The organism is Leisingera sp. ANG1, from assembly GCF_000203975.2.
Classification (GTDB): Bacteria; Pseudomonadota; Alphaproteobacteria; order Rhodobacterales; family Rhodobacteraceae; genus Leisingera.
Map to the genome: position 1 here is coordinate 112268 of NZ_AFCF02000008.1, position 57329 is coordinate 169596.

The window sequence follows — 57329 nt, forward strand, 5'->3', positions numbered from 1 at the left end:
TGGCAAGCAGCGCCTGGTTCTGGGCGGAGCGTTCCACATCCACCCGGGTCCTGAGCAGCTCCCCTGCCCGGCGTGCCCGGCTGGCCAGTGTGTCCAGCCGTTTCTCGGTGGAATTCACCGTCCGCATCGCAGGATCAAACCGTCGCAGCATGAACTCAGCAAAGGTCTGGAACCCCTCGTGGCGTTCTTCCCGCAGCAGGCTGATGCGCTGGCTGACCAGCGCGTCATAAGCGCCGGTCGCCCCGAAGCGGAAGGCGGATTGCGCCGCCATCGCCTCCAGCTCAGCCGAAACTGCCAGCAGCTGGGTCAGGATTTCCTCAGCAGGCTTGGTGCCGCTTGTCATCTCCGCCATCATCTCGCTGAGACGGCTGTCCAGTTTGCCGATCACCGGCGACAGGCCGCGGGCGCGGGAAAAGCCCAGCATCGACATCGCCCGGTAGGTCTCGATCTCGCAGAGCCGCTGAACGATCCGGCCCACCCGCTGGGCGCCGGTATCGGTGTTTGGGAAGATGGCAAAGCGCACATGGCCCGCCGGGTCGATGCGGAAATCACCGGCCACCACCGCGCTGTCGTCCAGCACCTGCGAAGCGGTCAGGCTTTCCGGCACGAACCAGTCGTGCATGGTGGTTTTCAGCACCGCCGGCGCGGCGCGCGGCACCACCCGGATCAGCGCCGAGGTGATCCGCTGGCCCGGCGCCTCTGCCAGCCAGTCGACCGGGAAGACATCAAAATCCGCGGGGTCGAAGGCACGCGTGCTGACGCCGTCGCTGTAGACGGTGTAGCTGACAAACTCAGTGTGCTGCTCCCACTTCAGCATGTGCCGCCCGATCTGGGCGGTATGGTGGGTCGCCCCCGGTTTGGGATGCGGCGCGCCGTGGCGGTCCAGCAGCTGGATCAGGTGCTGCATGTCCTGCATCCGGTCGCGGTGCACGGCCTCTTGCGGCTGTTTCACAGCCAGGTAGACCACCGTGCAAGGGCTGGTCATGGTCGGGAACGGGCGGGCGTGCAGCTCATTGGTCAGCTGGTAGCGCAGCGGGTGATCCTGGATCGGCGGCATTCTTGGTCTCCGGGGCAATGCCGCGGACCATACTGCAGCCGGGAAAACATGTACAGAAATGTTTTATTTCAACACGTTAGCTGAATGCAACGGTATACACAAGCACCATCTGGGGGCGCTGCCCCCGGCCTGCGGCCTCCCCCGGGGTACTTGGGACAAGGAAGAAGCGGCAAAGGAAAAGGCGCCCCGGATGGAGCGCCTTTTCTGTTGGTTTGATGTCCTGTTTACTGAACCAGGCCCAGCAGCGTGTCGAGACTGGCCTTTGCATCGCCATAGAACATGCGGGTGTTTTCCTTGAAGAACAGGGGGTTCTCGATGCCGGAGTAGCCGGTGCCCTGGCCGCGTTTGGAGACAAACACCTGTTTCGCCTTCCAGCACTCCAGGACCGGCATGCCCGCGATCGGCGAGTTAGGGTCTTCCTGGGCGGCCGGGTTGACGATGTCGTTGGAGCCGATGACGATGGCCACGTCGGTGTCCGGGAAGTCCTCGTTGATCTCGTCCATTTCCAAGACGATGTCGTAAGGCACTTTGGCCTCGGCCAGCAGCACGTTCATGTGGCCCGGCAGGCGGCCTGCAACCGGGTGGATCGCAAAGCGCACCTCTTTGCCCTTGGCCCGCAGGCGGCGGGTCAGCTCAGCCACGTTCTGCTGCGCCTGGGCCACCGCCATGCCGTAGCCGGGGATGATGATGACGCTGTCGGCCTCATCCAGCGCGGTGGCAACGCCGTCGGCGTCGATGGCGATCTGCTCGCCTTCCACTTCCATCGCGGGACCGGTGGTGCCGCCGAAGCCGCCCAGGATCACGCTGACGAAGGAGCGGTTCATCGCCTTGCACATGATGTAGGAGAGGATCGCACCGGAGGAGCCCACCAGCGCGCCGACCACGATCAGCAGGTCGTTGCCCAGCGAGAAGCCGATCGCCGCCGCGGCCCAGCCGGAGTAGCTGTTCAGCATCGAGACCACCACCGGCATGTCGGCGCCGCCGATGCCCATGATCAGGTGGTAGCCGATGAACAGCGCCGCCAGGGTCATCAGGAACAGCGGCAGGAAGCCGCCGGAGCTGAAGTACCAGATCAGGCAGAGGAAGGAGAGGCCCGCCGCGCCCGCGTTCAGCATATGGCCGCCCGGCAGCTTGGTGGCAGCCGAGGTGACCTTGCCCGCCAGCTTGCCAAAGGCGATGACCGAGCCGGTGAAGGTGATGGCGCCGATGAAGATGCCGAGGAACAGCTCAACCCGCAGGAAGGAGATCTCTGCCGGGGTCTTCTTGGCAATCAGCTTGGCAAAGGTGCCGAGGTCTTCGGTGCTGCCCGCGGCCACGGCGGCCGCCACATTGCCGATCTCAAAATGGGCGATGAAGCCCACAAAGACCGCAGCCAGACCGACCAGCGAGTGCATCGCGGCAACCAGCTGCGGCATCTCGGTCATCTGGACCTTCTTGGCGACATAGGTGCCGATGATGCCGCCGCCCGCGATCAGCAGGATCGACAGCAGCCACAGGCCGGAACCGGGGCCGATCAGGGTGGCGAAAACCGCCAGCCCCATGCCGGCAATGCCGTACCAGACCGCGCGCTTGGCGCTTTCCTGGTTCGACAGGCCGCCCAAGCTGAGGATGAAAAGAACAGCCGCAACGACATAGGCGGCGGTGGTGAAACCGTAATCCATTTGTTCGGCCCCTCTTTTAAGATTTCTGGAACATGGCGAGCATGCGCCGGGTGACGAGGAAGCCGCCGAAGATGTTGATCCCGGCCATGAAAACGCTGAGCGCCGCCAAGAGGATCACCAGGAAGCTGCCCGATCCGATCTGCATCAAGGCGCCCAGGATGATGATCGAGGAGATCGCGTTGGTCACAGCCATCAGCGGCGTGTGCAGCGAATGCGCAACGCCCCAGATCACCTGGAAGCCCACGAAACAGGCCAGCGCAAAGACGATGAAATGCTGCATGAAGCTGACCGGCGCGAACAGCCCGACCAGCAAGAGGAGCGCACCGCCGCCTGCCAGCAGGGTGACCTGGCTCTTGGTCTGCGCCTTGAAGGCCTCAACCTCCTTGGCGCGTTTTTCTTCCGGCGTCAGCTCCGGCACGGCCTCCTTGGGTTTGGCCGCAATGGCCTGCACCTTGGGCGGCGGCGGCGGGAAGGTGATCTCGCCCTCAAACGTGACGGTGGCGCCGCGGATCACGTCGTCTTCCATGTTGTGGTTGACCTGGCCGTCTTTCTCCGGCGTGAGGTCGGCCATCATGTGGCGGATGTTGGTGGCGTAAAGCGACGAGGACTGCGCCGCCATCCGGGACGGGAAATCGGTGTAGCCGATGATGGTGACGCCGTTGTCGGTCACGACCTTCTCATCCGCGACGGTCAGCTTGCAGTTGCCGCCCTTTTCCGCCGCCAGATCAACGATCACCGAACCCGGCTTCATTGCGGCAACCATATCCTCGGTCCACAGCTCCGGCGCTTCACGGTTGGGGATCAGCGCGGTGGTGATGACGATGTCCATCTCCGGCGCCAGCTCGCGGAACTTGGCGAGCTGCGCTTCGCGGAACTCCGGCGAGGAGACCGCCGCATAGCCGCCGGTGGCAGCGCCGTCCTGCTGCTCTTCCTCGAAGTCCAGATAGACAAACTCGGCCCCCATCGACTCGACCTGCTCAGCCACTTCAGGCCGCACGTCGAAGGCATAGGTCACCGCGCCCAAACTGGTCGAGGTGCCGATGGCGGCAAGCCCCGCCACCCCGGCGCCGACCACCAGAACCTTGGCAGGCGGCACCTTGCCTGCCGCGGTGATCTGGCCGGTGAAGAAGCGGCCGAAATTGTTGCCCGCCTCGATCACCGCGCGGTAGCCCGCGATATTGGCCATCGACGACAGCGCGTCCATCTTCTGCGCGCGCGAAATCCGCGGCACCATTTCCATGGCGATGACGTTGGCCTTCTTCGACTTGGCCAGCTCCATCCCCTCTTCATTCCCTGCCGGGTTGAAGAAGGAGATCAGCGTCTTGCCCTTGGTCAGCCGCTTCAGCTCGGTTGCATCCGGCTGGCGCACCTTGGCGACAATATCGCAGGCCTTCCACAGCGCTGCCGGGGTCTTGACGACCTCAACGCCTGCCGCCTCATAGGCCGCATCGGAAAAGCCCGCAGCGGCGCCCGCCCCGGCCTCAATCGCGCACTCATAGCCCAGCTTCTGCAGCTGCTTCGCCGAATCCGGCGTCATCGCAACCCGGTTTTCACCCGGGAATGTTTCTTTTGGTGTACCTATTTTCACCTTTTGGTTCCCCTCGTCTTGCCCGCGCCAGCAACGCCCGGGTTCGGATCACAATAATTCTCTCTACATTGCGCAATATTATTGCGCAAGGATTTTGCCGCATTGCCGCAAAGTTATGCCGCATCGCCGCATTGACGTCACACCCAGCGGCGCACTTTCTTCTCGTACCGGGCCCAGTCCGCCCGGAATTCGCGCCGCATCCGGTTTTCCTCCGGAATGACAAACCGCTTTTCCAGCAGCCACAGGAAGATGGGGATCAGTGGCAGCGACAGCACCGCATCGAACCACAGGATGAGCCCCGCCAGGATCAGCACATCGCCCAGGTAGATCGGGTTGCGGCTGCGGCTGAAGATGCCCGATTGCACCAGCCGGCTGGGCGTCCGGTGCGGGATCACGGTGGTTTTCTGGCGCCGCATTTCGGTGATTGCCAGCAGTGCCAGCACGATGCCGCCGCCCACAAGAATGCCTGCCAGAAACTCTGCCCAGGCCCCGCCGAAAGACAGGCCGAAGGCAAAACGGTCCGCTTGCAGCCAAGCCGCGGCAACAAAGACAGCCAGCCAGACCGGCGGCACATCCAGCCACCGCATCACGCTCTGCCCTCTTGCAGACATCTGTTTGAAACACCACGCATCGCGGGCAACCTTCCTTTAACCGGCCTGCTCGTCCAGCCCGCTTTGGCCGGGATTGAAAGAAAAGGACAATTTGCCCCACATGCCGCGAAAACGGCGAATCCGTTCCCGCTTGCGGCATGATCCTGCATAGTTTCGTCCGGATGCCTATGTATTTCTTCGTGTACTGTTTGGCATCCGCAGCCCGGTTGCCTGCGCGGCCGCCTCAGAAACACGTAATTCGTCCCCCAAAGCGGCCGTGACGGCACGACGGTCTTGCCAGATGGCCGCCCCACGATAGGCTGACCGGAAAACAGGGAGGCCGGATATCATGACTTTGCAAGGCAAACACGCGCTGGTGACCGGCGGCGGCACCGGGATCGGGCTGGCAATTGCCAGGGCCTTGGCGTCGGAGGGGGCGCAGGTCACCATTACCGGACGCAGGCAGGAAGTGCTGGAGGATGCTGCAACAGAAGGGCTGCATCCGCTGATAATGGACGTGCGCGACGAAGAGGATGTGGCGGCCAAAGTGAACGTGGCGGTGGAGGCCCGCGGCCCGGTCCAGATCTGCGTCGCCAATGCCGGCGTTGCCGAAGGCGCGGCGCTGCACAAGACCTCGATGGCGTTCTGGCGCAACATGATGGCCACCAATCTGGACGGTGCCTTCCTGACCATCCGCGAGTGCTTCACGTCAATGCGGCAGACCGATTGGGGGCGGGTTATTACCGTCTCATCTGTCGCGGGCCTGCGCGGGCTGAAGGGCGGCGCCTGCTACACCGCCAGCAAACACGGGCTGGTCGGGCTGACCCGCGCCCTCAGCGAGGATTACCTGGGCACACCCTTCACTTTCAACGCGCTGTGCCCCGGCTACGTGGACACCCCGATTGTGGAGCGCAACATCACCTCCATCGCCCAGCGCGCCGGTATGAGCGCGGTGGAGGCACTGGACGTGATGGTGAACGCCAATCGCCACAAGCGGCTGATCGAGCCGGAGGAAGTGGCCGCCGCCGCCCTGTGGCTCTGCGGTCCCGGGTCCGGGTCAGTGAACGGCCAGTGCATCGAAATCTCGGGCGGGCAGATGTGATGGACCGCAAGGATTTCAATGAGTTCTGCGCCACCTTTCCAGCAGCCGAACATGTGGTTCAATGGGGCAACGCAGACGTCTGGAAGGCGGGCGGCAAGCTGTTCGCCGTCTGCGGCTGGGCCGATGGCAGGGATGCCTTCACCTTCAAGGCCGGCGACATCGCCTATGAGGTGCTGCAAGAGCGCCCCGGCGTCCGTCCGGCCCCTTACTTGGCATCGCGGGGGATGAAGTGGCTGCAGCAGTATGATGAAAACGGGCTGACCGATACGGAGCTGAAGGAGCAGATCACCCTGTCCTATCAGATGGTCACTGCGAAGCTGTCGAAGAAGAAGCGCGCCGAGTTCGGGATACCGGATCCGCAGCCGGCGGGCGGCTAGGCACTGGACAGAACGTCCAGGATAGGATAGCAAACCAAAAAAGCTTCAAGCTTAAAATACCCATCAGACGCGAGGCCCTCCATGACCGATTTTGCCGCAACCAAGGCGATGTTCGACCTGCCCGACGGGGTGATCTATCTGGATGGCAACTCGCTCGGCCCCCTGCCCCGCGCTGCCAAGGACCGGGTCGCGGCGATGATGCAGGACGAATGGGGCCAGATGCTGATTACCGGCTGGAATATGGCCGGCTGGATGGACAAGCCCAAGGCGCTGGGAGACCGGATCGGGCGGCTGATCGGGGCGGAGCCGGGCCATGTGGTGATGGGCGACACGCTGTCGATCAAGGTTTACCAGGCCGTTGCCTCGGCGCTGGAGCTGAACCCGGGGCGCAAGGTGGTGCTGTCGGACAACGGCAACTTCCCAACCGACCTCTATATGGCCAGCGGGCTGCTGAAGTCGCTGGGGCCGGACTATGAGCTGCGGGTGGTGGACCCGGAAGCGGTTGAAGACGCCATCACCGATGAGATCGCGGTACTGATGATCACCGAGGTGGATTACCGCACCGGCCGCAAGCACGACATGAAGGCGCTTACCGAAAAGGCCCACGCCCTTGGCGTTCTGACGGTCTGGGATCTGGCCCATTCTGCTGGCGCGGTGCCGGTGGATCTGGCCGGGTGCAAGGCGGATTTCGCCGTTGGCTGCACCTACAAGTATCTGAATGGCGGCCCCGGCGCGCCGGCCTTCATCTATGTCTCGCCGCGCTACGCGGAGACCGCCCGCCCGGCGCTGTCGGGCTGGCTGGGGCATGAGGCACCCTTTGCTTTCGACCTCGACTACCGCCCCGGCAGCGGCATCGACCGGATGCGCGTCGGCACCCCGCCGATCCTGCAGCTGACCGCGCTGGAGGCCGCAATGGATATCTGGGACATGGCGGATATGGACGCGGTGCGCGCCAAGTCCATTGAGCTGTGCGACCTGTTCATTGCCCTGGTTGAGGAAAGCTGCCCGCAGCTGGAGCTCGCCTCCCCCCGCGACCCGGCGTTCCGTGGCAGCCAGGTGTCGTTCAAGTTCGACGAAGGCTATGCTGCGATGCAGGCGCTGATCGCCCGCGGCGTGATCGGCGATTTCCGGGCGCCGGATATCATGCGGTTCGGCTTCACCCCGCTGTATATCGACGAGGGTGACGTGCGCACGGCGGCTGAGATCATCACGGATGTCATGACCAACGCCCTGTGGGACCGGCCGGAATACATGGTCCGCCACGCGGTCACCTGATGCGCCTGCGCCGCGCATACCATCTGCCGCTCTGCCGCCCGGCGGGCTGGGTCGCGCTGTGGCGCCGCCTGGCCCAATGCGGCACCCTGAACCGGAGGACGCATTCCTTTCCCTGACTTATACTGCATTTAGGAAAAGGAATAATCCGATGACACAACCCTATGATCCCGCCGAAGACGGCGCCCAGATGTCCTTTGACGGGCGCATGTCCTATGGCGATTACCTGTCGCTCGACATGCTGCTGAACGCGCAGAAAACATGGACCAATACCCATGACGAAATGCTGTTCATCATTCAGCACCAGACGTCAGAACTGTGGATGCGGCTGGCCATTCACGAGCTGAGCGCCGCCCGCGAGCGGCTGCTGGGCGGTCAGGCGCGGCAGGCGTTCAAGATGCTGGCGCGGGTGGCGCGCATCTTCGAGCAGCTCAATTCCGCCTGGGATGTTCTGCGCACCATGACACCCTCGGACTATACTGCGTTCCGGGATGAGCTGGGCCAAAGCTCCGGCTTTCAGTCCCATCAATACCGGCAGATCGAATTCATGCTCGGCAACCGCAACAAGGCGATGCTGCGCCCGCACGCCCACCGCCCGGACATTCTGGCGCTGCTGGAGGCGGAACTGAAACAGCCGTCGCTATACGATGTGGCGCTGAAGGCGCTGGCGCAGAGCTTTGCGCTGCCGGATGAGGTGGTGAACCGGGATGTGTCGGAGGCCTATCAGCCGCATGAAGCGGTGCAGGCCGCCTGGACCGAGGTCTACCGCGACACCGAAACCCATTGGGAGCTCTATGAGCTGGCCGAAAAACTGGTGGATTTCGAGGACTACTTCCGCCGTTGGCGTTTCAACCATGTGACCACGGTGGAGCGCGTCATCGGCTTCAAGCGCGGCACCGGCGGCACTGGCGGCGTCAGCTATCTGAAACGGATGCTGGAGGTGGAGCTGTTCCCCGAGCTGTGGCACCTGCGCACCGAGCTTTGAAACTTCGGCGGGTCGGATACTCCGGCCCGCCTCACCGCGGCGTCAGCCCCGCCCCGGCAAGGGCCGCCAGCTGGCGCACCCCGTCCTGGTAAGCCTCGTAATCCGCGGCAGTTTGCTTGATCCCCTTCAATGAGGCGCAGAGGGTCCGGGCAATCACCGACGCCTCACCGCTCAGCGCGGCCTCTCCCGCCCCGGCCTGCTGCTCCAGCCAAGCGGCGTAATGCGCGCAGAGGGCAGCCTCGCCATCTTCGATTTCCGCACCGGCCACATGTTTGGTGACCTCGAACAGCTCCATCCCGTGCGGCGAGGCCATCATCTGCTCAACCGCTTCGCCGCCCTGGGCCTGAAAGGCCGCCAGCAGCCGCTCCGGCAGCGGCCCCGGTTCCGCCAGCGCCGCCCGCACCCCGGCAGCCGCGTTGCCGTAATAGGCGGCCACCAGCGCCCGGAAAATCGCGTCCTTGTTCTTGAAATGCAGATACAGCGCAGGCCGAGACATGCCCGCGCCCTTGGCGATGTCATCCATCGAGGTCTTGCGGAATCCGTAAGTTGAGAACGCCATCCAGGCGGCCTCAAGGATTGCCTGCTGTTTCGGATCAATGCCTGCCATGTTCATGTTTCCGCTTCTGACATTGTTTGTTAAAAATGTCAATTGACACCCTGACAAAACTAGTTATTTTTGTCAGAAGCACAGCAACGGAGTCCCGCCATGCCAACAGACCTGCGCATCAATGGAAAAACCCATCAGGTGAATCTGCCTGATGATGTGCCCCTCCTCTGGGTTCTGCGGGATGAGGTCGGCCTCACCGGCACCAAGTTCGGCTGCGGCGTGGCTGCCTGCGGCGCCTGCACCGTCCATATCGACGGCGAGGCGGTGCGCTCCTGCCAGGTGGCGCTTTCGGATGTCTGGGGCGAGGTGACAACGATCGAGGGCCTTGGCACGCCGGACGCCATGGCGGCAATCCAGCAGGCCTGGGTGGAGCATCAGGTAGCCCAGTGCGGCTATTGCCAGTCCGGCCAGATCATGCAGGCGGCGAGCCTGCTGGCAGAGAACCCGGCCCCCTCGGACGCGGAGATTGACGAGGCGATGCAGGGCAACCTGTGCCGCTGCGGCACCTACCCGCGCATCCGCGCAGCCATCCATTCTGCCGCCCAGAAGATGCAGGAGGCGTAACCTATGGCCAGTTTCAAGAAAATTGCCCGCCGCAGCTTCCTGATCGGCTCTGCCGCCATTGTCGGCGGCGTTGCTTTCGGCGCCTATTACGTCAGCCGGCCGGCCCCGAACCCGCTGAAACCGGCAGATGGCGAAGCGGCGTTTAACCCGTTTGTGATGATCTCACACGAAAAGATCACTCTGATCGCCCCCCGCGCCGAGATGGGCCAGGGCGTGCACACCACCTGGGCCGCATTGATCGCCGAAGAGCTGGACGTGACGCTGGACCAGGTGGAGGTCATCCACGGCCCAGCCGCCACTGCCTATTACAACTCCGCCCTGCTGGGGGAAGTGATCCCCTCCAAAGGCTACGACAAATCGCGGTTCATACATTCGCTGGGCGAGGCGCTTGGCCATGCGGGCAAGCTGATGGACATGCAGGTGACCGGCGGCTCCTCCTCGATGAAGGACGGGTATGAGCGGATGCGGGCCGCGGGCGCCTCTGCCCGGGAAACGCTGAAACTTGCCGCAGCCAACCGGCTGGGCATTGCCAGCAGCCAGCTGTCCACCAAGGAGGGCAAGGTGATTGCCCCCGGCAACATTGAAATCGCCTATACCGATCTGGCTGCTGAGGCTGCCGGGCTGGAACCGGTGGAGGCCCAACTGCGCCACCGCAGCGAATGGAAACTGCTGGGCAAGGCGCAGCCGCGTGTGGACATGCCCGGCAAGGCCACCGGCACAGCTAAGTTCGGCATCGACATGCGCCTGCCAGGGATGAAATTCGCGGCCCTCAAGGCCAACCCGCACCTTGGCGGTTCCATAAACGGCTTTGATGCCAGCGAAGCGCTGCAAATGCCGGGCGTCGAGCAAGTTGTGGACCTGGGCAATGCCTTTGCCGTGGTTGCAAACAACACATGGCTCGCCATCCAGGCCGCCGAGGCGGTCGCCGCAGACTGGGGGCCTGCCCCCATTCCGGACACGCAAGCGGAAATCCAGGACGCCATCCGCGCGGCCTTTGACGCTGAGCCGAACTCCACCCTGCGCGACGATGGCGATGTCTCCGCACTTCCCCAAGGGGCGCAGGAAGTCTCCGCCGAATACGAGGTGCCCTTCCTTGCCCACGCGACGATGGAGCCGCTGAACGCCACCGCACTCTACGACGGCAGCAAACTGCAGCTCTGGAGCGGCAACCAGGGGCCGCTTCTCACCCGCAACCACTGCGCCGATGCGTTGGGGATCGACCCTGAACAGGTCCAAGTGAACACCTCTCTGATGGGCGGCGGCTTCGGGCGGCGCGGCGAGATGGACTTCTCGGTCTATGCCGCCAAGCTGGCGCGGCAGATGCCGGGCACCCCGGTACAGCTCACCTGGAGCCGGGAAGAAGACATGACCCATGATTTCTACCGCCCCGGTGCCATGGCCCGGATGCGGGGCGCGGTGAAGGACGGCAGCGCGGTCCTGCTGGACGGTCAGATCGCCAGCCAAGCGCTGACCCCGCAGCTGATGAGCCGCTGGTTCGGCATGACACCTGCGGGTCCCGACACAACACTTGTCGACGGCGCCTTCAACCAGCCCTACGGCATCCCCAACTACCGCATCCGCGGCCACGCCGCGGACCTGCAGGTCCCGATCGGCGCCTGGCGGTCTGTCGGGGCGTCCTTCAACGGCTTCTTCATGGAAAGCTTCATGGACGAGATGGCCCATGCGGCCGGAGCCGATCCGCTGGAATTCCGGCTGGCCCTCACACGCCAGGAATGGGCACCTGCAGCCAAGGTGCTGGAAGCGGTCAAGGAGATGTCCGGCTGGACCGGTAAGACGCCTGATGGCGTTGGCCGGGGCGTTGCCATGACCTACAGCTTCGGCACGCCCGTGGCACAGGTGATCGAGGTGACGGAGGAAGGCGGTCTGATCCGCCTCAGGAAGGCCTGGATCGCCGCCGACCTGGGCGTTGCGCTGGATCCGCAGAACCTGGAAGCACAGATGTTCGGCGGCATGGCCTATGGGCTGTCAGCTGCCATGTTCGGCGAGATCACCTTCGCCGAAGGTGCGGCGGAACAAGGGAACTTCCCCGACTACGACGCCATCCGCATGCACACGATGCCTGAAGTGGAGGTGCGTATTCTGGAAGAGCAATCGCATATCAGCGGCGCAGGCGAGCCCGGCACCCCGCCAGCGGCTCCGGCGCTGGCCAATGCGCTCTTTGACCTCACCGGCAAACGCGCCCGGCGGCTGCCGCTGATGCATGACTTCGATCTGCTGATCTGACACCTGCGCGGCCTGCCCTGCCGGGGCGGGCCGCAAATTCTCAGGCGAGCGGTTTCACCATGCGGTAGTTGTGGAGCGTCACACCGCGGCGCTCCACCTCACGCGGCCGTTCAACGGCAAACCCCTGCCGCTCAAAGAACCCGCGCGCGGCCTCGCTGGCATTCACGTATAACTGCACCAGCCCTTGCCTTTGCGCTGCGGCCTCCAACTGCCCGTACAAGGCTGCTGCAACGCCCTGCCCCGCAGCCCGCGGATGGCAGAACAGCATGTCGATATGGCCGTCTGCCTCCAGGTCGATGAAGGCCGCAGCAACATCCGCCTTGTCCGCGGCCACCCACAGCTTGCGGCCATCGCAAACCCGCTGCCGGAACAGATCCGGCGGCGGGGCCTCCGGACACCAGGCGGCAATCTGCTCCGGAGTATAATGGCGGCTGGCAAGGCCATGCACCGCTGAATGGAATACATCCGCCAGCGCGGCTGCATCTTCAGCCCTGCCGCGCCTGACAGTGAACGCCCGCAGCCCCGAGGCAGCGCCGCCTGCACCTTCTTGTGTCATGAAAGAACCCTATGCCGTCTTCTGAAGACCAGCCTGCGGGCCGCCCGCGGCCCAGGCTTGCACTGCAGCGCCAAAGGCTTCGAACAGCGGCCGCGAAACCGGGTCCGCCGCCGCCTCCCACTCCGGATGCCATTGCACCGACAGGGTGAACCCCGGCGCGTCCTTGATATAGACCGCCTCCGGCGTGCCATCAGGCGCGTGGCCGTCGATGACAACCCGCGCGCCGGGACGCTTGATGCCCTGACCGTGCAGGGTGTTGGTCATCACTTCCTCCGCGCCGAACAGGCGGTGAAACACCCCGCCAGAGCTGAATTTGACCGTGTGGCGCAGGGCGAATTTCTCCTCCAGCGTGCCGTCCGGCGGCATCCGGTGATTCATCCGCCCCGGCAGGTCGCGGATTTCCGGGTGCAGGGTGCCGCCCATCGCCACGTTCACCTCCTGGAAACCGCGGCAGATGCCCAGAAACGGCTGGCCGCGCTCCACGCAGGCACGCACCAGCGGCAGCGTGATCGCGTCGCGTGCCCGGTCAAAGGCACCATGCGCCTCCGTCTCGGCCTCGCCATATTCATTGGGATGCACGTTGGGCCGCCCGCCAGTCAGCAGGAAGCCGTCGAAGGTATCCAGCAGTTCCGCCACCGTCACGAACCGCGGATCCGAGGGGATCATCAGCGGCATGCAGCCCGCCACCTCGGCGATTGCCTCGGAATTCATCGTCCCGCCCGCGTGCACGGGATACTGATCGTTCAGCAGATAGGAATTGCCGATGATGCCTACTTTGGGTCGCGCCATGATCTGCCTGTAAATCCTTGTCCTTTAGAAAAACCTAGCTCTGCCACTGCCCGGGTTCAACAGTTCCTGCGGCGCAACAGATTGTTCACATGCGCACACGCCTCCGCCTCAGCTGCCCTCCTTGCCTGCCGCATTGCCGCCGGACACGACGGTGATCACCTTGCATCTCTGGCCGCCTGCAGCCCGGTAGCTGTGTTCGAAACCCGCATCGAAATAGACCGAGTCGCCCTTCTGCAGCACTTCGGTTTTGCCATGAATGGACAGTTGCAGGCTGCCCTCGATGACATAGAGCATCTCCGCGCCCTCGTGGCTGTGCGGCTTGCTTTGCACCGCCGTTGCCGGGAACTCCGCCAGATAGGCCTGAAACCGGCTTTTTGAGACCGGGAAATCCAGGCTTTCAAACAGGTAGGACACCGGCCCGTCGGTCTTGTCCCCCAGTTTCAGGCGGTCGCGCGCCCGCACCACCTCAAACACCGGTTCTTCCTCGCCGGGTCCAAAGAAATGATCCAGCCCGACGCCAAACACCAAGGCGATGCGCAGCAGCGTTGCCAGTGTCGGAAACACCTGCCCGCGCTCGATCCGCGACAGCATGGCCGCGGACAGGCCGGTATGTTCCCCCAATTGGGCCAGCCCCATGTCCTTAGCAAGGCGCAGGGTCCGTACTTTCGGACCGATTCGATAGGCCTCCAGCCCGTCCTGCAGGGTGTCTGACAGCGCTGTCCGGTTCACGGTTTCACCTCCAGAGCAAACTTGCGCTCTTGATTTTAACATCATGCAAAAATCATGCACATCACACAAATGTGCACTGTATGCAAAATTCTTGCATGAAATGCTGCAATCACCAAGGGGCTTTCCGCTCCTGCCAGTGACAGAAAGGATCATCCGAGATGTTTAACCGCCCTTCCCTGACAGCTCTCGCAATCGCCATCGGCCTGGCCCTGCCTGCCGCCGCGCCTGCCGCATCCAAGGACATTGTCGACACTGCAGTTGAAGCCGGCAGCTTTGAAACCCTGGCCGCCGCGCTGACCGCCGCGGACCTGGTGGGCACGCTCAAGGGCGACGGGCCTTTCACGGTGTTCGCCCCGACTGATGAAGCCTTTGCCGCCCTGCCCGAAGGCACGGTCGAAAACCTGCTCAAGCCGGAAAACCGCGAGCAGCTGACCCAGATCCTCACCTACCACGTGGTGCCGGGCAAGGTGATGTCGTCGGATCTGAGCGATGGAATGAAAGCGGAAACCGTGATGGGCAAGGAAATCACGGTGTCCCTGAACGGCGGCGTCAAGATCAATGACGCCTCGGTCACCACCGCGGATATCGAAACCGCAAACGGCGTCATCCATGTGATCGACACCGTAATCCTGCCCTAATAGCGGCCTTCCCCTCCTGCCCTTAGTTTAGGGCAGTAAGACCGCTTGCAGAGCATCCCCTCCCGTCCCTGCGGGAGGGGCACTTTTTCAGATTTCGCCCTTGAGGCCCGCAGCTTCGATGCCCGCCATAGCCGCAATGGCGTCGTTGTCCGAGGTATCGCCGGTCACGCCGACCGCTCCGATCACTGCGCCATCGGCACCGCGCACCAGCACACCGCCGGGCACCGGCACCACCTGGCCGCCGTAAACGCCGTTCACCGCTGCCATAAAATAGGACTGCGCCTCTGCCCGCGCCATCTGGGCGCTGCCGGCCATTCCCAGCATCACCGAGCCATAGGCCTTACCGTGGGCAATTGGGAAGCGGCCCGGCGCGGCGCCGTCTTCACGCTCAAATGCCTGCACATGGCCGCCGGCGTCCAGCACCACTACCGACAGCGGTTTCAGGTTCAGCTCATGCCCCTTCTCCAGCGCCACGCGGATGATAGTGCGCGCCTGCTCCAGTGAAATCCCAGCCATCAGTTCAGCCTCCTCTCCTGACGTTACGGAACAGAAAAGGAGGCCAAAAGGCCCCCTTTGACTACCCCTTTTTGCAGGGAAACTGTTTCATCCGGTCAGTTTGCCGCGGTCAGGCCGCGGCTTCCTGGGCCTTCAACTCCAGCCGCCGGGCGTGCAGCACCGGCTCGGTGTAGCCGGAAGGCTGCACCCGCCCCTTGAAGACCAGATCGCAGGCCGCCTTGAATGCGATGGTGTCATAGCCCGGTGCCATCGCGCGGTAGGTATTGTCGCCGCGGTTCTGCTCGTCCACCACTTTGGCCATCTTGCGCAAAGAGCCCATCACCTCCTCTTCCGAGACGACGCCATGGTGCAGCCAATTGGCGATGTGCTGCGCCGAAATCCGGCAGGTGGCGCGGTCCTCCATCAGGCCGACGTCATTGATGTCCGGCACCTTGGAGCAGCCGACGCCCTGGTCCACCCAGCGCACCACATAGCCCAGGATGCCTTGCGCGTTGTTGTCCACCTCACGGGCGATCTGGCGCGGGGTCCATTTGCGGTAGGTGGCCAGCGGGATTTCCAGGATACCGTCCACATGGGCGCGGCGGCCGCCCTCTTTCAGCTTGGCCTGCACCGCCAGCACATCCACCTTGTGGTAATGCAGCGCGTGAAGTGTGGCGGCAGTCGGGCTCGGCACCCAGGCGCAATTGGCGCCGGATTTCGGATGCTCGATCTTCTGCTCCAGCATCGCCGCCATCATGTCGGGCATCGCCCACATGCCCTTGCCGATCTGCGCCTTGCCGGACAACCCGCATTCCAGGCCAATGTCGACGTTCAGGTTCTCATAGGCGCCGATCCAGCCCTTGCGCTTGATGAAATCCTTGCGGCTGAACGGCCCCGCCTCCATCGAGGTGTGGATCTCGTCACCGGTGCGGTCGAGGAAGCCGGTGTTGATGAAGGCCACCCGGTGCTTGGCGGCACGGATGCATTCCTTGAGGTTCACCGAGGTGCGGCGCTCCTCATCCATGATGCCGATTTTCACGGTGTGGCGCGGCAGGCCCAGGATATCCTCGACCTTGCCGAAGATGCGGTCAGTGAACGCCACTTCCTCCGGCCCGTGCATCTTGGGTTTCACCACATAGACAGAGCCATGGGCAGAGTTGCCGCCCTCGCGCTTCAGGTCGTGTTTGGCGATCATCACGGTGATCAGCGCGTCCAGCAGGCCCTCGTATGCCTCGTTTCCGTCCTGATCCAGCACCGCCGGGTTGGTCATCAGGTGGCCGACATTACGCACCCACAACAGGGCGCGGCCCTTGACGGACATGGCGGATCCGTCCGGTGCGGTATAGCCGAAGTCCGGGTTCAGGCGGCGGGTGATGGTCTTGCCGCCCTTCTCCAGTTCCGCCTCCAGATCGCCCTTCATCAGGCCCAGCCAGTTGGAATAGGCCTGCACCTTGTCCTCGGCATCGACGCAGGCGACCGAATCCTCGCAGTCCATGATCGCCGACATCGCGCTTTCCAGCCGCACATCGGCCAGACCGGCCTGATCGCGGGCGCCGATGGCGTGGGCGCGGTCGAACACCAGCTCCACATGCAAGCCATTGTTGCGCAGCAGCACGGCTTCGGGCGCCTTGGGGTTGCCGCGGTAGCCTGCAAATTTCTCCGGCTGCGCCAGCGGCAGGTCGTCGATCAGCAGCTGGCCGTCCTGCACGTGATAGCGGCGCACGTCGGCGTGGCTGGCGCCATTGATCGGGAAGGCCTCGTCCAGAAACACCCGCGCCCGCGCCACAACCCGCGCGCCGCGGCCCTTGTCATAGCCGCCCTTGGGGGCCGGAGTGCCCATCGCGTCAGTGCCATAGAACCCGTCATACAGGCTGCCCCAGCGCGCATTGGCCGCGTTCAGCGCATAACGCGCGTTGGTGATCGGCACCACCAGCTGCGGCCCCGGCACCTTGGCAATCTCCGGGTCCACGTTCTGGGTTTCGATCTCAAAATCGCCACCCTCCGGCAGCAGGTAGCCGATCTCTGTCAGAAACGCCTTGTAGGCCTCGTGGTCATGCGGCTTGTCGCGGTTGGCGATATGCCAGGCGTCGATTTTGGCCTGGATGTCCTCGCGCTTGGCCAGCAGCGCCCGGTTTTCCGGGCCGAAGGCGTTCACCAGCTCCGCCAGGCCTTTCCAGAACGCCTCGGCCTCGATCCCGGTGCCCGGCAGCGCCTGCTTCTCGATGAACTCCGCCAGCTCCGGCGCAACCTGAATTCCCTGTTTTTCGACCCGGTTCATGCTCTGCTCCTTCCGGCGGTACACCACTGTATGCTGACACCTGTCTAGGATAGAGGTTTCCGATCGGCAACAAAACAGGCGCCTTGTGAAACCGAACTCAATTTCTTGATTTTCAAGAAAGTGCTGCGGATTTTCCGGAAGCCGCATTTCAACCGCCAATCCGCTTGCAGTCCCGCCCCTATCCTCTACACCTGAAAAGAAGCAGTGCAGAGGAGAGCGAGAATGGCCAAAGACACGCCCCAGACCTTCTACCTGAAAGACTACACGCCCTTTGGGTTTGACGTCGAAAGCGTTCACCTGACCTTCCGCCTGGCGCCGGAAACCACCCGCGTCCTGAGCAAAATACGCTTTGCCCCGAAACCGGACGCGGCAAACAAGACCTTCTTCCTGCACGGCGAGGATTTGCAGCTGATCTCGGCCAAAATCGACGGCCAGGCGGTGACCCCGGAACTGGTCGAGGGCGGCCTGAAATGCGATGTGCCCAGCGCCCCCTTCACCTGGGAAGCCGAGGTGGAGATCAACCCAGCCGGCAATACCGCGCTGGAAGGGCTTTACATGTCCAATCGCATGTATTGCACCCAGTGCGAGGCCGAGGGCTTCCGCAAGATCACCTATTACCCCGACCGCCCCGACGTGATGTCCACCTTCACCGTGCGGATTGAGGGCGACGAGCCGGTGATGCTGTCAAACGGCAATCCCATGGGCCAGGGCGAAGGCTGGGCCGAATGGCACGACCCCTGGCCGAAACCGGCTTATCTGTTTGCGCTGGTGGCCGGCGATCTGGTGAACCATCCCGGCAGCTTCACTACCAAATCCGGCAAGGAGGTGGAGCTGAACATCTGGGTCCGCCCCGGCGACGAAGGCAAATGCGCCTTTGGCATGGAGGCGCTGAAGAAGTCGATGAAATGGGACGAGGACGTCTACGGCCTGGAATACGACCTGGAGCTGTTCAACATCGTCGCCGTCGACGACTTCAACATGGGCGCGATGGAGAATAAAGGGCTGAACATCTTCAACTCCTCCTGCGTTCTCGCGTCGCCCGAAACCTCCACGGATGCCAATTTCGAACGCATCGAGGCGATCATCGCCCATGAGTATTTCCACAACTGGACCGGCAACCGCATCACCTGCCGTGACTGGTTCCAGCTGTGCCTGAAGGAGGGCCTGACCGTCTTCCGCGACGCCCAGTTCACTGCCGACATGCGCTCTGAGCCGGTGAAACGGATCGACGACGTGATTACGCTCCGCGCCCGCCAGTTCCCCGAGGACAACGGCCCGCTGGCCCATCCGCCGCGCCCCGAAGCCTTCCAGGAAATCAACAACTTCTACACTGCCACCGTCTATGAAAAGGGCGCCGAGGTGATTGGCATGCTGAAGCGGCTGGTGGGCGATGACAACTACTACAAGGCTCTGAAGCTCTATTTCGAGCGCCACGACGGCCAAGCCTGCACCATCGAGGACTGGCTGAAAGTGTTCGAGGATGCCACCGGGCGCGACCTCAGCCAGTTCAAACTGTGGTACAGCCAGGCGGGCACTCCGCGGGTCAAGGTCACGGAAGACTACGCCGACGGCACCTATACCCTGACGTTTGAGCAATCGACGCCGCCGACGCCGGGCCAGCCCGACAAGGCGCCGCGGGTCATTCCGGTGGCGGTGGGCCTGTTGTCGCCCAACGGCGACGAAATCCGCGCAACTGAGGTGCTGGAAGTGACCGAAGCCAAGCAAAGCTTCACCTTCGGCGGCCTCGCCTCCAAGCCGGTTCCTTCTATCCTGCGTGAATTCTCCGCCCCGGTGATCCTGGAGCGCGAGACCACCAACGCCGAACGCGCCTTTTTGCTGGCCCACGACACCGACCCGTTCAACCGCTGGGAGGCCGGCAATGCGCTGGCCAAAGAAACCCGCGTGGCGATGGTGCTGGACGGGGCCGCGCCCGATGCCGCCTATCTCGACGCGCTGGAAAAACTGGTGCGCGACGACGATCAGGATCCGGCGTTCCGCGCCCTGGTGCTGTCACCGCCCAGCCAGGCCGACATCGCCCAAACCCTGCATGAGCGCGGCTATACCCCCGATCCGCAGAAGATCTACGACGCCGCAGAGACCTTCGCCCAGACCCTGGCGCAGCAATTGGAAACCAGCCTGCCCCGGCTCTATGCAGCCACCACCGTCGAAGGCCCCTATTCCCCGGATGCCGAAAGCTCCGGCAAACGCGCCCTGAATGGCCGCATCCTGTCGCTGCTGACCCGGCTCGACGGCGGCGAACAGGCCGCGCGCCAGTATGCCTCTGCCGACAACATGACCCAGCAGTCTGCCGCGCTGGCTGCCCTGATGAAGGCGGAGAACGGCGAAACGCAAAGCCAGGCGTTCTTTGATCAATGGCAGGACGACCGGCTGGTGATGGACAAGTGGTTTGCCCTGCAGATCGCCTGCGCCGCGCCGGAGAAGACAGCTGCAACCGCTGCGGCGCTTACCAAACACCCGCTGTTCGACATGAAGAACCCAAACCGCTTCCGTGCAGTGATGGGGGCGCTGGCCGGCAATCACGCGGGCTTCCACCATTCCAGCGGCGAGGGTTATCAGTTGCTGGCCGACAACCTGATCGCGCTGGACAGGCTGAACCCGCAGACCACTGCCCGCATGTGCGCCGCCTTCCAGACCTGGAAGCGCTATGATGCAGGGCGCCAGTCGATGATCCGCGCCCAGCTGACACGTATTGCGGATACAGAAGGCCTCAGCCGTGACACCAATGAAATGGTGACCCGTATCCTGGATGCCTGAAACGCCTGTCACACCAGTCCCGGCGGAGGACTATAGCTTCTCCCGCCGGGGCCGCTCCCGGGCGGCCATTATTGCAACGGGCGGCTGGCTGGCTGCCCTTCTGGTGCTGTGGCAGGTGCTGGACGCCGCCCTGTGGCTGGTGATCCTTCTGGCACTTCCCGTTCTGCCTGCCATTGCGGACCTGATCCGCAACCCGCTGTCCGGGCTGAATATTTCCCAAGACCGGATTGAGTGGTTCACCGGCAAGCTGACCGGACAGGCGCAGCTGGATGAGATAGACCACGTGCGGTTCGACACCCGCTGGGACTTCTCGGTGCGCGCGACGCTGGTCCTGCGCAGCGGCAAACGAATCCGTCTGCCGCAAGAGGCCACCCCGCCGCACGCCGATGCCGATGCGGAATTTCAGAAGCGCGGCATCCGCACGGAACGCCACCATTTCACTGCGTTCTGAAAGCCCTCCGTCAATCGCGCGGCAAAACCATTTTGGATTTTAAACAGCCTTGCGCGGTTAACCGCCCAAGCGCATTAACTTCCTCAGTGCCGCCATCTTTGCGCCCCATTGCCTGACGAAACTGTGAACAACGATAAGCTGCCACGTATCAGGAAGCACAAATGCTCACACAGTCTCGACAGGCACGGGATCTTCTGTCCCGCATATCAGGCCTGGTTTCCAGCCGGTCCCGGCCTGCTGCGCGCCAGGTCCCAGCCCCTTCACCAGCCCCTGCCGCTGCCGGTCAGAATCCTGCACGGCGGCTCGAAGACAGCCTGTCCATCCCGGTCCGCAGCGAACACGGCGACCCCGAGTGCATCGCGGCCCAGGACCGCGGCCAGTTCCTGGCCCGCCAGGAGCTGTGGGAAGATCTGTCGCAGCAGATCCGCGACGCTGACGAGACCCGCGCCGCCGCCCGATGCGGCCTGCCGCTGGCCGATCTCATCGCCTATGGCGCCCGCGCCGATGTGGTGACAGCAACCGAACATGCCCTGACCGAAAGCCAAAACGCCGGCAGCCGCGCCCTGATCCGTGGCCTGATGGCGTTTGAGGCGCTGCGGGCAGAGAACCGCCACGATCCGTATCTGACAGCCCTGGTGGCGCTGGCCCATATCGATATCGGCTGGGCCTGGCGCGGCACCGGCGGGCAGGATACGCCACCCCCGAACCAGCGCCGCTGCGCCGCTCACTTCGACCGTGCCGCGGCCCTGCTGGACCCGATTGCGCAGTCCAGCCAGAACAGCCCGTTCCTGCTGGCGGCGCAATGCGCGCTCTATGCCGGCCGCCGCAGCGGCACCATGCAGGTGGCAGACGCCTACAGCGCGCTGATTGATCTGGCCCCCGGCAACCACCGCCACATGCGCGCGCTTGGCACACAGATGCTGCCCGGCGCTTCCGGCTCCTATGCCGCGCTGGAGCTGGAAGCCCGCCGCACCGCTGCCCGCACCGAACAGACCTGGGGCGCAGGCGGCTACGCTTGGGTTTATTTTGACGCCATCTCCATCGACGATCAGGCCTGCGCCCGCGTCGACACCCAGTTCTTTCTGGACGGGCTGCGCGACATCGTGCGGGCCAACCCCTCGCAGGAGATGATCAACCTGCTGACCGCCTATTGCACCGTTGCCCTGTCCAAGGGGCCGGACCGGGACCCGCAGAGTGACAGGCAGAGGCTGAAGATCGCTGAGGCCGCAAACTGGCTGATCCGCGATCACCTGAGCGAATTGCACCCGCTGGTCTGGGCCCACGCAGAGGAAGGCTTCGACAACAGCACCCGCATCCGCTCGGTCAGCCGCTTCGCCGCCCGCGGTCACGCCGGCGCGCTGCAAGCAATTGCCGCCCAGTTCCGTGAGGAAATCGAAAACGGCCAGCAGGTTGCCTTTACAGAACAAGGCCTGCAGCTCACTTCAGCTTGAAGATTTTGTTTTGAAAAGAAAAACGGGGCCGCGGCCCCGTTCCATCATTTCTTCTTGAAGGCATCCATCAAAGCCGCGCCCAGCGCCCCTGTGCCTTGGCCGGAACCCTGATCACGGCTCTGGCCGCCCTTGGGTGCGGCAGGCGTCCTGCCCTTGCCGCCTCCCTGATGCCCGCCCGGCTTGCCGCCACGGCGCGGTCCCGCGCCCTTGGCCGGGCCGCGGGCGTTCCGCTCCTCCTTGGCTGAGGCGCCGCCGTCCTTCTTCATCGTCAGCCCGATCCGCTTGCGCGGCACGTCCACCTCGGTGACGGTGACCTTGACCACCTGGCCGGTCTTCACCACCTCATGCGGGTCCTTCACAAACCGGTCGGCCAGCTGGCTCACATGCACCAGACCATCCTGATGCACGCCGATGTCGACGAATGCGCCAAAGGCCGCCACATTGGTCACTGTGCCCTCCAGCACCATGCCAGGCTTCAGGTCGGTAATCTCCTCCACCCCGTCCTTGAAAGAGGCCGTCACGAAAGACGGGCGCGGGTCGCGGCCCGGTTTTTCCAGTTCCTGAAAGATGTCGCGCACGGTGGGCAAGCCTACCTCTCCGCCCACAAAATCCTCCACCCGCAGGGACTTCAGCGCCGCACCGTCGCCCATGATCTGGCGGATATCGCGCCCGCAGGCAGCGACGATCTTGCGTGCCACATCATAGCTTTCGGGGTGAACTGACGAGGCATCCAGCGGCTCCTTGCCGTCGCGGATGCGCAGGAAGCCCGCGCATTGCTCAAACGCCTTGGGCCCAAGCCGTGCAACCTTCAGCAGTTCCTTGCGCGAGCTGAATGCGCCGTTCATGTCACGGTGCGCCACAATCGCCTCCGCCAATCCGGGGCCAAGGCCCGAGACGTGGGACAACAGCGGCGCTGAGGCCATATTGAGGTCGACGCCCACCGCGTTCACCACGTCCTCGATCACTGCCTCCAGCGACTTCGACAGCTTGTGCTGGTCCACATCGTGCTGGTACTGGCCGACACCGATGCTCTTGGGCTCGATCTTCACCAGTTCCGCCAGCGGGTCCTGCAGGCGCCGGGCTATCGACACCGCCCCGCGCAAGGACACGTCCAGATCCGGGAACTCCCGCGCCGCCAGTTCGGACGCGGAATAGACCGAGGCGCCGGCCTCGCTCACCACAACCTTGGTCGGCGCCTTGATCTTGGCAGGCAGATGTTTCAGCACTTCGGCCACCATCCGCTCGGTCTCGCGGCTGGCGGTGCCATTGCCGATGGCGATCAGCTCCACGCCATGTTCGGCGATCAGTTTCACAATCGACACCTGCGCGCCGCGCAGATCGTTCTTCGGCTGGAACGGGTACAAGGTCTCTGTCGCCACCAGCTTGCCGGTTGCATCAACCACCGCCGCCTTGACGCCGGTGCGGATGCCCGGGTCCAGCCCGAGGGTCGGCCGCGCACCGGCCGGAGCTGCAAACAGCAGGTCCTTGAGGTTGCGGGCAAAAACCTGGATGGCGTCTTCCTGCGCGCGGCCGCGCAGATCGCCCATCAGCTCCAGCATCATCGAGAGGCTCAGTTTCACCCGCCAGGTCCAGCCCGCGACCTTGCGCAGCCACTTGTCGCCTGGGCCATTGCCGCCCGCGCCCAGCTCCGCCGCGACCATTCCTCCCGCCCGGGCCACGCCCTCTTCCGGCTCCGGTCCCACGTCCAGCGTCAGCACGCCTTCGTTTGAGCCGCGCAGCATCGCCAGCGCCCGGTGCGAGGGCACATCCGCCCAGCGCTCGGAATGCGCAAAATAGTCAGAGAACTTGGCGCCCTCCTGCTCCTTGCCCTCAATCACCTTAGCGGTCAGCACCGCCTCCCGCTGCAGGAACTCCCGCAGCCGCCCCAGCAGGGAAGCGTTTTCCGTCAGCCGCTCGGTCAGGATATCCCGCGCGCCGTTCAGCGCGTCCTTCACCGTGGCCACGGCCTCGGTGATATACCCTTCCGCCAGCTTCTCCGGATCGGCACTGCGGTCGCCCAGGATGGCATCTGCCAGCGGCTCCAGCCCGTTTTCCTTGGCGATCATCGCTTTGGTGCGCCGCTTGGGCTTGTAAGGCAGATAGATATCTTCCAGCTGCGCCTTGGTCTCCGCTTTGGCGATCGAGGCCGCCAGATCATCGGTCAGCTTGTCCTGCCCCTTGATCGACTCAAGGATGGCGGCGCGGCGCGCTTCCAACTCCCGCAAGTACGCCAGCCGTTCCGCCAGGGTGCGCAACTGGGTGTCATCCAGCCCGCCGGTTGCCTCCTTCCGGTAGCGTGCGACAAAGGGGACCGTGGCGCCTTCATCCAGCAGCGCAACCGCGGCGCTCACCTGCTTGGCGGCGGCGCCGATTTCCGTGGCAATGGTCTGGCTGATGCGGGCGGATGTGTCCAAGGCGGCCTCCTGTTGAACTGCTCGGGCTGCCAGTTCTAGCCCTCCTGATGCACCCCGCCAAGAGGCTGAATCTGCCCCAAGCGAACCATTGCGAAGGGCAGCGACCGTCCGAGGGTGGACGCGAAGCGCCCGCCCGTGGGGGCGGACGGGCGCTGCCCGGGCTTGCAGCCCGTGCAAAATAAGGGCTATCCGCACCGCGCAGAATTTTCTCCGTCACCTGCCCTCTTGCCCCTGCGCGCCGCCGGGCCTAGAACGCTGTGCAACTGAAAATGACATTGTGCCGGTGAAACATCGCACCATGCCACTGCAACTGACATTCGGATACGGCGGAAAACCATGCTCGACCTGACATATGAACTCCCCAAGCCCAAGGTGATCGCGGGCGCCAAGCATGACTGGGAACTGGTCATCGGCATGGAGGTGCACGCCCAGGTCAGCTCCAATGCCAAGCTGTTCTCCGGCGCCTCCACCAAGTTCGGCGCCGAGCCGAACTCCAACGTGGCTTTCGTGGACGCGGCGATGCCCGGCATGCTGCCGGTGATCAACGAATACTGCGTCGAACAGGCCGTGCGCACCGGGCTGGGGCTGAAGGCCGATATCAACCTGTGGTCCGCCTTTGACCGCAAGAACTACTTCTACCCCGACCTGCCGCAGGGCTACCAGATTTCCCAGCTTTATCATCCCATTGTGGGCGAAGGCGAAGTGCTGGTGGAACTCGGCGACGGCACCGCGCGCAACGTGCGGGTGGAGCGTATCCACATGGAGCAGGACGCGGGCAAGTCGATCCACGACATGGACCCCAACATGTCCTTTGTCGACCTCAACCGCACCGGCGTCTGCCTGATGGAGATCGTCTCCCGCCCCGACATCCGGGGACCGGAGGAAGCCGCCGCCTATATCGCCAAGCTGCGCCAGATCATGCAGTACTTGGGCACCTGCGACGGCAACATGCAGAACGGCAACCTGCGCGCCGACGTGAACGTCTCGGTCTGCCTGCCGGGCCAGTATGAGAAGTACCAGGAAACCCAGGACTTCAGCCACCTCGGCACCCGCTGCGAGATCAAGAACATGAACTCCATGCGCTTTATCCAGCAGGCAATCGAAGTCGAGGCGCGCCGCCAGATCGCCATCATCGAGGGCGGCGGCAAGGTCGAGCAGGAAACCCGCCTGTATGATCCGGACAAGGGCGAAACCCGCTCCATGCGCTCCAAGGAAGAAGCGCATGACTACCGCTATTTCCCCGATCCCGACCTGCTGCCGCTGGAAATCGAGCAGGCCTGGGTTGATGATATCGCCGCCAACCTGCCGGAGCTGCCGGACGAGAAAAAGGTGCGGTTCATCAACGACTTCGGCCTCTCAGACTATGACGCATCGGTACTGACCGCAGACGTGGAATCGGCGGCCTTCTTTGAGGAAACCGCCAAGGGCCGCAGCGGCAAGCTGGCTGCAAACTGGGTCATCAACGAGCTGTTCGGCCGCCTGAAGAAAGAAGACCACGCGATCACCGAATCCCCGGTCTCTCCGGCCCAGCTGGGCGGCATCATCGACCTGATCGCCTCTGACGCCATCTCCGGCAAGATCGCCAAGGACCTCTTTGAGATCGTCTATACCGAAGGCGGCGACCCGGCGCAGATCGTCGAGGAACGCGGCATGAAGCAGGTGACGGATACCGGCGCCATCGAGACCGCCCTGGACGAAATCATCGCCGCCAACCCGGCGCAGGTGGAGAAGGCCAAGGTGAACCCGAAGCTGGCGGGCTGGTTTGTCGGCCAGGTGATGAAGGCCACCGGCGGCAAGGCCAACCCCAAGGCGGTGAACGAGCTGGTCGCCAAGAAACTGGGCGGCTGATCCGCCGCACATCCGATACCGGAAGGGCGCCCCAAGCGGCGCCCTTTTTCGTGCCGGAAACGGGGGTGTCCTGCGTGCACCCCCTGTACACCCCCTGTGCACCGGGCGGTGCCTTTCCCCGCCACTGCAGCGGAATTCCCCGACTTGACCTTCGCCGCGCCAAGGGCTTTCCTCCCGCCAAAATCCCGGAGGTTTCATGCAGCCCAATTTCGATCAGGAACTTGAGGACCGTCTGGTCCGCTACGCCGCCATAGACAGCCAGAGCGACGAGACATCCGCCGCCACTCCCAGCACTGAAATCCAGTTCGGCATGCTGAACCTGCTGGTGGCGGAGCTGCAGGAGATGGGAGCCGCAGACGTGACGCTGACGGATTACGGCGTGGTGCTGGCGACCATTCCCGCCACAGCGCCGGGGCCGGCCATCGGACTGCTCGCCCATGTGGATACCGCGCCCCAGTTCAATGCCACCGGCGTCAAGCCGCGGGTGATCAAAGGGTATGACGGCGGTGATATCACCTTCCCCGACAATCCGGACCTGGTGTTGTCGCCGCAGAAATCCCCTTATCTGGCCTCCAAACAGGGCGATGATCTGATCACCGCCTCCGGCCTCACCCTGCTGGGCGCAGACGACAAGGCGGGCGTCGCCATCGTCATGACGCTGGCGCAGCACTTGCTGGCAAACCCGGAGATCCAGCATCCGAAGATCCGCCTCGCCTTCACCCCGGACGAGGAGATCGGCCGCGGGGTCGGCGAACAGCTGCCCAAGGACCTGGGTGTGGACTTCGCCTATACGCTGGACGGCGGCGACGCAGGCGAGATCGTCTATGAGAGCTTCTCTGCCGACCGCGCGGTGGTGAGTGTGAAGGGTGTGTCGATCCACCCCGGCTGGGCCAAGGAAAAGATGGTCAACGCCGCGCATCTGGCGGCGAAGATCGTGCAGACCCTGCCGCAGGCCACCATGACGCCGGAAACCACCGCGGGCCGCGAAGGGTTCATCCACATCACCGACATGAACGGCGGGTCTTCGGAGATGGAGATCAAGCTGATCCTGCGTGACTTTGAACTGGACGGGCTGGCCGCCAAGGGCACCCTGCTGCGCAGTGTCTGCGAGGCGGTGCAAGCCACTGAGCCGCGGGCGGAAATCACCTGTGAGATTTTCCCGCAATACCGCAACATGCGCTATTGGCTGGAAAATGACATGACGCCGGTGGAGCTGGCGCTGGCGGCCTGCCGCGCGCATGGGATCGAACCGATCTCTGCCCCGATCCGCGGTGGCACAGATGGATCGCGCCTGACTGAATTCGGGGTGCCGACACCCAATATCTTCACCGGCATGCAGAATGTGCACGGGCCGCTGGAGTGGATTTCGGTGCAGGACATGGCCAAAGCCACGGAGGTCTGTCTGACCCTGGTGCAGATGGCGACGTCAGAGGGCTGAAACAGCCCAGAAACCGGAATTCTGCGAAAATTCCGGCTCGGAAAACACGTGTTTTCCGGGCCGTTTTCCGCGCCGGAAAACGGCGAAGGACCGCGCATTGCCCAAACGCCCTGCCCCTTGACCGCCCCCCCCATTCCGCTAAACCTGCGCTCAAGACAGGAGACGTTCATGCAAGCATTTGAATACAAGGTTGTCCCCGCCCCGGCCAAGGGCACCAAGGCCAAAGGGGTGAAGACACCGGAGGCGCGCTTTGCCAATTCGATCGAGATCCTGCTCAATGAGATGGCCGCCGAGGGCTGGGAGTTCCAGCGCGCCGAGCTGCTGCCGAGCGAGGAGCGCTCCGGCATGATGGGCTCCGCCACCAACTGGCGCAATGTGATGGTGTTCCGCCGTGCGCTTGCGGTGGAGGAAAAGCCCGCCAAAGCGCCGGAAAAGGGCCGTAAGGAGCCCGCCGCGCCGTCGGTGGAATTCCGTCACAGCGAACCGGAAACACCGCGGCTGACGGCGGCCGCAGGCGACCCGGAGGCCCCGCCGGAAGCGGAACAGGTGCCTGGCCCCGGTGCCGCAAAGATGCAGGCCGATGACGGGGTCGAGGAACTGAGCCCGGTCTCCGGCATGACCGCTGCGCTGAAGGCACGGGCCGGGATCAAGGACGGCGATAAAGAGTAAGCTCTTGGAAGGGCGGGCAGATTGCCCGCCGCTCTTTGGTCTCAGGCGCCGATGTCCAGCGCCAGCGCGTGAATGCGCGGCACGATGCCGCCCAGCGCCTTATGCACTGCGCGGTGCTGCTGCACCCGGTTCATGCCCTGAAAGGCTTCTGCGCGGATCCGCACAGCGAAATGGCTCTCGCCTGAGCCATCGTCGCCTGCGTGGCCTGCATGTTTGTGGCTCTCATTGACCACCTCCAGCGCGTCGGGCGCAAAGGCCGCCTGCAGCGCCGCTTCCATTTCCTGCTGAACGCTCATTTTCCGCTCATCCCCATCTTTTTTGCCTGCGCCCCCTTCAATCTGGCGCCCCTTAGACTAAACTGCTGCCTCCGAGTCGAACAGATGCGTCTAGAAGGTGCGCCCCATGAGCAAATCCGATCCCTTTGGCTTCGATATGTCCGTCCGCTCCGCCAAGAAGAAGAATCCGCGCGGGCGGCGCGCTGCCTCCGGCGCCTCCGAGACGTCCCAGCGCGTGTGCGACAAGGACGGCTGCGAGGAGGCCGGCAAGTTCCGCGCGCCCAAAGCACCGGATGTGCTGGATGACTTCTTCTGGTTCTGCCAGGAGCACGTGCGCGAGTACAACAACCAGTGGAACTTCTTTGAAGGCACCACCGAGGCAGAGATGAACGCGCAGCGCTCCAAGGACAAGGTGTGGGAGCGCGAAACCAAGCCGATGGGCGACCCGGAGGCGCGCGCCTGGGCACGGCTGGGTATCGAGGACCCGCATCAGGTGCTGGGCGCCAATGCGACGCAGAACCCGGGCCGCGCCGCCAAGGCAGGCCGCCGCCTGCCACCCACCGAGCGCCGCGCCATCGAGATCCTGGAGGCCAAGGACGACTGGTCCAAGGCCGACATCCGCAAGGCCTACAAGAAGCTGATCAAGGTGCTGCACCCCGACATGAACGGCGGCGACCGCAGCCAGGAAGAACAGCTGCAGGAGGTCCGCTGGGCCTGGGACCAGATCAAGGACAGCCGCAGCTTCAAGTGAGCCAGAGGCGGATTTCCGGAAACCGGGGCGGCAGCAGCCGCCCTTTTTTCATTGCCGCGCCATAGGTTGCGATGGGCGGTCTTTTGCCGAAAGTTTATGATAGAAATTTTATTTCTTTGACGCATACCGCCCTGACCGGTTACGCAGGGGCATGCCGGGCGCAGCTGTCCCCCCAAAAGCGCGACATAACCGGCAAAACGCGCCCCCTGCTGCCCGGCTGGGGGCGCTTTGAATTTCCCCTGCAGTGCTGAACTGCCTGGCCGGCCCGCTCTGGCCCGTCCAGTTGCGGATCAATCGCACGCTCAGCTGGCTTCCGGCGCGACTTTCCCTTGCCCTTGGCGGCCAGATCAGGCACCAATCCCGCGAATTGGCCCCTGACAGCAGGGAAGAGGGATAAGGACCGACTGCGATGACCGACGGATTTGTGGATATGGATGCGAAACCGACCGAAACGATTTCGGTGCGCGATGTGTTCGGGATCGACACTGACATGACGGTCAAGGGCTTTGCCGACAGCTCAGAGCGCGTTCCGGCGATGGACCACACCTACAAGTTCGACCCGGAAACCACGCTGGCGATTCTGGCGGGCTTCAGCCACAACCGCCGGGTGATGATCCAGGGCTACCACGGCACCGGTAAATCGACCCATATCGAACAGGTTGCGGCGCGGCTGAACTGGCCCTCCGTGCGGGTGAATCTGGACAGCCACATCTCCCGGATCGACCTCATTGGCAAGGACGCGATCAAGCTGCGCGACGGCAAGCAGGTGACTGAGTTCCACGAGGGCATCCTGCCCTGGGCGCTGCGCAACCCGGTTGCGATCGTGTTCGACGAATACGACGCGGGCCGCGCCGACGTGATGTTTGTGATCCAGCGGGTGCTGGAGCATGACGGCAAGCTGACCCTCTTGGACCAGAACGAGATCATCACTCCGAACCCGTTCTTCCGCCTGTTTGCCACCGCAAACACCGTCGGCCTCGGCGATACCACCGGGCTCTATCACGGTACCCAGCAGATCAACCAGGCACAGATGGACCGCTGGTCGCTGGTCTCGACCCTGAACTACCTGAGCCATGACGCCGAAAGCGCCATCGTCCTGTCCAAGGCGCCGCATTACAACACCGCCGAGGGCCGCAAGAAGATCTCCCAGATGGTAACCGTTGCAGACCTCACCCGCACAGCCTTCATGAACGGCGACCTGTCGACCGTGATGTCGCCGCGGACGGTGATCAACTGGGCCCAGAACGCCGAGATCTTCCGCAATGTGGGTTATGCCTTCCGCCTGTCGTTCCTGAACAAATGCGACGAGCTGGAGCGCCAGACCGTGGCCGAGTTCTACCAGCGCTGCTTTGACGAGGAGCTGCCGGAGAGCGCCGCGAGCGTTTCGCTGGGCTAACTGGTAAAATGCCGCCCGGCCGCAGGCCGGGCAGCGCCCGACCCGCCCCCCACGGGGCGGGCGCTTCTCGCCCACCCCGCCGGGCCGGCCGCTGCCCTTTCCGCAGCACACTCGCTGGACTTTCAATCAGGCAAGGGCGATGCTGACTGGCGGAAAAGGTGCGACCATGAAAAAGCCGAACGACAACCCAGCCGATCCGTTCAAGAAGGCGCTGGCCGAAGCCACCAAGGTGATGGCCGACGACCCGGAACTGTCGGTCAGCTATACCGTCGACCCCTCGGGGCTGTCGGGCGACTCGATGCGGCTGCCGCAGGTCTCCCGCCGGATGACCCGCGAGGAGGTGCTGCTGGCCCGTGGCACCGCGGATGCGCTGGCGCTGCGCCACAAGTTCCACGACGACGCTACCCACGCCAAATATGTGCCGCAGGGCGAAATGGCCCGCGACCTCTATGAGGCGATGGAAACCGCCCGCTGCGAGGCGATGGGCGCGCGGCATATGCCCGGCACCGCGTCGAACATCGACGTCAAGATCCGCAACGAGTCGATCCGCCGCGGCTATGACCAGATGAAGTCCTCCTCCGAGGCGCCGCTGGCTGCCGCCGCGGGCTATCTGGTGCGCCATCTAGCAACCGGCCGCGAGTTGCCCGAAGGCGCGGGCAACATCATGGAGCTGTGGCGCGGGTTCATCGAATCCCAGGCCGGCGGCACGCTGGAGAACCTGGACGAAACCATTGCCGACCAGGCCGCCTTTGCCAAGCTGGCACGGCAGGTAATCTCCGACCTTGGCTATGGCGACCAGTTGGGCGACGACCCGGATGAGCTGGACGACGAGGCCAATGATGAGGCCGAGGACAACGCCGAGGAGCAGCAGGATCCGGACAGCACCGGCCAGGACGATAGCGAGGAGGAGCAGGCCGACGCCTCTCCTGAGCAGAGCCAGGAGCAGCAGCAGGACGAGAGCCAAGCCCAGGTCTCGATGGACGAAATGGCCGACGATGATCTGGCCGAGGACACCGAGATGCCCGATGGCGAGGCGCCGCTGGAGCCGCCTGCCCCGCCGCCGGTCTCTGACGCCGACCCGGACTACAAGGTGTTCCTGGATGCCCATGATGAGGAAATCAACGCCGAGGAACTGGCCGAGCCTGCCGAGCTGGAGCGCCTGCGCGCCTATCTCGACCAGCAGCTGGAGCCGCTGAAGGGCGCCGTCAGCCGTTTGGCGAACAAGCTGCAGCGCCGCCTGCAGGCGCAGCAGAACCGCTCCTGGGAGTTTGACCGCGAGGAAGGCATCCTGGATGCCGGCCGCCTGGCGCGGGTGGTTGCCAACCCGACCACGCCGCTCAGCTTCAAGGTCGAAAAGGACACCGAGTTCCGCGACACTGTGGTGACGCTGCTGCTCGACAACTCCGGCTCGATGCGCGGCCGCCCGATTTCCATCGCGGCGATCTGCGCCGACGTGCTGGCCCGCACGCTGGAGCGCTGCAACGTGAAGGTTGAAGTCCTCGGCTTCACCACCCGCGCCTGGAAAGGCGGCATGGCGCGCGAGGCCTGGCTGAACGACGGCCGCCCGCAGCAGCCCGGCCGCCTGAACGACCTGCGCCACATCATCTACAAGGGCGCCGACGCCCCGATGCGCCGCACCCGCGCCAATCTGGGCCTGATGATGAAAGAGGGCCTCTTGAAGGAAAACATCGACGGCGAGGCGCTGGAATGGGCGCACCGGCGGATGGTGGCGCGGCGCGAGGCCCGCAAGATCCTGATGGTGATCTCCGACGGCGCGCCGGTGGATGATTCGACGCTGTCAGTGAACCCGGCGAACTATCTGGAGAAGCACCTGCGCGATGTGATTGCGATGGTGGAGAAGCGCAAGCAGGTGGAGCTGCTGGCGATTGGCATCGGCCATGACGTGACCCGCTATTATGAGCGTGCGGTGACGATCACCGATGTTGAGCAGCTGGCCGGCGCCATGACCGAACAGCTGGCCGCCCTGTTCGACAGCGACCCGCGCGCCCGCGCCCGGGTAATGGGCATCAAACGGGCCAGCTGATCCTGTAGCGGACAAAGGCAAGGGCGCGCTCCCGCGCCTTTGGCCTGCATCTGCAGATGCCGTCCTCAGCCTTGGGCATGGCCGCGCGCTGACGCGCGCGGCGGCGCCGGATGCCCTGCATCCGGCGCGTGGCCCAACGGGCCGCAGCGCATCTTGGATGCGCCAAGGCCGGGCGGGAGCCTCCCCCGATTCAAGCCTTCCCGCTTGTTCCGTCAGGTCCCGGCAAATCTCTCTGCCGCCGCCCTTGCCAGCCGCAGGGGTATTTGGGACAAGAAGGGGCGCGCGGCTGCTCAGCCCCGCGCCTTTTCTTTGCTGCGGCCCTCAGGGTTTCCCCTGCTGCCGCCCCGCCCCATTAGCAGGAGAGACGCCGATGTATCAGACCTTTGACGTGACCGCCCGCCCGGACCAGGGCCCGCCCCGTCTGGCTGCCCTGCGCAAGGAACTGGCGGCAGAAGGTCTCGACGGTTTCCTGGTGCCGCGCGCCGATGCCCATCAGGGTGAATATGTGGCGCCGCATGATGAGCGCCTTTCCTGGCTCACCGGCTTCACCGGCTCCGCAGGCTTTTGCGCGGTGCTGCAGGAGATTGCCGGCGTCTTCATCGACGGCCGCTACCGCACCCAGGTGAAACGGCAGGTCGCCGCGGAGTATACCCCAGTGCCCTGGCCCGATGTGCAGCTGGCGGACTGGCTGAAGGAACAGCTGCCCAGCGGCGGCAAGGTGGGCTTTGATCCCTGGCTGCATGCTGCGGGACAAATCACCTCGCTGGAAAAGGAGCTGAAGGGCAGCGGCATCACCCTGGTTCAATGCGATAACCTGGTGGACCGGATCTGGGCGGACCAGCCCGCGCCGCCGATGAACCCGGTGGCCGCGCACCCGCTGGACTACGCAGGCGAAAGTGCGGCGGACAAATGCGCGCGGCTGGCCAAGGGACTGCGCGAGGCAGGCCAGGCGGCGGCGGTCATCACCCTGCCCGACAGCATCATGTGGCTGTTGAACATCCGCGGCAGCGACGTGGCCCGCAACCCGGTGGCGCATGGCTTTGCCATCCTGCACGATGACGCGCGGGTGGACCTGTTCATGGCTGCGGAGAAGCTGGACGGGCTTGAGGGCCACTTTGACAGCTCCGTCACCGTGCATTCGCCGGAAGACTTCCTCAAAGCCACTGCAGCACTCAACGGGTCAGTCGCTGCCGACTCCGGCACCGTGCCGCAGATCGTGGCGGACAAGCTGGGCGAACGGCTGGTGCCCGCAGGCGACCCCTGCGCCCTGCCCAAGGCCCGCAAGAACGCCGCCGAGATCGCGGGCAGCGCGGCAGCGCATCTGCGTGACGGTGCCGCCATCGTGGAGATGCTGGCCTGGCTGGATGCGCAAGCCCCCGGCACCATCACCGAAATCGACGTGGTGAAGAAGCTGGAGAGCCTGCGCCGCGAGGACCCGGCCCTGCGCGACATCAGCTTTGAAACCATCGCAGGTACCGGCGAGAACGGCGCCGTCATGCATTACCGTGTGACCGAAGAAACCGACACTCGGCTGGAGGACGGCCATCTGCTGGTGATGGACAGCGGCGGCCAGTATCTGGACGGTACCACCGACATCACCCGCACCATCGCCATCGGCACCCCGGGCGAGGAGGAGCGCGCCGCCTACACCCGCGTGCTGCAGGGCATGATCGCCATGTCCCGCCTGCGCTGGCCTAAAGGGCTGGCGGGCCGTGACATCGAATGCATCGGCCGGATGCCGCTGTGGCTGGCAGGCCAGGACTTCAACCACGGGCTTGGCCACGGCGTCGGAGCTTACTTGAGTGTGCATGAAGGCCCGCAGCGGCTGGCGCGCACCAGCCATGTGCCGTTTGAGCCCGGCATGATCCTGTCCAATGAGCCGGGATACTACCGCGAGAGTGCCTTTGGCATCCGGATCGAGAACCTTCTGGTTGTTGAAACCGCCCCGGCCCTTGACACCAGCGACGCAGAGCGCGACATGCTGTGCTGGCGCACGCTCACCTTTGCCCCGGTTGACCGGCGGCTGGTGAATGCCTCCATGCTGACAGCAGACGAGAAAGACTGGCTCGACAGCTACCACCAGGAGGTTCTGGCAAAAATCGGCCCGCAGCTCAGCCCCGCCGCAAAGGCGTGGCTTGATGCCGCAACCGCCCCCTTGTGACACGGCAGTGTTACATAGGCTGAACACAAGACGACAAGACCGAAGAGAATGGGAAAACACGCATGACCACTATCCGTATCCGCAAGGCCGAAGGCACCTGGACTGTCCGCTCAGGCGGCGCCGTATTGGGGGAAACCTCCAATGCACTGGAGCTGTCGGAGGGCGATCTGGATCCGGTCATCTATTTCCCGCGCGAAGACATTGCGATGGCGTTCCTGGACCGCACCAGCAAGACCACCCACTGCCCGCACAAGGGTGACGCCAGCTATTTCTCGATCGCCAACAAGTCCTCGGTGACCGAAAACGCCGCTTGGAGCTATGAGGACCCCAAGGATGAAGTTGCAGAGATCAAGGGCCACCTGGCCTTTGTGCTGAGCGACTCCGTCAAGGTGGAACAGGTCTGAACCGCCCGCCCGGCTTCACTGCGGGAGTTTCGCGCAGCTGCGGCCGTCCTGCCAGACGGCAATAAGTTAAAAAAACAAGCACCGGTGCCTTGGCGCCGGTGTTTTCACTTGGGGGTTCTTAGGCCGGCAAAGCCCTGCCGCTGTCCAAAACAGCGGCTGTCTGCCGTCCGGCACAATCTAAGGGGATCAGGTCAGGAGGGCCCGGCTGAGGTTCAGCCTGGCTTGCTCCAAAGAGTCGCCTGCACCGAGAATATCCGTTTCGCGCGCACATTGGATTGCGTAGTTGATTGCCGCTTCCAGTGCTGCCCGTTCGTTTTCCCGCTCGTCCGCCTTGTGTTTCGCACCAGCCTCTTGCGGGCCAGTTTCGAAGTTTCGCATTTTGGTTGCCTGCCGATGTGAGTGTTTTTGCGACTTATTCACGTATTGTTGAGTCAGACTTTGATGCAGAGCAATGCGCAGATTAATTAATCCTTAACCTGTATCCAAAATCTCACATATCCGGGGAGCAACGCGGAAAGTTTCCCCTAAACCGGCACGGGTTTGCACTGGCGCCGCTGCAACTGCTCTGCCTGCCCTACCTGTGCTCCTCGGCGGCGGTGGCGGCCAGGGCGCGGTTGTAGGCCTTCAGCGCGTCCACATGATAGAGCGCACCGATGACCTGCTCCTTGCCGTCCTCTTCCATCACCACAGGCAGATAGGGCACATCGGCCCGGTCGAAAACCGGCATCGCCGCCTCCAGCGAGGCAGCCGCGCGGATGCACAGCCCCTCCTCCACCAGCGCCTGGCAGTCCTCCGGGCTGGCGCAGCGGCTATCGCCCATCGGCCGCATCACCGCGCCTGCGCGGATCAGCGCCAGCAGATAGGCCTGCGGCCCGGCGGCGCAGTGAATGTCGCGGCGCTCCAGCTGGGTCAGGAAGAAGGACCGGTCCACCAGCCGCGAGGCCAGCGCGGTGGACATGGAAACCGACACCATCACCGCCAGGCCAATCTGCCAGTCGCCGGTGAGTTCAAACACAATGAGGGTGGTTGAAATCGGCGCACCCAGCACCGCGGCCGCCACTGCCCCCATGCCGGCAAAGGCGTAGAGCGTGTGGGTGCCAGACACATCCGGCAGCACCGAGGTGGCGATCAGGCCGAAGGCCAGCCCGGTCAGCGCGCCGATCATAAGCGAGGGCGAGAACACCCCGCCGCCCATGCGCCCGCCCATGGTGATGGCCACGGCGGCGGTCTTGACCACGGTGAAGATCACCGCCTGCCCCAGCAGCAAACCCCCGGTCAGCGCCAGCACGGTGGTTTCATAGCCGACGCCGATGATATGCGGGAACCAGACCGCAATCACACCCAGCATGGCGCCGGACACAGCAGGGCGCAGCCAGCGCGGCAGCATCAGGCGTTTCTGCACCGCATTGCCCACCTTGTCGGCAAAGAAGATTGCCCGCATCTGCGCGACGGCCACCAGGCCGCAGATCAGCCCGAGGATCAGGAAGGCGGGCAGCTCCACATAGAACTGCAGCGCACCGGGCGTGTTGAGGGTGAATTCGGTCACGTCGCCGTATTCCAGCCGGTTGATTACGGTGCCCGCGACCGAGGCCACCACGATCGGCGCAAAGGCGTTGACGGAGAAATGCCGCAGCACCACCTCCATCGCAAACAGCGCGCCGGCAATCGGCGCGTTGAAGCTGGCAGAGACGCCCGCGGCCACCGCACAGCCCAACAGGTCGCGCCCGGTGATGCCGTCGGCGTTGATCCGGTTGCTGACCCAAGTGGAAATCACCCCGGCCAGGTGCACCACCGGCCCTTCCCGGCCCGTGGACCCGCCTGTTGAGAGCGTGATGAAGGAGGCCAGCGCCGAGGCCAGGCCCTCCTTGTGCTCCACCCGGCCGTCATGCAGCGCCGCGCCTTCGATCACATCGGCAACAGAGCGCACCCGGGCATCCGGAGTGAAGCGGTCGAGGATCAGCCCCACCACCAGCCCGCCGCCTGCAGCAATGCTGACCAGCACATACCAGGGCAGATCCTGCGCGTAGGAATGCAAGTAGTCGACATCCGGCGCGCCATAGACCCAGGCCTGCAGCGCCGCGATCCCCTTGCGGAAGAACAGCGCGGCAAAACCGGCGGCGATGCCGATCAGGAGCGCGATCAGCCAGAACTGGAACTGGCTCGGGCCGCGGTGGCGCAGCACCCGCCAGATGTCCTTGAGGCCGGCCAGCCATTGCAGGAGAATTGCGGAAAGGGACGAACGGATTTCTTGCACCATAACCTGTCAGCGGGTCTTTTTGTTTTCTGTGGCCCCTAGCTGCCACAGTCCGGTTAAAGAACCCTCACCCAGGCTATGGCGCTGGCGGGTCATCCCGCCAGCAGCGCGCGGGCCGCAGCGCGGGCCTCCTCGGTGATGGTATCACCGGACACCATCCGGGCAAGCTCATCCACCCGCTCGGACTCGGCCAGCGGCACCACCTGCGACAGGGTCATGCCGTCGACCACCTGCTTGCGCACCTGCCAGTGATGGCCGCCAAGGGCCGCAACCTGCGGCGAGTGGGTCACCACCAGCACCTGGCCGCTGCCAGCCAAGCTGCGCAGGCGCCGGCCCACGGCATCTGCCGTTGCCCCGCCGACGCCGCGGTCGATCTCGTCAAAAATCAGCGTCTTGCTGGAATCCTCACCGCGCAGGCAGACCTTCAGCGCCAGCAGGAACCGGCTCAGCTCGCCGCCGGAGGCAATCTTGTTCAGCGGGCCTGCCGGCGCGCCGGGGTTGGTAGCCACGGTAAATGCCACTGCGTCCATGCCCTCCGGCCCCGGCTCTGCCGTGGTGATGCGGGTCTCAAACACCGCGCGTTCCATCTTGAGCGGTGCCAGTTCTGCCATCACGGCCTTATCCAGCGCCGCAGCGCTTTGGCGGCGCACTGCGCCCAGCTGCTTGGCGGCCTCGGTATAGGCCGCCTCCGCGGTCTTCAGTGCTGCCTCCTGGTCGGCCAGATCCTGATCGCCCGCGTCCAATGCCGCCAGCTTGCTGCGCAGCGTTTCTGCGTAGCCTGCCAGCTCATCCGGCTGCACGTCGTGCTTGCGCGCCAGGCCACGGATCGCGAACAGGCGCTCCTCGCAATCTTCCAGCTCACCAGGGTTGAAATCAAGGCTGTCCAGCACCCGCTCAACCCCGTCCTGGGCATCGCCGAGTTCAATCATCGCGCGGCTGAGCGCCGCCAGCGGCTCATCCAGCCCGCCCTCGGCCTCCTGCCCCGCGACGCCTTCCAGCCAGCGCTGCGCCTCGCCCATTGCCGCCTCAGCACCCTCGCTCAGCAGCGCGTGGGCGCGGGCAATGTCGCCGCGGATACGCTCTGCCGCCTGCATCTGGCGGCGGCGGGTGTCCAGCGCCTCATCCTCGCCCGGCTGCGGGTCCAGCTTGTCCAGCTCCCCCACCGCGTGGCGCAGGAACTCTTCCTCGGCACGTACCGCTTCCAGCGCGGCGCGGGTGGCCGCCACCGTCTTGCGCGCCTTGGCAGCATCGCCCCAGGCGCTGCGCACAGAGGCCAGAAGCGCCTGCACCCCGGCGTATTGGTCCAGCAGCGCCATATGGCCGCGCGGGTTCAGCAAACCGCGGTCGTCATGCTGGCCGTGCAGTTCCACCAATGTCTCCGACAACGCCCGCAGCACCTCGCCCGAGCAGCGGCGGTCGTTGACCCAGGCAGTCTTGCGCCCCTCGGCGGTGTTCACCCGGCGCAGGATCAGCTCATTGCCGCCCGGCAGCCCGGCCTCTTCCAGAATGGCATGTGCGGGATGGCCTTCGCCCAGCTCGAACTCCGCCAGAACCTCGCCCTGGCTTGCCCCCTGGCGCACCAGTTCGGCGCGGCCGCGCCAGCCCAGAACAAAGCCGAGACTGTCGAGCAGGATCGATTTTCCTGCCCCGGTCTCGCCGGTCAGCACATTCAATCCGGGCTGAAAGTTCAGCTCCAGATGATCAATGATCAGGATATCCCGGATATCAAGCGCGCGCAGCATTGCCCCGCCCCATTGCCGCGGCGGCCGTTACAGCCACCGACCCTTGATCGTCTGGCGGTAAATCTGGCTCAGCCAGTTGTTGCCGCGGTCCTTGGGCTTGAGCCCATTTGCGGACAGCAGTTTGTAGCTGTCCTCGTACCAATCGGTGGACTGGAAGTTATGGCCCAGAATGGCCGCCGCAGTCTGCGCCTCGGCGGTCAGGCCCAGCGACAGGTAGGACTCGACCAGACGGTGCAGCGCTTCCGGCGTGTGGCTGGTGGTCTGGAAGTCCTCCACCACCACCCGGAAGCGGTTGATCGCAGAGGAGTAATGGCCGCGGCGCAGGTAATAGCGGCCGATCTCCATCTCCTTGCCCGCCAGGTGGTCAAAGGCCAGGTCGAATTTCAGGATCGCCGAATTGGCATATTCACTGTCAGGGTAGACCTCGATCACGGTGCGCAGCGCCTGCAGCGCCTGGAAGGTCAGCCCCTGGTCACGGCCCACTTCATCGATCTGGTCATAATAGCTGAGCGCCAGCAGATACTGGGCATAGGCCGCGTCTTCATCCGCCGGGTAGAAGTCGATGAACCGCTGCGCGGCGGCGCGGCTGTTCTCGTAATCCTTGACCTGATGATAGGAGAAGGCCTGCATGATCACTGATTGCTTGGCCCATTCGGAATAGGGGTACAGGCGCTCGATCTCGGAAAAGTAATAAACCGCATCCTTGGGACGGCGGTTGGCCAGTTCGAACTCCGCCCGCTCATAAATCTGATCCGGCGGGAAAGCTTCGACCGACTCGCCGCGCTTCACCGCGCCGCCGTCGCCGCCGCAGCCTGCAAGGGCCGCCATCAAAAGGACTGCGCCGAGGGTTTTGGCTCCTGCCCTGATGCCGTTCATTGTGCCTCACCTCACCGTCATTGCCTTACGGGTGTATGCCCCGGTTATGCCGTCTCTAGCATATTCAAATGGCGCGCAAAACGCCTTTCGACACTTCCGCACTCACATGGCAGAGAAAGCCGTCCATGGTCAAGGCTGCCCTGCCGTTCCCGCCCCGTACCGCGCCGCCGCACAGGAAAAGACCCGGGACACTCACGTCCCGGGCCAGTCTGTCCGCTCGTAGTTTGGTCTTCTGCCTTATGCCACGCGGCGCTGCTCGGCCGGGATTTCCGACCAGATCAGCCCCTGCCCCGGCAGCCGTGCGGTCATCGCTGCATCGCAGGCGACGGCCCGGACCGCATCCGGCTGCGCAAACAGGGCCCGCAGCAAAGTGTTGGTCAGCGCGTGCCCCGCGCGCTCGCCAACGTAGCGCCCCAAGATCGGCCCCCCAGCCAGTGCCAGATCCCCCAGTGCATCCAGCATCTTGTGGCGTACAGGCTCGTCCGAGTGGCGCAGACCTGCGCCGCTCTCGACACGTTCCCCGTCAAACACAACGGCGTTCTCGCCCGGCTTGCCGCCGAGAGCGAGGCCGTTGGCCTGCATTGTTTCAACATCTGCCTGGCGGCAGAAGGTGCGGCTGTCGCACAGCTCACGCGCAAAGCTGCCATTGCGCATGTCCAGAACCTTGCTCTGGCGGCCGATGGCGGCCTCGGCAAAGTCGATGTGGAATTCGATGGTCAGCCGATCGCTGGGCAGCAGGGTGGCGCGGGCGCCATCCTTCTCCACCGTCACCGGCTTCAGAATTTCATAAGCCATGATCGGTGCGCCCAGGCGCTGCACGCCGTGCTGCATGATGCCGCGCACAAACGGGGCCGAGGAGCCATCCACGATCGGCACTTCCGGGCCGTCGATTTCGATCAGGGCATTGTGCACACCACAGCCGGCGAGCGCCGCCATGATGTGCTCAACAGTGGAAACGCTGACGCCGGAGCCATTGACCAGCCGGGTGCAGAGCGGGCTGCGCTCCACCAGATCCCAGCGGGCCGGAACCACGGTGTTGCCCAATGCAATGTCGGTGCGCTTGAACACGATGCCGTGCCCCGCCGGAGCCGGGATCAGAACCATGCGTGCGGGTTTGCCGGAGTGCAGGCCGACCCCTTCGAAAGCCACCGATGCTTTGAGCGTATTCTGCACGTTGCGCCTCATTCCACTGTTTCCGGCCTCGGGGGCCGTGTTGCGGATGAGAGTTAAGGTTTTGCTTAAAAACGCACAACTCAATCTTTGTAACGGATTGAAACATGGATGTAACAGGTCGGCAAAACACCGCTCAGATCACCGCAAGAGCTTGAAATACAAAAATAAAAAGCCGCCCGAAGGCGGCTTTTCAAGCGCGATATGTGATGCTTCAGTTTGCCTGGCGGCGCAGGAAAGCGGGGATTTCGATGCGTTCCTGATCCGGATCCGCCTGCTGCTGCTGTGCCTGCTGCGGCTGGGCTGCCGGTGCGTGCGCGTGCATTGCGGGTTGCTGGCGGACCGCCTGCGGCTGCTGTTTCGCGGCCGGGGCGTCATTGCTGCCGGTCATCCGGTGGATCAGCGAATTCAGGCCAAAGCGGCGCTGCCCTTCCGGCTGCTGCTGCTGCGTTTGCTGCTGTTGCTGCGGCGCCTGGGCTGCAGGGGCTGCAGGACGCACGGCCTGCGGAGCCTGTTGCTGCTGCGGCTGCTGCACTCGCTGGGCGGCGGCCTGCAGACGCTCCAGCGCTTGCGGCGACGGGGTGCCCGGCGCGGGCGCCTTGGGGGCGACAAAGGCAGCTTGCGGAGCCTCTGCAACATCTGCCTGCGGACGGAACTCCGGCACCTGCGGCTGGTAGGCGGGGGGCGGCAGGCCGTCGTCATCCAGCTGCTCAACTTCTTCAAACACGTCTTCTGCCTGCTCCTGAGCGGCAGCCTGCTGCACGTTCAGCTCTTCGAACAGCGACGGCTCTTCCAGAGCGGCGGCGGCAGGCGCTTCCTGCACTGGTTCAGGCGCGGTCTCAGCGGCGGCGGGCTGCTGAACCGGGGTTTCCAGCTCCAGCGGCGCGGCGCGGTTTTCCTCGACGCTGACGGTCTGGCGCAGCGGCGCCGACATCGGGCGGCGCGGTACCGGCATGTCGGTGTTCACGTCGGTTGCGTCGATGCCGGTGGCAACGACGGAGACCCGCATCTTGCCTTCCATGCCGGTATCCAGGGTGGAACCGACGATGATGTTGGCATCCGGGTCCACTTCCTCGCGGATGCGGTTGGCGGCCTCGTCCAGTTCGAACAGGGTCAGGTCGTGCGAGCCGGTGATGTTGATCAGCACGCCTTTGGCGCCTTTGAGGCTGATTTCGTCCAGCAGCGGGTTGGCGATCGCCTTCTCGGCGGCCTGGACCGCGCGGTCCTCGCCCTCGCCCTCGCCGGTGCCCATCATCGCCTTGCCCATCTCGTCCATCACGGCGCGGACGTCGGCAAAGTCGAGGTTGATCAGGCCCGGGCGGACCATCAGGTCGGTCACGCCTTTGACGCCCTGGTACAGCACGTCATCGGCCATCGAGAACGCCTCGGTGAAGGTGGTCTTCTCGTTGGCAAGGCGGAACAGGTTCTGGTTCGGGATGATGATCAGCGTGTCGACCACCTTCTGCAGGCTTTCAACACCGGCCTCGGCCTGGCGCATCCGCTTGAGGCCCTCGAACTGGAACGGCTTGGTGACAACACCAACGGTCAGAACGCCCAGTTCCCGCGCGGCCTGCGCGATGATCGGCGCGGCGCCGGTGCCGGTGCCGCCGCCCATGCCCGCGGTAATGAAGCACATATGCGCGCCCGCCAGATGATCGACGATCTGCTCGATGCTCTCCTCAGCCGCGGCAGAGCCCACCTGCGGGCGGGCGCCTGCGCCCAGACCTTCGGTGACTTTGATACCCAGTTGCACGCGGCTTTTGGCAGCGCTCTGCTGCAGCGCCTGCGCATCGGTATTGGCCACGACGAATTCGACGCCATCCAATTCCTTGGCGATCATGTTGTTGACGGCATTGCCGCCAGCGCCGCCGACACCGAACACGGTGATCTTCGGCTTCAACTCTTCATTCCCGGGCATCGAAAGGTTCAACGTCATGCTCATACCGCCTGTGTTACCTGCCCTTCCCGCAAAGGGCTTATTCCTGTCCTATTCACCATAATCTACCGCGGAGAGGGTGTTTCGTCATCCTAAAAAGCACGACGAACCACAAAATAAGGCCTCATTCTAAGGCAAAAATCGCGGTATTTCGCCGTCCCTAGCAGATATTGCGGATTGAGCACAAGCCACACACAACAAAACCTCTCCAGCCGCAAAATCGCTTTGCAGAGGAGGTCGGTTCCGAAACTTGGCTGGCCACTGCCCGGCCTGCTGAATCGCCGCGTTTGCCGCGGACGTTAAGCACAACTTAACGGGTGACTGGGGCGCTGTCACGCCCTCTTTGCCCGTTCCGGCTGAATTGATTTGCGGCTTTCGTCCCGGCTTTACCAGTTGTCGCGGAACCAGCGCACGGCACGGCCCAGGGTGCCTGCCGGATGGCGGCCTGCGGGCATCTCGAAATCCCACCATTCATCCTGCGGATGGGCGGCAAACAGGCACAGGCCGACGGCAGAGGCAAAGCCCGGCCCGGTTGCCGATTGCGGCAGGCCATGGACGCGCAGCGGGCGGCCCAGGCGGACCTGCTGGCCCAAAATGCGGCTTGCCAGCCCGTCCAGCCCCATGATCTGGCTGGAGCCGCCGGTCAGCACGATCTGCTGGCTCGGCAGGTATTCGAACCCGGCTGCATCCAGCCGCGCCCGCACCTCTTCCAGAATTTCCTCGACTCGGGGGCGCATGATGCCGATCAGCTCTGCCCGGCTGACGGTGCGGCGGTCGTGCTCCCAGTCGCCGGTGTCGCCGCCGATGTCGATGATTTCCCGGTCGTCGGCGCCGGTGGCATGCACCCCGCCGTTGAAAGTCTTGATCCGCTCCGCATTGGCCAGCGGCACGCCCAGCCCCATCGAAATGTCGCTCGTGATGTGATCGCCGCCCAGACGCACCGCGTCGGCATAGATCATGTGTTTCTTCATGAAGACAGAGATCGAGGTAGAGCCGCCGCCCATGTCGATACAGGCCGCGCCGAGCTCCTGCTCATCCTCGACCAGCGCCGAGAAGCCGGAGGCATAAGCCGAGGAAGCGATCCCCGCCAGCTCCAGGTCGCAGCGCTGGATGCAGCGCACCAGGTTCTGCACCGCTATGGCGTCCACCGTCAGCATGTGCATGTCGACCGCCAGCGTCTGCCCCATCTGGCCGCGCGGATCGCCCAGGCCGGAGCGGTTGTCGAGCGCGAAGTTCACGGGCTGCGCATGCAGCACCTCGCGCCCCGCCCCGTATTCCGGCACCTCGCAGGAGGCCAGCACCTGCGCCACCTCATGCTCGGAGACCACCTGCCCCTCAAGATCCAGCCTGGCATCCAGCCCGTAAGAGCGCGGATTGGCGCCGGAGAAACAGGCGATCACGTGATCAACCCGCACCTCTGCCATCTTCTGCGCCGCCTGCACCGCAGTGCGGATCGCACGCTCGGTCTCCTGCATGGCGTTGATCTCGCCGAACTGCACGCCGCGCGAACGGGTTGTGGCGGCGCCGATCACCCGGAACCCCGACTGCCCGGCCAGGGCGCCGATGGAGCCGTCCTCGCTGAGCCGCCCGGTGCCGTCAAAGCGCAGAACCAGGCAGGCGATCTTGGAACTGCCCACGTCCAGAATGGCCACCACACCGCGCTGCATCGCCTGGCGGCGCATCTGCCGCATCGCCCGTTGCGATTGATAAAGATCTGTCATGTTACTGCCCGCCCCCGTTCAACTGCCGGATCCGCCACCAGTTTTCCACTGAGTTTTCGGTCATCCGCACGGTGGGACGCCCAGCCAGACGCATATCCACCGCTGCCACATCGCGTTCCAGCAAATCCTGTACTTCACTGACCGCCAGCACCCGCTCCAGCGCCCGGACCGGGTTCTGCGCGGGCAGCATGATGCGCTGCTTGCGGTCCAGCACCACGTCCCAGCGCCGTTCGCCGACACGCACCAGTCCGCGCAGCCGCGGCCCCAGCGGTTTTGCTGCCGCAAACAGCCGCAGCGCCTGCGCCGCATGCTTGGCCGCCCCCTTGCCCGCGATCAGCGGCAGATCCGGGTGCAGGCTGCGGCGGCCCAGCTCGGCCACGTGAATGCCCTGCTCGTCCAGCAGCGCCAGCCCCTCGCGGCTGCGCCAGATCAGCGCCGGCTCGCGCTCCTCCACGTCAACCTGCAGGATGCCGCCGGGGCGGATCCTGACGCTGGCAGTCTTGACCGGGTCCAGCCCGGTGATCACGTCGCGGATCTGCTCCAGGTCCAGATCGAAGGAGCTGACCGGGAAGTCCAGCGGCACCACTTCGCGGATGTCGCGCGCCACACTGGCGCCGGCACCATCCACCGCCATCACTTTGACCATGAACTCCGGCCGTTCCTGGATCGCGGCACGGGCATCATTATAGAGCCCCACCAGCGTATCGCGCCGGGCCTCGTCCGCCAGATAGGCGCTGCCCGCCGCAAACACCAGGCAGAACGGCACCCCGAAACGCAGGCCAAAGCGGATGCCCGGCGTCAGCATCCAGCGCTGCAAACGGTATTTCAGCCGCGACGGCGCCGGATCGCACCGTCCCTCACCACCGCTGCGCCGGAACCGGTCCTTCAGCGGTTGCATGAGGCATCCTCCACCATCCAGGCGCAGAGCTGGCCAAAGGTCATGCCGCAGTGGGCCGCCTGTTCCGGCGCCAGCGAGGTCGGCGTCATGCCGGGCTGAGTGTTTGTTTCAAGCAGCACAAGGCCGCTGGCGCCGCGCGCCTCATCCCAGCGGAAATCGGTGCGGCTGACACCGCGGCAGCCCAGCACCTCATGCGCCTTCAGCGCGTATTCCAGGCACAGGTCGAAGATTTCCTGCGGCACATCGGCGGGCAGCACGTGGCGCGAGCCGCCGGGCTTGTACTTGGCGTCATAGTCATACCAGCCGTCGGTCAAAATATCGGTGACGGTCAGCGCCCGGTCGCCCACCACCGTGGTGGTCAGCTCGCGCCCCGGGGCATAAGTCTCAACCATCACCTCGGCGGGCATTTCCTCCGACAGCTGCGGCGGGCCGTTGGCAGCCTCATGCACGATATAAATGCCAACGCTGGAGCCCTCGTTGTTGGGCTTCACCACATAGGGCGGCGCCATCACGTGGCCTGCGCTCACGTCATCCTTGGCAAACAGGCCGCTATCAACCACCGGCAGTCCGGCGGTGCGGAAAACCTCCTTGGAGCGCTGCTTGTCCATTGCCAGCGCCGAGGCCAGCACCCCGGAATGGGTATAGGGGATCTGCAGCCATTCCAGCACGCCCTGGACGCAGCCATCCTCGCCCCAGCGCCCGTGCAGCGCGTTGAACACCACATCCGGTTTGATGTCCAACAGGCGCGCGTGCAGGTCAGCACCCGCATCCACCTCAACAACCTCGAACCCCTCACCGCGCAGCGCGGCCGCGCATTCACGGCCGCTGGATAGCGATACCTCGCGTTCGGCTGACGGTCCGCCCATCAGCATCGCGACTTTCGGGAGTGCCCTGCTCGACTTACTCACCACAAAACGCCTCAATATACGCGGGGCTTTTTGCCCCTGTTTCTTGGGACCCCTTGCAGGCCCGCCTTATCATTTTGCGCCGGGCTGATCCCGGCTGATTATTGCGGGGCTCGGCGCCCCTGAAACCGGCGGTGCTTTGCCGCCTTAGCGGCACCGTAACGCCCAAAATCTTACCGGCGTGTTAACAGTGCCTTTACCACGGTTAAGATTTCCGCTCCCCGGATCTGTGTCAGACCCTGTTCCTGCTCAAGCTGCCATTGCAGAAGCCTTTGCCGGCGCTCAAGATTTCCGGTTATTCGGGAAGCGGATCACCTATCCGCATGATTTCCCACTCTAGCGTGATGCCGGAATCTTCGTAAACCTTTTTCCGCACATCTTCGCCCAGCCCTTCCAAATCTGCGGCAGTTGCGCCACCGGTGTTGATCAGGAAGTTGGAATGCTTCTCGCTCATCTGCGCGCCGCCGCGCCGCGCGCCGCGCATGCCTGCGTTGTCGATCACTTTCCAGGCCTTGAGGTCATGCACATCATCGGCGCGGCCAGTAGAGGAGAACCCCGCCGGATTGCGAAAGGTGGAGCCGGCCGAACGGTCCCTTGTCGGCTGGGTTTCGTCCCGCTTTTGCAATTGCGCCGCCATCCGGGCGTGCAGCTCCTCCGGGTCGCCCTTGGGTCCGCGCAGGGTGGCGGAGACCAGCACCGCCCCCTCTGGAAACGCCGTCTGGCGGTATTGGAAAGCCAGCTCTTCCGCGCTGATCTCGCGGACCTCGCCCTGGCGGGTGACGATGGTGGCCGACACAAACACATCTGCGGTGTAGCTGCCGTAGCAGCCCGCGTTCATCCGCACCGCACCGCCGATGGAACCGGGAATGGTGCGCAGGAAGGTGAGGTCGGTTCCCGCATCCGCGGCTTTCTTCGCCACATGCGCGTCCAGCGCTGCAGCGCCCGCGGTCACCGTATCACCCTCAGTTTCGATGCTGTTAAAGCCGCGGCCCAGCCGGATCACCACCGCCCGCATGCCGCCGTCGCGCACGATCAGGTTGGAGCCGACCCCCATCGGAAACACCGGCACGCCCGGCTCCAGCTGGCGCAGGAAATCCGCCAGGTCGTCAATATCCGCGGGCTGAAACAGATGCTCCGCCGGTCCGCCGACCCGCAGCCAGGTCAGCTCCGCAAGCGGTTTCTGTCCGGTAAGGCGGCCACGCACCGCCGGAAGAATGATTTCACCTTGCGCCGCCATCGCCGTTTCCGTCCCAAATTCCATCCTGCAAGCGAGCACAGTCCGTAGACCAGGTGGCCGATGAAATAAAGGGATAACACGGTTTGGCGGCCAGTCTCCGCCGCAAACAACAGCAGGCCAGCCAGCAGGACCAGCACCATAAGCCAGATTACTGAGGCAACAATGGCCGCAGCCGCCTGCCTGGCCCGGGCAAGATTATAAAACGCCGCCAGCCATACGGCACCGAACAGCAGCCAGATTACAGTAACAGCAGCCAAAAGAGGCCTCCACCGCCAGCGGAAACGCGCTGGCGTCAAACAGGGTACACTGGGTATTCCCGTCTGATTATCAGGCCATCCGGAAGAAAAGGTTAAGCTTTCCCCAACGGCAGCCTTTTTGCGGAGGTTTACATTCCCAGCGTGCGCCTGACCCAGCGCCCGAAATACAGCACCGGCCAGCGCAGCACCGACATCCCGGCCAAGAGAACAACCAGCCCCCACCAGGGACCGTTCTCATAGGTGACATAGCCCAGCAGCGGAATGCCCAGCGCAATCAGCACATAGGCGCGCCGCCAATGGTTGTCGCGGCTGGGGATCATCGCCAGCACATTGGCAGCCAGCGCCCAGACGGCGGCCAGGGTCAGCGACAGCGTCATACCCCTAGCGCCCCAGCCGTTCCGGCAGGCCATTGGCCCAGGTGCTGATGGTGCCGGCGCCGAGGCAGACAACCATGTCGCCGGGCCGCGCCTGCTCGCGCACCAGGCGCTCCAGGTCTTCCTCGTTCAGGATGGCGCGGGCGTGGCGGTGGCCGTGGCGGATCAGGCCTGCCACCAGGTCATCGCGGCTGGCGCCCTCGATCGGGTCTTCTCCGGCAGAGAACACTTCGGCAATTGCCACCACGTCAGCCTCATTGAAGCAGGCGCAGAAATCGTCGAACAGGTTGGACAGGCGCGAGTAGCGGTGCGGCTGGTGCACCGCGATCACCCGGCCCTCGCTGGCCTGGCGCGCCGCTTTCAGCACCGCGGCGATCTCCACCGGGTGGTGGCCGTAGTCGTCGATGATGGTGACGCCGTTCACTTCGCCCACCTTGGTGAAGCGGCGATTCACCCCGCCAAAGGCTGCCAGCGCCTCGCGGATCTCGGTGCTGTTCATGCCCAGATGGCGGGCGACGGCAACCGCGGACAGCGCGTTGGAGACATTGTGATCCCCCGGCATCGGCAGTGTGCAGCCCTCGATCACGCGGTCCTCGGCCTGCAGCACCACGTCGAAATGCGCAACGCCCGCCTTGTAGGTCAGATTGACGGCGCGCACGTCCGCTTGCGCATTGAAGCCATAAGTCACCACGCGACGGTCGGAAATCCGGCCCACCAGCGCCTGCACCTCCGCGTGGTCGGTGCAGCAGACGGCAACGCCGTAGAACGGGATGTTGGAGACAAACTCCAGGAAGCCGTCGCGCAGCGTGTCGAAGTCGCCCCAATGCTCCATATGCTCAGGGTCGATGTTGGTGACGACCGCAATGGTTGCGGGCAGCCGGTTGAAGGAGCCGTCGCTCTCATCCGCCTCGACCACCATCCATTCGCCCTGCCCCATCCGCGCGTTGGAGCCATAGGCGTGAATGATGCCGCCGTTGACGATGGTCGGGTCAAAGCCGCCGGCCACCATCAGCTCTGCCATCATCGTGGTGGTGGTGGTCTTGCCGTGGGTGCCAGCAATGGCGACGTTGGACTTGAGCCGCATCAACTCCGCCAGCATGTCGGCCCGGCGCACCACCGGCAGGCCGCGCAGGCGGGCCTCGTCCAGTTCCGGGTTGCCTGGCTTGATCGCGGAGGAGATCACCACAACCGCGGCCTCTTCCAGGTTCTCTGCCTGCTGGCCCACGAAGATGCGCGCGCCCAGCTTCTCCAGCCGCTGAGTGATTTTGGAGGATTTCAGGTCCGAGCCCTGCACCATGTAGCCGAGGTTCAAGAGCACCTCGGCGATGCCCGACATGCCGATGCCTCCGATACCCACGAAATGGATCGGGCCGACATCGCCAGGCAGTTTGGTTGCAGGGTTCATAACGTTTATCCTTCCTCGGCCAGTTGCTCCACCAGTGCCGCCAGACGTTCGGCGGCATCGGGAACCCCGGCGCTCAGTGCAGCGGTTGCCATCTGGGTGGCAGCCTGCGGGTTACTCAGAATCGCGCCCATATGCTCTGCCAGCACCGGGATATCAAGGGCGCTTTCGGGAATCATCACGGCAGCATTGGCATCAACCAGCCCGCGGGCGTTGGCGCTCTGATGGTCGCCTGCGGCGGCGGCAAAGGGGATCAAGATTGAGGGCCGCCCGATAATCGAGATGTCGGCGACCGAAGACGCGCCGGAGCGCGAGATCACCAGCTGCGCCTCCGACATGCGGGCGGGCACATCGGTGAAAAAGGTCTGCACATCGGCATTTATGCCGTGCTCTGCATAAAACGCATTGACCCGTTCCAGGTCCTCCTCGCGCGCCTGATGCGACACGCGCAGGTGCTGGCGGATGCCCTCCGGCAGCGCCGCGACGGCAGCAGGCACCACGTCAGAGAGGATGCGCGCGCCCTGACTGCCGCCCATCACCAAAAGCGACATCGGGTAATCGCCCGGCGGAATATAGCCGGCCCCTGCCCGCTCCTTCACCGCGCTGCGCACCGGGTTGCCCACATGCTCATGCGCGACACCTTCAGGCAGCGTGGTCGGCCAAGTGCCGCAGGCGACGCCCGCGACGCGGGTGGCAAAGATCTGGTTGACGCGGCCCAGCACGCCGTTCTGCTCATGGATCATCCGCGGCAGCTTCAGCAGCGTTGCCGCGCCCAGCGCCGGGATTGACGGGTAGCCGCCAAAGCCGATCACCGCATCGGGGCGGTCACTGCGCATCTGCATCGCCATCGACAGCACGCCGCCGGCAATCTTCGGCGCCACCAGCGCCTTGGCCAGCAGTCCGCCGCGGGCAAAGGTGGCAGAGGACACCTGGGAGATTTCAACCGCGCTGGGGAAGGACGCGGTGTAGCGCGCGCCGCGCGCATCGGTCGACAGCTTCACCCGCCAGCCGCGCGCCAGCATCATCTCGGCCAGCGCCTGTGCAGGAAACATATGGCCGCCGGTTCCCCCGGCAGCCATCAAGAGCATTTTCTGTGCCATCGCAGCTGGTCTCTTTTCTATCTCGTCAGCGGCCGCGGCCGTTCAGGTAATCGGCAATCCCGCCCTGCGGGCGCGTCCGGGTAAAGGCCAGGAGCATACCCACCGCGATCCCGGTGGCAATCAGCGAAGATCCGCCATAGCTGACAAACGGCAAGGTCATGCCTTTGGCGGGCAAGAGCCGCACTGCAACCCCCATGTTGATCATCGCCTGAACGCCGAACATGCACACCAGGCCGGTGCCCGCGAGGCGGATGAAAGTATCGCGCTCGCGCATCAGCCGGAACAGCGACCGCACCACGATGGAGGCGTAAAGCGCAATCAGCACCGCCACCAGCACCAGCCCGTATTCCTCTGCCGCGACCGCGACGATGAAGTCGGTATGGGCATCGGGCAGCGACCATTTCACCTGCCCCTCGCCGACGCCGACGCCGAACAGCCCGCCTTCACGGATTGCGTTGGTGGCATAGCCGAGCTGGGTGGTGGGATCGACATCCGGGTTCAAGAAGCCGTCGATGCGGCGGGCGAAGTGTTCGGAGCTGTTATACGCAAAGACGCCGCCCATCACGACCACGGCGGCCATGCAGACCAGCAGCAGCATCGGCGCGCCCGCCACGAAATACATCACCCCCCAGCCGAACAGGATCAGGCTCGCCTGGCCGAAATCGGGCTGCAGAACCAGCATCATCACCACCATCATGCACAGCGCGAAGGACATCAGCGTGCCCGGCGGGCCGTTGATCTGCTGGCTGGCCGCGATCATCCAGGCGGCCACCACGATGAAACCGGGCTTCAGGAACTCCGACGGCTGCAGCGAGGCAAAGCCAAGCGAGTACCAGCGCACCGCGCCCTTGCCGAAATCGGTGCCAAAGATGGGCAGGAAGGCCAGCGCCACAAAGGCCACGGCAAAGCCGACCACCGCCAGCCGCCGCACCAGCACCGGCGACATCACTGAGGTCATCAGCATCGCCATCAGCGCCGTCAGGCCGAAAACCGCCTGCCGCTGCACATAGTGGAAATTGCTGAACCCGTTCCTTTCTGCCAGCGGCACTGAGGCGGCAAGCCCCAGCAGCAGTCCGATCACGAACAGCATCAGGATGCAGGACATCGTCCATTTATCCAGCGTCCGCCACCACTTGGGAAGAATCGGCTCACCAGCCTGCACGGGAACCGCGCCATAGACCATCTCAGTCATGGGAATACCGCCACTATATGCCTCGTTCCGCCCCATTTTTCGGGGTCTCACAGAAACTGTAACGAAACGTGAGCCGCGGCGCCAGAAAAAGAACACAGTTCGGCAAGAATCCACCGCCCGCACGGCGGGCCATCTTGACAGGCAGGAAGCTGCCCGCGCGCCAGCGCCAATCCGCCGGACCGCGCCCGCCGGCCTGCCTCTTGCGCCGCTGCCGGTTCCGTGGTGGATGCGCGCCATGCGGATAAACACCCTGATTCTCGGCGCCGGCGCGGCTGGCATGATGTGCGCGGCCCACGCCGGCGGCAGCACTTTGGTGATCGACCACGCCAAGGCGCCGGGCGAGAAGATCCGCATCTCCGGCGGCGGCCGCTGCAACTTCACCAACATGTATGCGGAGGCCAAGAACTACCTCTCCGCCAACCCGCATTTCTGCAAGTCAGCGCTGGCGCGCTATACCCAGTGGGATTTCATCGAACTGGTGGACCGCCATGGCATCGCCTGGCACGAGAAGACCCTGGGCCAGCTGTTCTGCGACGGCTCCTCCAAACAGATCATCGCCATGCTAACGCAGGAGATGGCGCAGGCTGGCGCGGACCTGTGGCTTCACACTTCCGTCGAGACGGTGGAGCAGACCGCGGACGGCTACCGTGTCCAGCTCCTGCGCGAGGGCAAACCCCATACCGTCACCTGCCGAAACCTGGTGCTGGCCACCGGCGGCAAGTCGATCCCCAAGATGGGCGCCACCGGCCTCGCCTATGATCTCGCCCGCCAGTTCGGGCTGGAGGTTACCGAAACCCGCGCTGGCCTGGTGCCCTTCACCTTCCCCGACGGGCGTTTCCAGCCGCTGGCCGGCGTCTCCCTTTCCGCTCGCCTCAGCAATGCGCGCACCAGCTTTGACGAGGCCCTGCTGTTCACCCACCGCGGCCTCTCCGGCCCTTCCGTCCTGCAGCTCTCCTCCTACTGGCGCGAGGGAGAGGAGATCACCGTGAACCTGATCCCGGAAACTCCGCTCTATGACCTGTTGCGCGAACAGCGCCAGGCCGAGGGCCGCCGCGACCTGACCACCGAGCTGTCCCGCCACCTGCCGGGCAAACTGGTGGAGTTCCTAAAACCGCAACTGGAGCTCAAGGGCCGCCTCGCCGACCAATCCGACGCCGCGCTATCCGCCCTTTGCGAGGCGCTGCAAAGCTGGCGCCTGCTGCCCGCGGGCACCGAGGGCTACCGCACCGCCGAAGTCACCTTGGGCGGCATCTGCACCGATGGCCTGTCCTCCAAGACCATGGAAGCCAAAGCCGTCCCCGGCCTTTATGCGATCGGCGAAGCAGTGGATGTGACCGGCTGGCTCGGCGGCTACAACTTCCAATGGGCCTGGGCGTCGGGCCATGCCGCGGGCACTGCCATCGCCGCCGGCAGATGAAGCCGGCTTGACTTTGGGCGCGGGACCGCCCATTTAGTTACCATGATAACATAAATGGAGCCTATGATGACCAGCCCCTTTCAACTCGTCGCCAAGATCACCCCGAAACCCGAGCACATGCAGGATGTCCGGCAAAGCCTGCTGGATGTTCTGGAGCCGACCCGCGCTGAAGCCGGCTGCCTGAAGTTCCGCTTGCTCGAAGGCCGCGATGGCACTTGCTTTTACCTTGACGAAGAATGGGCCTGCGACGACGCCCTGGCAGCGCATTACGCGGCGGATTACATCACCCCGGTCTTCGCAAAATACGAAGCCTGGCTGGCCAAGCCGGTGGAAATCCACAAGATGACTGCCTTGGCCTGACCCTCATGTTCTTCCTCAAGGAACTGCCATCGCAGCAGATGGTCGCCACTTACGCCGAAACCTACGGCGCCGATCCTGCCCATATCACCAGCGCGCTCTTGATGATGCGCCGCGCCAGCCTGCTGATCCGCAGGCTCGATGCCTATTTTGCCGCGCATGGCCTGTCGCAGCTGCGCTTTCTGGTGCTGATCGTTATTGACCGGGAACCTGAACGCCAGTCGCTGGCACCGAATGAGATCGCCAGCCGCATAGATGTGTCAAAACCGGTCATGACACGCACCCTGCAATCCTTGCAGCAGGACGGGCTGATCAGCCTTGCGGCCAGCCAGACCGACAAGAGGTCCAAGGAAGCCGCGCTGACAGCGGCAGGGCGGCAGCAGCTGCAAGATGCCCTGCCCGGCTATTTCAGGATTCTGTCGGAGGAAATGGCCCACCCGCCCGCCGCCGGGGATTGAGCCTCCGGCCTGCTGTTTGGGGATTTTCCGCTTGGGTGGGCCTGAAGCCCGCCGCCCTCACCTGCCAGGCTTTACCCGGCCAGCTCCGCTACCTCCGCCAGCAGCCAGCTGCGGAAAGCGGAAATGGCCGGCGCGTCGCGGCGGGCCTCCGGGTAGACCAGCCAGGCTGAAATATCGTCCTCTGTCACCAGATCGAAGGGCTGCACCAGCGCGCCGCTTTCGATCAGCCCGCGGGCATAGGCCGGTGTCATCAGGCAGGCGCCCTGGCCTGCCAGGGCCGCCTGCACCTCCAGCATCTGAGTGCCAAGGCTGTGCCGCTCCGCCCGTTTCGGCGGCGCAACCCCGGCAGCACGGAACCACATGCCCCATGCCGGGTCGCCCGCATCCACCAGCGGCACCCGCAGAAGGTCGGCGGGTTCTTCGATGGGGCCATAGGCCTCCATCAGCGCCGGTGTCAGAAGCGGCGTATAGCTGGCGCGGATCAGCAGGTCGGCGGCCAGCCCCGGCCAATTGCCGCGGCCCACCCGGATGCCCACGCTGGCCTCGCCGGCCAGCAGGTCGGCAACCCGCGGATTGACGTCAACCCGGGTGGTGATGCCCGGGTGCGCCACCTGGAACAGGCCCAGCCGCGGTGCCAGAATAAAGGCGGCAAAACTGGTGATGGTGCTGATCACCAGCTCCTCGCCGCTGCTGCCGCGCACTTCTGCCCAGCCCTGCCGCAACAGGTCCAGCGCTTCGCTGGCCTGACGCTGCAGCGCCTTGCCCGTCGCCGTGGGCTCCACCCCGCGCGGCAGTCTTTTGAACAGCGGCCGGCCGGCCCGGTCCTCCAGCAGCTTGACCTGATAGCTGACCGCCGCCTGCGTCATCGCAAGCTCCTCCGCCGCGCGGCTGAAACTGCCCAGCCGGGCCGCGGCTTCAAAGACGCGCACCGCCGGCAGCGGCGGCAGGGGATTTACAGGTCGATCCATCAAGACAGCTTATACCAGGACCGCTGAGATTCAATTGGTCATTGAAGCGGCAAGCAGCCACATCTTGTTCACACAGAACAAGGATTGACCCCATGTCTGAAATGCTTTCACAGATGAGCCTCTGGCACGTTATCAGCAGAGTTTTTGTCTCGCACCCGCGCGAGGACGCCTCCGCCAGCCAGGCTGCCGGCCAGCAGCTGGCCCGCAGGCGGCTTAACCACCTGCCAGAGCATCTGCTGCGGGACATCGGCCTGTGAGCCGGCCTGTGAGACTGGCCCTGGAAATCAGCCAGGCCGTCCTGCCGCCGGCCGCTTCGCTCACTCTTCGATGAACACCTTGTTGTTCGGGGTCACACCGCGGGTATAGGTGCAGAAGGTGTCATGCGCCTCGGGCGTGGTGGTGTGGATCTTGATATTGGTGATCACCTCCACCGCACCGAACTCCAGGCAGGCTTTCTCCGCGGCTTTGACGATCTCCAGCAGGTGATCCAGCTCCCCCTTCATGGTGGTTTCCATCGCCCCCACCTGAAACGGCACGCCTGCGGATTTCACCACGGCAATCGCCGCGTCCACCGCCTCGAAATTGTTACCCTCACGCAGCCGCGGTATGACCTGAAAGGCCAGCATCACGGTATTGCCGGTCGCAGCGCCTGCAGTCATGCCTGTCTCCTCCTGCGGCTCATCCCAGCCGTTTCTTCACCTCAGCCACGAAATCCTCGCCGCGCTGCTCGAAGTTGTCGTACTGGTCAAAGCTTGCGGCGGCCGGCGCCAGCAGCACAGTGTCGCCAGCCTGCGCTTCCGCCATGGCGCGTTCCACCGCTGCGGCCATGGTGGTGCAGACTTCGGCCTCCACATCCAGCTGCAGAGCGAACCCTGCCGCCTCGCGGCCAATCACATAGGCCTTTTGAACATTGCCGGTCTGCCCCTTCAGGGCGTCCAGCCCGCCGTCCTTCTCCAGCCCGCCGCAAATCCAGCGGATGTTCCTGAAGGCGCTCAGCGCCTTCACGGCGCTGTCCAGGTTGGTCGCCTTGCTGTCATTCACATAGCGCACGCCACCGGCCTCGGCGATGGTCTGGCTGCGGTGCGGCAGGCCGGGGAAGCTGGCCATCGCATCGCCGATCAGCCGCGGCGCCAGCCCCAAGGTGCGCGCTGCGGCATAGGCCGCGCAGGCGTTCTGGTGATTGTGCGCTCCCGGCAGGCCCATCATCTCCCGCAGGTCAATCGAGGCCGCCTGCCGCCCCTTGCGGTATTCGCTCAGGAAGCCCTTTTTTGCGAAGACCTGCCAGCCCGGTCCGGTCAGCTTGCGCGCGGCGGACACCCGGATCACCCGGTCGTCCCCCAGCCCTTCGGACAGCTGGCCCGCCAGGAACAGCCCCTCATCCTCGTCGATGCCAATGACGGCCCGGTCCGGCCCGCCCTCGGCAAACAGGCGGCGTTTGGCAGCAAAGTAGCCACCC

Annotated in this window: 52 protein-coding genes (2 of these 52 running past the window's edge); 22 read left to right on the top strand and 30 right to left on the bottom strand. The window is 64.5% G+C overall.

The features are described 5' to 3' along the window. From GC1_RS13255 to GC1_RS13270, 4 genes are all read right to left on the bottom strand, one after another. Positions 1 to 1057: the 5' portion of a DUF3422 family protein gene (locus GC1_RS13255; protein ID WP_019296025.1), read on the bottom strand. It extends 224 nt beyond the left edge of the window; the window shows 1057 of its 1281 coding nt (coding positions 1–1057); the start codon lies at positions 1055 to 1057; the stop codon falls past the left edge of the window. A gap of 224 nt (positions 1058 to 1281) precedes the next feature. Next, on the bottom strand, positions 1282 to 2718 hold the full coding sequence (locus GC1_RS13260) for an NAD(P)(+) transhydrogenase (Re/Si-specific) subunit beta (protein ID WP_039498667.1): 1437 nt from the start codon (positions 2716 to 2718) through the stop codon (positions 1282 to 1284). Between the two features lie 16 nt (positions 2719 to 2734). After that, entirely contained in the window at positions 2735 to 4306 is a 1572-nt protein-coding gene (locus GC1_RS13265; protein WP_039498668.1) for a Re/Si-specific NAD(P)(+) transhydrogenase subunit alpha, read from the bottom strand. Between the two features lie 137 nt (positions 4307 to 4443). Next, on the bottom strand, positions 4444 to 4893 hold the full coding sequence (locus GC1_RS13270) for a methyltransferase family protein (protein WP_019296823.1): 450 nt from the start codon (positions 4891 to 4893) through the stop codon (positions 4444 to 4446). Between the two features lie 352 nt (positions 4894 to 5245). Here GC1_RS13270 and GC1_RS13275 point away from each other — a divergent pair, with 352 nt between their 5' ends. The 4 genes from GC1_RS13275 (at position 5246) to kynA (ending at position 8632) form a co-directional block, all read left to right on the top strand. Further along, positions 5246 to 5998, top strand: coding sequence for an SDR family NAD(P)-dependent oxidoreductase (locus GC1_RS13275; protein ID WP_019296824.1), 753 nt, complete (start codon positions 5246 to 5248; stop codon positions 5996 to 5998). Then, entirely contained in the window at positions 5998 to 6375 is a 378-nt protein-coding gene (locus GC1_RS13280; RefSeq protein WP_019296825.1) for an MmcQ/YjbR family DNA-binding protein, read from the top strand. Before GC1_RS13275 ends, GC1_RS13280 begins: the two co-directional genes overlap by 1 nt. Before the next feature lie 81 nt (positions 6376 to 6456). Then, positions 6457 to 7650, top strand: a complete 1194-nt coding sequence (gene kynU / locus GC1_RS13285; RefSeq protein ID WP_019296826.1) for a kynureninase — start codon at positions 6457 to 6459, stop codon at positions 7648 to 7650. Positions 7651 to 7798: 148 nt separating this feature from the next. Beyond that, complete coding sequence (kynA, locus tag GC1_RS13290; protein WP_019296828.1) at positions 7799 to 8632, top strand: tryptophan 2,3-dioxygenase; 834 nt, start codon at positions 7799 to 7801, stop codon at positions 8630 to 8632. 31 nt (positions 8633 to 8663) lie between these two features. Here the strand turns inward: kynA and GC1_RS13295 are convergent, their stop codons facing one another. After that, positions 8664 to 9245 (bottom strand): TetR/AcrR family transcriptional regulator, encoded by a 582-nt coding sequence (locus GC1_RS13295; RefSeq protein WP_019296829.1) that lies wholly within the window; start codon positions 9243 to 9245, stop codon positions 8664 to 8666. Positions 9246 to 9338: 93 nt separating this feature from the next. Here GC1_RS13295 and GC1_RS13300 point away from each other — a divergent pair, with 93 nt between their 5' ends. Beyond that, the gene (locus tag GC1_RS13300) at positions 9339 to 9803 is read left to right on the top strand and encodes a (2Fe-2S)-binding protein (protein ID WP_019296830.1); all 465 of its coding nucleotides are present in this window, start codon (positions 9339 to 9341) and stop codon (positions 9801 to 9803) included. Positions 9804 to 9806: 3 nt separating this feature from the next. Continuing rightward, the gene (locus GC1_RS13305; protein WP_019296831.1) at positions 9807 to 12047 is read left to right on the top strand and encodes a xanthine dehydrogenase family protein molybdopterin-binding subunit; all 2241 of its coding nucleotides are present in this window, start codon (positions 9807 to 9809) and stop codon (positions 12045 to 12047) included. Between the two features lie 40 nt (positions 12048 to 12087). Here GC1_RS13305 and GC1_RS13310 read toward each other — a convergent pair whose 3' ends face one another. The 3 genes from GC1_RS13310 to GC1_RS13320 all read right to left on the bottom strand — a co-directional run bounded on the left by GC1_RS13310 (position 12088) and on the right by GC1_RS13320 (position 14121). Further along, positions 12088 to 12603, bottom strand: coding sequence for a GNAT family N-acetyltransferase (locus GC1_RS13310; RefSeq protein ID WP_019296832.1), 516 nt, complete (start codon positions 12601 to 12603; stop codon positions 12088 to 12090). A 9-nt stretch (positions 12604 to 12612) separates the two neighbouring features. Then, positions 12613 to 13392, bottom strand: coding sequence for a gamma-glutamyl-gamma-aminobutyrate hydrolase family protein (locus GC1_RS13315; RefSeq protein WP_019296833.1), 780 nt, complete (start codon positions 13390 to 13392; stop codon positions 12613 to 12615). A 108-nt stretch (positions 13393 to 13500) separates the two neighbouring features. Further along, positions 13501 to 14121: a helix-turn-helix domain-containing protein gene (locus tag GC1_RS13320; protein WP_019296834.1), complete on the bottom strand. Its 621-nt coding sequence runs from the start codon at positions 14119 to 14121 to the stop codon at positions 13501 to 13503. Between the two features lie 158 nt (positions 14122 to 14279). Here GC1_RS13320 and GC1_RS13325 point away from each other — a divergent pair, with 158 nt between their 5' ends. Next, positions 14280 to 14759, top strand: a complete 480-nt coding sequence (locus tag GC1_RS13325; protein WP_019296835.1) for a fasciclin domain-containing protein — start codon at positions 14280 to 14282, stop codon at positions 14757 to 14759. Positions 14760 to 14846: 87 nt separating this feature from the next. Here the strand turns inward: GC1_RS13325 and GC1_RS13330 are convergent, their stop codons facing one another. Next, positions 14847 to 15275, bottom strand: a complete 429-nt coding sequence (locus GC1_RS13330; RefSeq protein ID WP_019296836.1) for a GlcG/HbpS family heme-binding protein — start codon at positions 15273 to 15275, stop codon at positions 14847 to 14849. 109 nt (positions 15276 to 15384) lie between these two features. After that, positions 15385 to 17532, bottom strand: a complete 2148-nt coding sequence (locus GC1_RS13335; protein ID WP_019296837.1) for a malate synthase G — start codon at positions 17530 to 17532, stop codon at positions 15385 to 15387. Between the two features lie 222 nt (positions 17533 to 17754). On the opposite strand from GC1_RS13335, the gene pepN reads away from it, so the two are divergent. From pepN to GC1_RS13350, 3 genes are all read left to right on the top strand, one after another. After that, complete coding sequence (pepN, locus tag GC1_RS13340) at positions 17755 to 20307, top strand: aminopeptidase N (protein WP_019296838.1); 2553 nt, start codon at positions 17755 to 17757, stop codon at positions 20305 to 20307. Next, a complete protein-coding gene (locus tag GC1_RS13345; protein ID WP_019296839.1) occupies positions 20300 to 20758 on the top strand; it encodes a hypothetical protein in 459 nt (152 codons plus the stop codon). The genes pepN and GC1_RS13345 overlap by 8 nt, the downstream gene beginning before the upstream one ends. A gap of 161 nt (positions 20759 to 20919) precedes the next feature. Next, entirely contained in the window at positions 20920 to 22209 is a 1290-nt protein-coding gene (locus GC1_RS13350) for a hypothetical protein (protein WP_019296840.1), read from the top strand. A gap of 44 nt (positions 22210 to 22253) precedes the next feature. On the opposite strand, the gene GC1_RS13355 is transcribed toward GC1_RS13350, so the two are convergent. Continuing rightward, a complete protein-coding gene (locus tag GC1_RS13355; RefSeq protein ID WP_019296841.1) occupies positions 22254 to 24623 on the bottom strand; it encodes a Tex family protein in 2370 nt (789 codons plus the stop codon). Between the two features lie 336 nt (positions 24624 to 24959). Here GC1_RS13355 and gatB point away from each other — a divergent pair, with 336 nt between their 5' ends. The 3 genes from gatB (at position 24960) to GC1_RS13370 (ending at position 28578) form a co-directional block, all read left to right on the top strand. Beyond that, positions 24960 to 26471: an Asp-tRNA(Asn)/Glu-tRNA(Gln) amidotransferase subunit GatB gene (gene gatB, locus GC1_RS13360; protein WP_019296842.1), complete on the top strand. Its 1512-nt coding sequence runs from the start codon at positions 24960 to 24962 to the stop codon at positions 26469 to 26471. Between the two features lie 196 nt (positions 26472 to 26667). After that, positions 26668 to 27909 (top strand): peptidase T, encoded by a 1242-nt coding sequence (gene pepT, locus GC1_RS13365; protein ID WP_019294974.1) that lies wholly within the window; start codon positions 26668 to 26670, stop codon positions 27907 to 27909. Between the two features lie 168 nt (positions 27910 to 28077). Then, complete coding sequence (locus GC1_RS13370; protein WP_019298277.1) at positions 28078 to 28578, top strand: DUF4177 domain-containing protein; 501 nt, start codon at positions 28078 to 28080, stop codon at positions 28576 to 28578. Positions 28579 to 28619: 41 nt separating this feature from the next. Here GC1_RS13370 and GC1_RS13375 read toward each other — a convergent pair whose 3' ends face one another. After that, the gene (locus tag GC1_RS13375; RefSeq protein ID WP_019298278.1) at positions 28620 to 28874 is read right to left on the bottom strand and encodes a BolA family protein; all 255 of its coding nucleotides are present in this window, start codon (positions 28872 to 28874) and stop codon (positions 28620 to 28622) included. Between the two features lie 106 nt (positions 28875 to 28980). Here GC1_RS13375 and GC1_RS13380 point away from each other — a divergent pair, with 106 nt between their 5' ends. The 5 genes from GC1_RS13380 (at position 28981) to GC1_RS13400 (ending at position 35609) form a co-directional block, all read left to right on the top strand. Further along, a complete protein-coding gene (locus tag GC1_RS13380; RefSeq protein ID WP_019298279.1) occupies positions 28981 to 29604 on the top strand; it encodes a DnaJ domain-containing protein in 624 nt (207 codons plus the stop codon). 409 nt (positions 29605 to 30013) lie between these two features. Continuing rightward, a complete protein-coding gene (gene cobS / locus GC1_RS13385) occupies positions 30014 to 31000 on the top strand; it encodes a cobaltochelatase subunit CobS (protein WP_019298280.1) in 987 nt (328 codons plus the stop codon). Between the two features lie 166 nt (positions 31001 to 31166). Further along, positions 31167 to 33044, top strand: coding sequence for a cobaltochelatase subunit CobT (gene cobT / locus GC1_RS13390; RefSeq protein ID WP_019298281.1), 1878 nt, complete (start codon positions 31167 to 31169; stop codon positions 33042 to 33044). A 370-nt stretch (positions 33045 to 33414) separates the two neighbouring features. Continuing rightward, positions 33415 to 35205, top strand: coding sequence for an aminopeptidase P family protein (locus GC1_RS13395; protein ID WP_019298282.1), 1791 nt, complete (start codon positions 33415 to 33417; stop codon positions 35203 to 35205). A 62-nt stretch (positions 35206 to 35267) separates the two neighbouring features. Next, the gene (locus GC1_RS13400; RefSeq protein WP_019298283.1) at positions 35268 to 35609 is read left to right on the top strand and encodes a DUF427 domain-containing protein; all 342 of its coding nucleotides are present in this window, start codon (positions 35268 to 35270) and stop codon (positions 35607 to 35609) included. 186 nt (positions 35610 to 35795) lie between these two features. Here the strand turns inward: GC1_RS13400 and GC1_RS13405 are convergent, their stop codons facing one another. The 15 genes from GC1_RS13405 to ftsW form a co-directional block, all read right to left on the bottom strand. After that, positions 35796 to 35987, bottom strand: coding sequence for a hypothetical protein (locus GC1_RS13405; protein WP_019298284.1), 192 nt, complete (start codon positions 35985 to 35987; stop codon positions 35796 to 35798). Between the two features lie 196 nt (positions 35988 to 36183). Further along, positions 36184 to 37866, bottom strand: coding sequence for a chloride channel protein (locus tag GC1_RS13410; RefSeq protein WP_019298285.1), 1683 nt, complete (start codon positions 37864 to 37866; stop codon positions 36184 to 36186). An 89-nt stretch (positions 37867 to 37955) separates the two neighbouring features. After that, positions 37956 to 39605, bottom strand: coding sequence for a DNA repair protein RecN (recN, locus tag GC1_RS13415; RefSeq protein WP_019298286.1), 1650 nt, complete (start codon positions 39603 to 39605; stop codon positions 37956 to 37958). Positions 39606 to 39632: 27 nt separating this feature from the next. Continuing rightward, on the bottom strand, positions 39633 to 40481 hold the full coding sequence (locus tag GC1_RS13420) for an outer membrane protein assembly factor BamD (protein ID WP_019298287.1): 849 nt from the start codon (positions 40479 to 40481) through the stop codon (positions 39633 to 39635). Between the two features lie 237 nt (positions 40482 to 40718). Further along, entirely contained in the window at positions 40719 to 41666 is a 948-nt protein-coding gene (gene lpxC, locus GC1_RS13425) for a UDP-3-O-acyl-N-acetylglucosamine deacetylase (protein WP_019298288.1), read from the bottom strand. A 199-nt stretch (positions 41667 to 41865) separates the two neighbouring features. Further along, positions 41866 to 43587, bottom strand: coding sequence for a cell division protein FtsZ (gene ftsZ, locus GC1_RS13430; protein ID WP_029205043.1), 1722 nt, complete (start codon positions 43585 to 43587; stop codon positions 41866 to 41868). Positions 43588 to 43973: 386 nt separating this feature from the next. Next, on the bottom strand, positions 43974 to 45308 hold the full coding sequence (gene ftsA / locus GC1_RS13435) for a cell division protein FtsA (RefSeq protein WP_019298290.1): 1335 nt from the start codon (positions 45306 to 45308) through the stop codon (positions 43974 to 43976). A 1-nt stretch (position 45309) separates the two neighbouring features. Beyond that, complete coding sequence (locus GC1_RS13440) at positions 45310 to 46206, bottom strand: cell division protein FtsQ/DivIB (protein ID WP_019298291.1); 897 nt, start codon at positions 46204 to 46206, stop codon at positions 45310 to 45312. Beyond that, positions 46194 to 47078 carry a D-alanine--D-alanine ligase gene (locus tag GC1_RS13445; protein WP_237754614.1) on the bottom strand — a complete coding sequence of 295 codons (885 nt, stop codon included), beginning with the start codon at positions 47076 to 47078 and terminating at the stop codon, positions 46194 to 46196. Before GC1_RS13445 ends, GC1_RS13440 begins: the two co-directional genes overlap by 13 nt. Before the next feature lie 328 nt (positions 47079 to 47406). Continuing rightward, complete coding sequence (murB, locus tag GC1_RS13450) at positions 47407 to 48348, bottom strand: UDP-N-acetylmuramate dehydrogenase (RefSeq protein WP_019298293.1); 942 nt, start codon at positions 48346 to 48348, stop codon at positions 47407 to 47409. Continuing rightward, entirely contained in the window at positions 48273 to 48605 is a 333-nt protein-coding gene (locus GC1_RS22860) for a hypothetical protein (RefSeq protein ID WP_152614071.1), read from the bottom strand. The genes murB and GC1_RS22860 overlap by 76 nt, the downstream gene beginning before the upstream one ends. Positions 48606 to 48733: 128 nt before the next feature. Further along, positions 48734 to 48982, bottom strand: a complete 249-nt coding sequence (locus GC1_RS13455; protein WP_019298294.1) for a DUF2484 family protein — start codon at positions 48980 to 48982, stop codon at positions 48734 to 48736. Positions 48983 to 48986: 4 nt separating this feature from the next. Beyond that, positions 48987 to 50384 (bottom strand): UDP-N-acetylmuramate--L-alanine ligase, encoded by a 1398-nt coding sequence (gene murC, locus GC1_RS13460; RefSeq protein WP_019298295.1) that lies wholly within the window; start codon positions 50382 to 50384, stop codon positions 48987 to 48989. Between the two features lie 5 nt (positions 50385 to 50389). After that, positions 50390 to 51481, bottom strand: a complete 1092-nt coding sequence (locus GC1_RS13465; protein ID WP_019298296.1) for a UDP-N-acetylglucosamine--N-acetylmuramyl-(pentapeptide) pyrophosphoryl-undecaprenol N-acetylglucosamine transferase — start codon at positions 51479 to 51481, stop codon at positions 50390 to 50392. Between the two features lie 25 nt (positions 51482 to 51506). Continuing rightward, positions 51507 to 52673 (bottom strand): putative lipid II flippase FtsW, encoded by a 1167-nt coding sequence (ftsW, locus tag GC1_RS13470; RefSeq protein WP_029205045.1) that lies wholly within the window; start codon positions 52671 to 52673, stop codon positions 51507 to 51509. Between the two features lie 235 nt (positions 52674 to 52908). On the opposite strand from ftsW, the gene GC1_RS13475 reads away from it, so the two are divergent. From GC1_RS13475 to GC1_RS13485, 3 genes are all read left to right on the top strand, one after another. After that, the gene (locus GC1_RS13475; protein ID WP_029205046.1) at positions 52909 to 54090 is read left to right on the top strand and encodes an NAD(P)/FAD-dependent oxidoreductase; all 1182 of its coding nucleotides are present in this window, start codon (positions 52909 to 52911) and stop codon (positions 54088 to 54090) included. A gap of 66 nt (positions 54091 to 54156) precedes the next feature. Continuing rightward, positions 54157 to 54450, top strand: a complete 294-nt coding sequence (locus tag GC1_RS13480; RefSeq protein ID WP_029205047.1) for a putative quinol monooxygenase — start codon at positions 54157 to 54159, stop codon at positions 54448 to 54450. 5 nt (positions 54451 to 54455) lie between these two features. Next, the gene (locus GC1_RS13485) at positions 54456 to 54905 is read left to right on the top strand and encodes a MarR family winged helix-turn-helix transcriptional regulator (protein ID WP_019298300.1); all 450 of its coding nucleotides are present in this window, start codon (positions 54456 to 54458) and stop codon (positions 54903 to 54905) included. A 71-nt stretch (positions 54906 to 54976) separates the two neighbouring features. Here GC1_RS13485 and GC1_RS13490 read toward each other — a convergent pair whose 3' ends face one another. Next, positions 54977 to 55873: a LysR substrate-binding domain-containing protein gene (locus tag GC1_RS13490; RefSeq protein ID WP_019298301.1), complete on the bottom strand. Its 897-nt coding sequence runs from the start codon at positions 55871 to 55873 to the stop codon at positions 54977 to 54979. Between the two features lie 92 nt (positions 55874 to 55965). On the opposite strand from GC1_RS13490, the gene GC1_RS22200 reads away from it, so the two are divergent. Further along, positions 55966 to 56130 carry a DUF1127 domain-containing protein gene (locus GC1_RS22200; RefSeq protein ID WP_152610601.1) on the top strand — a complete coding sequence of 55 codons (165 nt, stop codon included), beginning with the start codon at positions 55966 to 55968 and terminating at the stop codon, positions 56128 to 56130. 60 nt (positions 56131 to 56190) lie between these two features. Here GC1_RS22200 and GC1_RS13495 read toward each other — a convergent pair whose 3' ends face one another. Together GC1_RS13495 and murD are read right to left on the bottom strand one after the other, a co-directional pair. Further along, positions 56191 to 56532, bottom strand: coding sequence for a thiamine-binding protein (locus GC1_RS13495; RefSeq protein WP_019298303.1), 342 nt, complete (start codon positions 56530 to 56532; stop codon positions 56191 to 56193). A gap of 19 nt (positions 56533 to 56551) precedes the next feature. Further along, a protein-coding gene (murD, locus tag GC1_RS13500) for a UDP-N-acetylmuramoyl-L-alanine--D-glutamate ligase (protein ID WP_019298304.1) crosses the window boundary here: on the bottom strand, positions 56552 to 57329 show its 3' portion. It continues 620 nt past the right edge of the window; the window shows 778 of its 1398 coding nt (coding positions 621–1398); its start codon lies off the right edge, out of view — the gene reads right to left on this strand; its stop codon occupies positions 56552 to 56554.

Coding starts and splice junctions, on each gene's coding strand:
- GC1_RS13260 (WP_039498667.1), bottom strand. CDS start 2,718: ATGGATTACGGTTTCACCACCGCCGCCTATGTCGTTGCGGCTGTTCTT.
- GC1_RS13270 (WP_019296823.1), bottom strand. CDS start 4,893: ATGCGGTGGCTGGATGTGCCGCCGGTCTGGCTGGCTGTCTTTGTTGCC.
- GC1_RS13275 (WP_019296824.1), top strand. CDS start 5,246: ATGACTTTGCAAGGCAAACACGCGCTGGTGACCGGCGGCGGCACCGGG.
- GC1_RS13280 (WP_019296825.1), top strand. CDS start 5,998: ATGGACCGCAAGGATTTCAATGAGTTCTGCGCCACCTTTCCAGCAGCC.
- kynU (WP_019296826.1), top strand. CDS start 6,457: ATGACCGATTTTGCCGCAACCAAGGCGATGTTCGACCTGCCCGACGGG.
- kynA (WP_019296828.1), top strand. CDS start 7,799: ATGACACAACCCTATGATCCCGCCGAAGACGGCGCCCAGATGTCCTTT.
- GC1_RS13295 (WP_019296829.1), bottom strand. CDS start 9,245: ATGAACATGGCAGGCATTGATCCGAAACAGCAGGCAATCCTTGAGGCC.
- GC1_RS13300 (WP_019296830.1), top strand. CDS start 9,339: ATGCCAACAGACCTGCGCATCAATGGAAAAACCCATCAGGTGAATCTG.
- GC1_RS13305 (WP_019296831.1), top strand. CDS start 9,807: ATGGCCAGTTTCAAGAAAATTGCCCGCCGCAGCTTCCTGATCGGCTCT.
- GC1_RS13310 (WP_019296832.1), bottom strand. CDS start 12,603: ATGACACAAGAAGGTGCAGGCGGCGCTGCCTCGGGGCTGCGGGCGTTC.
- GC1_RS13315 (WP_019296833.1), bottom strand. CDS start 13,392: ATGGCGCGACCCAAAGTAGGCATCATCGGCAATTCCTATCTGCTGAAC.
- GC1_RS13325 (WP_019296835.1), top strand. CDS start 14,280: ATGTTTAACCGCCCTTCCCTGACAGCTCTCGCAATCGCCATCGGCCTG.
- GC1_RS13330 (WP_019296836.1), bottom strand. CDS start 15,275: ATGGCTGGGATTTCACTGGAGCAGGCGCGCACTATCATCCGCGTGGCG.
- GC1_RS13335 (WP_019296837.1), bottom strand. CDS start 17,532: ATGAACCGGGTCGAAAAACAGGGAATTCAGGTTGCGCCGGAGCTGGCG.
- pepN (WP_019296838.1), top strand. CDS start 17,755: ATGGCCAAAGACACGCCCCAGACCTTCTACCTGAAAGACTACACGCCC.
- GC1_RS13345 (WP_019296839.1), top strand. CDS start 20,300: ATGCCTGAAACGCCTGTCACACCAGTCCCGGCGGAGGACTATAGCTTC.
- GC1_RS13350 (WP_019296840.1), top strand. CDS start 20,920: ATGCTCACACAGTCTCGACAGGCACGGGATCTTCTGTCCCGCATATCA.
- gatB (WP_019296842.1), top strand. CDS start 24,960: ATGCTCGACCTGACATATGAACTCCCCAAGCCCAAGGTGATCGCGGGC.
- pepT (WP_019294974.1), top strand. CDS start 26,668: ATGCAGCCCAATTTCGATCAGGAACTTGAGGACCGTCTGGTCCGCTAC.
- GC1_RS13370 (WP_019298277.1), top strand. CDS start 28,078: ATGCAAGCATTTGAATACAAGGTTGTCCCCGCCCCGGCCAAGGGCACC.
- GC1_RS13375 (WP_019298278.1), bottom strand. CDS start 28,874: ATGAGCGTTCAGCAGGAAATGGAAGCGGCGCTGCAGGCGGCCTTTGCG.
- GC1_RS13380 (WP_019298279.1), top strand. CDS start 28,981: ATGAGCAAATCCGATCCCTTTGGCTTCGATATGTCCGTCCGCTCCGCC.
- cobS (WP_019298280.1), top strand. CDS start 30,014: ATGACCGACGGATTTGTGGATATGGATGCGAAACCGACCGAAACGATT.
- cobT (WP_019298281.1), top strand. CDS start 31,167: ATGAAAAAGCCGAACGACAACCCAGCCGATCCGTTCAAGAAGGCGCTG.
- GC1_RS13395 (WP_019298282.1), top strand. CDS start 33,415: ATGTATCAGACCTTTGACGTGACCGCCCGCCCGGACCAGGGCCCGCCC.
- GC1_RS13400 (WP_019298283.1), top strand. CDS start 35,268: ATGACCACTATCCGTATCCGCAAGGCCGAAGGCACCTGGACTGTCCGC.
- GC1_RS13405 (WP_019298284.1), bottom strand. CDS start 35,987: ATGCGAAACTTCGAAACTGGCCCGCAAGAGGCTGGTGCGAAACACAAG.
- GC1_RS13410 (WP_019298285.1), bottom strand. CDS start 37,866: ATGGTGCAAGAAATCCGTTCGTCCCTTTCCGCAATTCTCCTGCAATGG.
- recN (WP_019298286.1), bottom strand. CDS start 39,605: ATGCTGCGCGCGCTTGATATCCGGGATATCCTGATCATTGATCATCTG.
- GC1_RS13420 (WP_019298287.1), bottom strand. CDS start 40,481: ATGAACGGCATCAGGGCAGGAGCCAAAACCCTCGGCGCAGTCCTTTTG.
- lpxC (WP_019298288.1), bottom strand. CDS start 41,666: ATGAGGCGCAACGTGCAGAATACGCTCAAAGCATCGGTGGCTTTCGAA.
- ftsZ (WP_029205043.1), bottom strand. CDS start 43,587: ATGACGTTGAACCTTTCGATGCCCGGGAATGAAGAGTTGAAGCCGAAG.
- ftsA (WP_019298290.1), bottom strand. CDS start 45,308: ATGACAGATCTTTATCAATCGCAACGGGCGATGCGGCAGATGCGCCGC.
- GC1_RS13440 (WP_019298291.1), bottom strand. CDS start 46,206: ATGCAACCGCTGAAGGACCGGTTCCGGCGCAGCGGTGGTGAGGGACGG.
- GC1_RS13445 (WP_237754614.1), bottom strand. CDS start 47,078: ATGCTGATGGGCGGACCGTCAGCCGAACGCGAGGTATCGCTATCCAGC.
- murB (WP_019298293.1), bottom strand. CDS start 48,348: ATGGCGGCGCAAGGTGAAATCATTCTTCCGGCGGTGCGTGGCCGCCTT.
- GC1_RS13455 (WP_019298294.1), bottom strand. CDS start 48,982: ATGACGCTGTCGCTGACCCTGGCCGCCGTCTGGGCGCTGGCTGCCAAT.
- murC (WP_019298295.1), bottom strand. CDS start 50,384: ATGAACCCTGCAACCAAACTGCCTGGCGATGTCGGCCCGATCCATTTC.
- GC1_RS13465 (WP_019298296.1), bottom strand. CDS start 51,481: ATGGCACAGAAAATGCTCTTGATGGCTGCCGGGGGAACCGGCGGCCAT.
- ftsW (WP_029205045.1), bottom strand. CDS start 52,673: ATGACTGAGATGGTCTATGGCGCGGTTCCCGTGCAGGCTGGTGAGCCG.
- GC1_RS13475 (WP_029205046.1), top strand. CDS start 52,909: ATGCGGATAAACACCCTGATTCTCGGCGCCGGCGCGGCTGGCATGATG.
- GC1_RS13480 (WP_029205047.1), top strand. CDS start 54,157: ATGACCAGCCCCTTTCAACTCGTCGCCAAGATCACCCCGAAACCCGAG.
- GC1_RS13485 (WP_019298300.1), top strand. CDS start 54,456: ATGTTCTTCCTCAAGGAACTGCCATCGCAGCAGATGGTCGCCACTTAC.
- GC1_RS13490 (WP_019298301.1), bottom strand. CDS start 55,873: ATGGATCGACCTGTAAATCCCCTGCCGCCGCTGCCGGCGGTGCGCGTC.
- GC1_RS22200 (WP_152610601.1), top strand. CDS start 55,966: ATGTCTGAAATGCTTTCACAGATGAGCCTCTGGCACGTTATCAGCAGA.
- GC1_RS13495 (WP_019298303.1), bottom strand. CDS start 56,532: ATGACTGCAGGCGCTGCGACCGGCAATACCGTGATGCTGGCCTTTCAG.